At 63.7% G+C, this 57,671-nt stretch carries 51 protein-coding genes and 1 pseudogene (2 of these 52 cut by a window edge); 26 read left to right on the top strand and 26 right to left on the bottom strand.

All coding sequences use genetic code 11. The annotated features are described in order from the left end of the window. Positions 1–1,551: the 5' portion of an IlvD/Edd family dehydratase gene (locus NL532_RS00320; protein ID WP_023712598.1), read on the bottom strand. The gene continues 255 nt to the left of window position 1, outside the view; only the first 1,551 of its 1,806 coding nucleotides appear in the window; its start codon is at positions 1,549–1,551; the stop codon falls past the left edge of the window. A gap of 143 nt (positions 1,552–1,694) precedes the next feature. Here NL532_RS00320 and NL532_RS00325 point away from each other — a divergent pair, with 143 nt between their 5' ends. Beyond that, positions 1,695–2,153: an SRPBCC family protein gene (locus NL532_RS00325; protein WP_023696771.1), complete on the top strand. Its 459-nt coding sequence runs from the start codon at positions 1,695–1,697 to the stop codon at positions 2,151–2,153. A gap of 160 nt (positions 2,154–2,313) precedes the next feature. Here the strand turns inward: NL532_RS00325 and NL532_RS00330 are convergent, their stop codons facing one another. The 3 genes from NL532_RS00330 to NL532_RS00340 all read right to left on the bottom strand — a co-directional run bounded on the left by NL532_RS00330 (position 2,314) and on the right by NL532_RS00340 (position 5,231). Continuing rightward, the gene (locus NL532_RS00330) at positions 2,314–3,504 is read right to left on the bottom strand and encodes an Mrp/NBP35 family ATP-binding protein (protein WP_286487868.1); all 1,191 of its coding nucleotides are present in this window, start codon (positions 3,502–3,504) and stop codon (positions 2,314–2,316) included. A 77-nt stretch (positions 3,505–3,581) separates the two neighbouring features. Beyond that, positions 3,582–4,586: an inorganic phosphate transporter gene (locus NL532_RS00335; RefSeq protein WP_023828550.1), complete on the bottom strand. Its 1,005-nt coding sequence runs from the start codon at positions 4,584–4,586 to the stop codon at positions 3,582–3,584. Positions 4,587–4,589: 3 nt separating this feature from the next. Further along, a complete protein-coding gene (locus tag NL532_RS00340; RefSeq protein WP_023673429.1) occupies positions 4,590–5,231 on the bottom strand; it encodes a DUF47 domain-containing protein in 642 nt (213 codons plus the stop codon). Between the two features lie 158 nt (positions 5,232–5,389). Between NL532_RS00340 and NL532_RS00345 the strand changes: the two genes are divergently transcribed. The 11 genes from NL532_RS00345 (at position 5,390) to NL532_RS00395 (ending at position 15,912) form a co-directional block, all read left to right on the top strand. Then, on the top strand, positions 5,390–6,289 hold the full coding sequence (locus NL532_RS00345) for a LysR family transcriptional regulator (protein ID WP_023688790.1): 900 nt from the start codon (positions 5,390–5,392) through the stop codon (positions 6,287–6,289). A 194-nt stretch (positions 6,290–6,483) separates the two neighbouring features. Continuing rightward, positions 6,484–6,963, top strand: a complete 480-nt coding sequence (locus NL532_RS00350; protein ID WP_023738147.1) for a formate dehydrogenase subunit gamma — start codon at positions 6,484–6,486, stop codon at positions 6,961–6,963. Then, the gene (locus NL532_RS00355; RefSeq protein ID WP_023828551.1) at positions 6,960–8,516 is read left to right on the top strand and encodes a formate dehydrogenase beta subunit; all 1,557 of its coding nucleotides are present in this window, start codon (positions 6,960–6,962) and stop codon (positions 8,514–8,516) included. The genes NL532_RS00350 and NL532_RS00355 overlap by 4 nt, the downstream gene beginning before the upstream one ends. Positions 8,517–8,526: 10 nt before the next feature. Beyond that, the gene (gene fdhF, locus NL532_RS00360) at positions 8,527–11,439 is read left to right on the top strand and encodes a formate dehydrogenase subunit alpha (RefSeq protein WP_023828552.1); all 2,913 of its coding nucleotides are present in this window, start codon (positions 8,527–8,529) and stop codon (positions 11,437–11,439) included. Between the two features lie 32 nt (positions 11,440–11,471). Beyond that, positions 11,472–11,696 carry a hypothetical protein gene (locus NL532_RS00365; RefSeq protein ID WP_023828553.1) on the top strand — a complete coding sequence of 75 codons (225 nt, stop codon included), beginning with the start codon at positions 11,472–11,474 and terminating at the stop codon, positions 11,694–11,696. Beyond that, positions 11,696–12,523: a formate dehydrogenase accessory sulfurtransferase FdhD gene (fdhD, locus tag NL532_RS00370; protein ID WP_031202807.1), complete on the top strand. Its 828-nt coding sequence runs from the start codon at positions 11,696–11,698 to the stop codon at positions 12,521–12,523. The genes NL532_RS00365 and fdhD overlap by 1 nt, the downstream gene beginning before the upstream one ends. Further along, the gene (locus NL532_RS00375; RefSeq protein WP_023688796.1) at positions 12,513–12,827 is read left to right on the top strand and encodes a formate dehydrogenase subunit delta; all 315 of its coding nucleotides are present in this window, start codon (positions 12,513–12,515) and stop codon (positions 12,825–12,827) included. The genes fdhD and NL532_RS00375 overlap by 11 nt, the downstream gene beginning before the upstream one ends. A gap of 134 nt (positions 12,828–12,961) precedes the next feature. After that, complete coding sequence (locus tag NL532_RS00380; RefSeq protein WP_023828555.1) at positions 12,962–14,515, top strand: alpha/beta fold hydrolase; 1,554 nt, start codon at positions 12,962–12,964, stop codon at positions 14,513–14,515. 110 nt (positions 14,516–14,625) lie between these two features. Further along, positions 14,626–15,105 carry a carboxymuconolactone decarboxylase family protein gene (locus tag NL532_RS00385; protein ID WP_023828556.1) on the top strand — a complete coding sequence of 160 codons (480 nt, stop codon included), beginning with the start codon at positions 14,626–14,628 and terminating at the stop codon, positions 15,103–15,105. A 74-nt stretch (positions 15,106–15,179) separates the two neighbouring features. After that, entirely contained in the window at positions 15,180–15,542 is a 363-nt protein-coding gene (locus NL532_RS00390) for a nuclear transport factor 2 family protein (protein WP_023688799.1), read from the top strand. A gap of 55 nt (positions 15,543–15,597) precedes the next feature. Beyond that, positions 15,598–15,912, top strand: coding sequence for a hypothetical protein (locus NL532_RS00395; protein ID WP_023738143.1), 315 nt, complete (start codon positions 15,598–15,600; stop codon positions 15,910–15,912). 28 nt (positions 15,913–15,940) lie between these two features. Here NL532_RS00395 and NL532_RS00400 read toward each other — a convergent pair whose 3' ends face one another. From NL532_RS00400 to NL532_RS00440, 9 genes and pseudogenes are all read right to left on the bottom strand, one after another. Continuing rightward, complete coding sequence (locus NL532_RS00400) at positions 15,941–16,639, bottom strand: DUF3592 domain-containing protein (protein WP_023755750.1); 699 nt, start codon at positions 16,637–16,639, stop codon at positions 15,941–15,943. A 153-nt stretch (positions 16,640–16,792) separates the two neighbouring features. After that, complete coding sequence (locus NL532_RS00405) at positions 16,793–18,220, bottom strand: gamma-aminobutyraldehyde dehydrogenase (RefSeq protein WP_023673417.1); 1,428 nt, start codon at positions 18,218–18,220, stop codon at positions 16,793–16,795. A gap of 105 nt (positions 18,221–18,325) precedes the next feature. Next, positions 18,326–19,140 (bottom strand): annotated as a pseudogene (locus NL532_RS00410) (ABC transporter permease). Further along, positions 19,130–20,095: an ABC transporter permease gene (locus NL532_RS00415; RefSeq protein ID WP_023828558.1), complete on the bottom strand. Its 966-nt coding sequence runs from the start codon at positions 20,093–20,095 to the stop codon at positions 19,130–19,132. The pseudogene NL532_RS00410 and the gene NL532_RS00415 overlap by 11 nt, the downstream one beginning before the upstream one ends. A gap of 219 nt (positions 20,096–20,314) precedes the next feature. Beyond that, positions 20,315–21,313, bottom strand: a complete 999-nt coding sequence (locus NL532_RS00420; protein WP_023828559.1) for an ABC transporter ATP-binding protein — start codon at positions 21,311–21,313, stop codon at positions 20,315–20,317. Between the two features lie 206 nt (positions 21,314–21,519). Beyond that, a complete protein-coding gene (locus tag NL532_RS00425; RefSeq protein WP_023736171.1) occupies positions 21,520–22,674 on the bottom strand; it encodes an ABC transporter substrate-binding protein in 1,155 nt (384 codons plus the stop codon). 211 nt (positions 22,675–22,885) lie between these two features. Continuing rightward, a complete protein-coding gene (locus NL532_RS00430; RefSeq protein ID WP_023673412.1) occupies positions 22,886–23,797 on the bottom strand; it encodes a LysR family transcriptional regulator in 912 nt (303 codons plus the stop codon). 80 nt (positions 23,798–23,877) lie between these two features. After that, positions 23,878–24,489, bottom strand: a complete 612-nt coding sequence (locus NL532_RS00435; RefSeq protein WP_023712606.1) for a DedA family protein — start codon at positions 24,487–24,489, stop codon at positions 23,878–23,880. Between the two features lie 404 nt (positions 24,490–24,893). After that, positions 24,894–25,658 (bottom strand): DeoR/GlpR family DNA-binding transcription regulator, encoded by a 765-nt coding sequence (locus NL532_RS00440; protein ID WP_023685103.1) that lies wholly within the window; start codon positions 25,656–25,658, stop codon positions 24,894–24,896. Between the two features lie 420 nt (positions 25,659–26,078). Between NL532_RS00440 and NL532_RS00445 the strand changes: the two genes are divergently transcribed. After that, the gene (locus NL532_RS00445; protein WP_023703531.1) at positions 26,079–26,963 is read left to right on the top strand and encodes a phosphotransferase family protein; all 885 of its coding nucleotides are present in this window, start codon (positions 26,079–26,081) and stop codon (positions 26,961–26,963) included. After that, positions 26,960–29,413, top strand: coding sequence for a GcvT family protein (locus NL532_RS00450; RefSeq protein ID WP_023828560.1), 2,454 nt, complete (start codon positions 26,960–26,962; stop codon positions 29,411–29,413). The genes NL532_RS00445 and NL532_RS00450 overlap by 4 nt, the downstream gene beginning before the upstream one ends. Positions 29,414–29,425: 12 nt before the next feature. Here the strand turns inward: NL532_RS00450 and NL532_RS00455 are convergent, their stop codons facing one another. Continuing rightward, complete coding sequence (locus NL532_RS00455; RefSeq protein ID WP_023828561.1) at positions 29,426–30,058, bottom strand: class I SAM-dependent DNA methyltransferase; 633 nt, start codon at positions 30,056–30,058, stop codon at positions 29,426–29,428. Positions 30,059–30,164: 106 nt separating this feature from the next. Between NL532_RS00455 and NL532_RS00460 the strand changes: the two genes are divergently transcribed. Continuing rightward, entirely contained in the window at positions 30,165–31,067 is a 903-nt protein-coding gene (locus NL532_RS00460) for a phosphotransferase family protein (RefSeq protein WP_023828562.1), read from the top strand. 16 nt (positions 31,068–31,083) lie between these two features. On the opposite strand, the gene NL532_RS00465 is transcribed toward NL532_RS00460, so the two are convergent. Next, on the bottom strand, positions 31,084–32,007 hold the full coding sequence (locus NL532_RS00465; RefSeq protein WP_023732497.1) for a DMT family transporter: 924 nt from the start codon (positions 32,005–32,007) through the stop codon (positions 31,084–31,086). 72 nt (positions 32,008–32,079) lie between these two features. Beyond that, positions 32,080–33,360: an amidohydrolase family protein gene (locus NL532_RS00470; protein ID WP_023732498.1), complete on the bottom strand. Its 1,281-nt coding sequence runs from the start codon at positions 33,358–33,360 to the stop codon at positions 32,080–32,082. A 175-nt stretch (positions 33,361–33,535) separates the two neighbouring features. On the opposite strand from NL532_RS00470, the gene NL532_RS00475 reads away from it, so the two are divergent. Further along, on the top strand, positions 33,536–35,293 hold the full coding sequence (locus NL532_RS00475; protein WP_023685110.1) for an ABC transporter ATP-binding protein: 1,758 nt from the start codon (positions 33,536–33,538) through the stop codon (positions 35,291–35,293). A gap of 66 nt (positions 35,294–35,359) precedes the next feature. On the opposite strand, the gene ilvD is transcribed toward NL532_RS00475, so the two are convergent. Then, positions 35,360–37,204, bottom strand: coding sequence for a dihydroxy-acid dehydratase (gene ilvD, locus NL532_RS00480; RefSeq protein WP_023692643.1), 1,845 nt, complete (start codon positions 37,202–37,204; stop codon positions 35,360–35,362). Positions 37,205–37,464: 260 nt separating this feature from the next. On the opposite strand from ilvD, the gene NL532_RS00485 reads away from it, so the two are divergent. Next, positions 37,465–37,935: a VOC family protein gene (locus tag NL532_RS00485; RefSeq protein WP_023672886.1), complete on the top strand. Its 471-nt coding sequence runs from the start codon at positions 37,465–37,467 to the stop codon at positions 37,933–37,935. A 178-nt stretch (positions 37,936–38,113) separates the two neighbouring features. Here the strand turns inward: NL532_RS00485 and NL532_RS00490 are convergent, their stop codons facing one another. After that, a complete protein-coding gene (locus tag NL532_RS00490; protein ID WP_023828563.1) occupies positions 38,114–39,706 on the bottom strand; it encodes a peptide chain release factor 3 in 1,593 nt (530 codons plus the stop codon). Between the two features lie 140 nt (positions 39,707–39,846). Here NL532_RS00490 and NL532_RS00495 point away from each other — a divergent pair, with 140 nt between their 5' ends. Continuing rightward, on the top strand, positions 39,847–40,920 hold the full coding sequence (locus NL532_RS00495) for an NAD(P)/FAD-dependent oxidoreductase (protein WP_023732499.1): 1,074 nt from the start codon (positions 39,847–39,849) through the stop codon (positions 40,918–40,920). On the opposite strand, the gene NL532_RS00500 is transcribed toward NL532_RS00495, so the two are convergent. From NL532_RS00500 to NL532_RS00510, 3 genes are all read right to left on the bottom strand, one after another. After that, positions 40,914–42,287 carry an amidase gene (locus NL532_RS00500; RefSeq protein ID WP_023828564.1) on the bottom strand — a complete coding sequence of 458 codons (1,374 nt, stop codon included), beginning with the start codon at positions 42,285–42,287 and terminating at the stop codon, positions 40,914–40,916. The two genes, NL532_RS00495 and NL532_RS00500, sit on opposite strands and share 7 nt — an antisense overlap. A gap of 155 nt (positions 42,288–42,442) precedes the next feature. Next, positions 42,443–43,237 carry a class II glutamine amidotransferase gene (locus tag NL532_RS00505; RefSeq protein ID WP_023828565.1) on the bottom strand — a complete coding sequence of 265 codons (795 nt, stop codon included), beginning with the start codon at positions 43,235–43,237 and terminating at the stop codon, positions 42,443–42,445. Positions 43,238–43,252: 15 nt separating this feature from the next. Next, positions 43,253–43,507: a DUF6356 family protein gene (locus tag NL532_RS00510; RefSeq protein ID WP_023685117.1), complete on the bottom strand. Its 255-nt coding sequence runs from the start codon at positions 43,505–43,507 to the stop codon at positions 43,253–43,255. Positions 43,508–43,620: 113 nt separating this feature from the next. Between NL532_RS00510 and NL532_RS00515 the strand changes: the two genes are divergently transcribed. The 6 genes from NL532_RS00515 to NL532_RS00540 all read left to right on the top strand — a co-directional run bounded on the left by NL532_RS00515 (position 43,621) and on the right by NL532_RS00540 (position 48,210). Beyond that, positions 43,621–44,091, top strand: coding sequence for an Lrp/AsnC family transcriptional regulator (locus tag NL532_RS00515; RefSeq protein WP_023672880.1), 471 nt, complete (start codon positions 43,621–43,623; stop codon positions 44,089–44,091). An 85-nt stretch (positions 44,092–44,176) separates the two neighbouring features. Continuing rightward, positions 44,177–44,662, top strand: a complete 486-nt coding sequence (gene dut / locus NL532_RS00520) for a dUTP diphosphatase (RefSeq protein WP_023672879.1) — start codon at positions 44,177–44,179, stop codon at positions 44,660–44,662. A 1-nt stretch (position 44,663) separates the two neighbouring features. Continuing rightward, entirely contained in the window at positions 44,664–45,323 is a 660-nt protein-coding gene (locus tag NL532_RS00525; protein WP_023713561.1) for an HAD family hydrolase, read from the top strand. A 176-nt stretch (positions 45,324–45,499) separates the two neighbouring features. Next, on the top strand, positions 45,500–46,318 hold the full coding sequence (locus tag NL532_RS00530; RefSeq protein ID WP_245270185.1) for a hypothetical protein: 819 nt from the start codon (positions 45,500–45,502) through the stop codon (positions 46,316–46,318). Between the two features lie 77 nt (positions 46,319–46,395). Next, on the top strand, positions 46,396–47,199 hold the full coding sequence (locus NL532_RS00535; RefSeq protein WP_023828567.1) for an isocitrate lyase/PEP mutase family protein: 804 nt from the start codon (positions 46,396–46,398) through the stop codon (positions 47,197–47,199). 12 nt (positions 47,200–47,211) lie between these two features. Further along, positions 47,212–48,210 (top strand): proline racemase family protein, encoded by a 999-nt coding sequence (locus tag NL532_RS00540; protein ID WP_023828568.1) that lies wholly within the window; start codon positions 47,212–47,214, stop codon positions 48,208–48,210. A 5-nt stretch (positions 48,211–48,215) separates the two neighbouring features. Here the strand turns inward: NL532_RS00540 and NL532_RS00545 are convergent, their stop codons facing one another. Continuing rightward, entirely contained in the window at positions 48,216–48,917 is a 702-nt protein-coding gene (locus NL532_RS00545; RefSeq protein WP_023828569.1) for a sulfate transporter family protein, read from the bottom strand. 197 nt (positions 48,918–49,114) lie between these two features. Further along, entirely contained in the window at positions 49,115–50,017 is a 903-nt protein-coding gene (locus tag NL532_RS00550) for a DMT family transporter (RefSeq protein ID WP_023690035.1), read from the bottom strand. A gap of 215 nt (positions 50,018–50,232) precedes the next feature. Here NL532_RS00550 and NL532_RS00555 point away from each other — a divergent pair, with 215 nt between their 5' ends. After that, positions 50,233–51,225 (top strand): adenosine kinase, encoded by a 993-nt coding sequence (locus NL532_RS00555; RefSeq protein WP_023692653.1) that lies wholly within the window; start codon positions 50,233–50,235, stop codon positions 51,223–51,225. 71 nt (positions 51,226–51,296) lie between these two features. Here the strand turns inward: NL532_RS00555 and NL532_RS00560 are convergent, their stop codons facing one another. From NL532_RS00560 to NL532_RS00570, 3 genes are all read right to left on the bottom strand, one after another. Then, positions 51,297–52,370: a sensor domain-containing diguanylate cyclase gene (locus tag NL532_RS00560; protein WP_023732507.1), complete on the bottom strand. Its 1,074-nt coding sequence runs from the start codon at positions 52,368–52,370 to the stop codon at positions 51,297–51,299. Positions 52,371–52,494: 124 nt separating this feature from the next. After that, positions 52,495–54,774, bottom strand: a complete 2,280-nt coding sequence (locus tag NL532_RS00565) for an NADP-dependent malic enzyme (RefSeq protein WP_023828570.1) — start codon at positions 54,772–54,774, stop codon at positions 52,495–52,497. Positions 54,775–54,916: 142 nt separating this feature from the next. Beyond that, on the bottom strand, positions 54,917–56,098 hold the full coding sequence (locus NL532_RS00570; protein WP_031202812.1) for a glycosyltransferase family protein: 1,182 nt from the start codon (positions 56,096–56,098) through the stop codon (positions 54,917–54,919). A gap of 165 nt (positions 56,099–56,263) precedes the next feature. On the opposite strand from NL532_RS00570, the gene mutS reads away from it, so the two are divergent. Beyond that, positions 56,264–57,671 carry the 5' portion of a DNA mismatch repair protein MutS gene (mutS, locus tag NL532_RS00575; RefSeq protein ID WP_023752996.1) on the top strand. Its footprint extends 1,322 nt past the window's final position, so the window shows 1,408 of its 2,730 coding nt (coding positions 1–1,408); it begins with the start codon at positions 56,264–56,266; its stop codon lies off the right edge, out of view.

Consider the following 57,671-nt stretch of genomic DNA (forward strand, 5'->3'; position numbering starts at 1 on the left):
CAGCGCCAGGCCGCCGCCAATGGCGGCTTCCGGGGAAGCGTTGAGGATAGAGGGCGAGCCCGATGTGCCCGACTGGCGGCCATCGCCGATGCAGGCCAGCGCGTGAATGCCCTTCTTGATGAGATAAGCGGGCGGCTGCATGTTGACCACCTCGGCGCCACCGGGATAGCCGATCGGGCCGGCGCCGCGCATGAACAGGATGGTGTGCTCGTCGATGCCTTGCGCCGGATCGTCGATGCGGGCGTGGTAGTCCTCCGGCCCGTCAAAGACCATGGCGTTGCCTTCGAAGGCTTCCGGGTCGTTCGGGTTGGAGAGATAGCGCTCGCGGAATTCCGGCGAGATGCCGCTCATCTTCATGATTGCGGAATCGAACAGATTGCCGCTGAGATTGATGAAGCCGGCATTGGCCTTCAGCGGCTCGGCGACGGTGCGGATGACGTCGGTGTTCTCGTTGGCGACACCCTTGCAATTGTCACCGATAGTCTTGCCATTGACGGTCATCGCTTCGGGATAAGGCAGCAGCTTGGCCTTCATCAACTCGGCCACCACAGCCGGCACGCCGCCGGCATGGTGATAGTCTTCGCCGAGATATTCGCCCGATGGCTGCAGATTGACGATGAGCGGCACATGGAGGCCGACCGTCTGCCAGTCGTCATTGGTGAGCGGCACGCCGAGATGACGGGCAATCGCGTTGAGGTGGATCGGCGCATTGGTCGAGCCACCAATCGCCGAATTGACGACAATGGCGTTCTCGAAGGCCTTGCGCGTCATGATGTCGGACGGCTTCAGATCCTCATGCACCATCTCGACGATGCGCTTGCCGGTCTCATAGGAGATCTGGCCGCGCTCGCGGTAGGGTGCGGGAATGGCGGCCGAACCCGGCAATTGCATGCCGAGCGCCTCGGCCAGCGAGTTCATCGTGGTGGCGGTGCCCATGGTGTTGCAATAGCCGGTCGACGGCGCCGATGAGGCGACGATGTCCATGAACTCGTCATAGTCGATCTCGCCGGCGGAGAGCCGCTGGCGCGATTCCCAGACGATGGTGCCGGATCCCGTGCGCTTGCCTTTGTGCCAGCCATTGAGCATCGGTCCGACCGAAAGTGCTATGGCCGGAATATTGACGGTGGCCGCCGCCATCAGCAGCGCCGGCGTGGTTTTGTCGCAGCCGATGGTCAGTACGACGCCGTCGAGCGGATAGCCGTAAAGCACTTCGACCAGGCCGAGATAGGCAAGGTTGCGGTCCAGTGCCGCGGTCGGGCGCTTGCCGGTCTCCTGGATCGGATGGCACGGGAATTCGAAGGGGATGCCGCCCATCGAGACTATGCCTTCGCGCACGCGCTTGGCGAGTTCGATATGATGGCGGTTGCATGGCGACAGATCCGAGCCGGTCTGGGCGATGCCGATCAGCGGCTTGCCCGACATCAACTCGGCCCGCGTCAGGCCGTAGTTCAGGTAGCGCTCGAGGTAGAGCGCGGTCATGCCTGGATTGTCGGGATTGTCGAACCACTCCTGCGAGCGAAATTTCTTCTTTCCGGTGGGGGCGCCTGCCATCATGGTCTCCGTATTTGTAAGACAAATCGATATGGCAACGCGCGGAAGCAGGCAAGAGGGCGCACCGTCGCAACCGGACTTTGGTGCGATAGACACAGACCAGACCGTGCGTTAGGCCTTCGAAGTCTGTCCGGGAGGTGTCGATGGCTTTGGTGATCGAAGGCGAGGAACGCATTGCCGCCCCCCTGCAGAAAGTGTGGGACGCGCTGAACGATCCGAAGGTTTTGCAGGCGACCATTCCCGGCTGCCAGCACCTGGAGATGAAATCGCCGACCGAAATGGCGGCGACGGTGGTGTTGAAGATCGGACCGATCAAGGCGACATTCAACGGCGAGGTGACGTTGAAGAACCTGAAGCCGCCGCACTCCTACACCATCCAGGGCGAGGGCAAGGGCGGTATTGCCGGCTTCGCGAAGGGTGGCGCCGACGTGACGCTGACGGCGGACGGGCCGGATGCGACGGTCCTCAAATACGCGGCCAAGGCCGAAGTCGGCGGCAAGATCGCCCAACTCGGCAGCCGGCTGATCGAATCGACTTCGAAGAAGCTGGCCGGGCAGTTCTTTTCAAGCTTTGGCGAGAAGGTGGGCTCCCCTCCCCCTTGAGGGGAGGGTGCCTCGTGAAGCGAGGCGGGTGGGGTCGCCTCAACTGCCTCAACGTGAGTTGAGCTGCCTCGACTTGTAAAGAAATAGCGTCGAGCGTGTCACCGCGGACCCCACCCGGCCCTTCGGGCCACCCTCCCCTCAAGGGGAAGGGATATCCGAGCTACTCGAACACGATGTTCGGCACCGCCGCTTCGGCCGCGCCGCGTTCTTCGTTGACCCGGTCCCAGACCTTCGAAGCAATGCCGCGATAGATCTTCGCCTCGGCGCTGTCTGGCTTCGACGCCACCACCGGAGCACCTTCATCAGAACTTTCGCGAATGCCCATTTCCAGCGGCACTTCGCCGAGGAAAGTCACGCCGAGGCGCTCGGCCTCGCGCCGCGCCCCGCCATGGCCAAAGATGTCGTAGCGCTTGCCGGTATCGGGGGCTATGAAATAGCTCATGTTCTCGACGATGCCGAGCAGCGGCACGTCGACCTTCTTGAACATATTCAATCCTTTGCGGGCGTCGATCAGCGCCAGGTCCTGCGGCGTCGAGACGATGACGGCGCCGGCCAGCGGCACCTGCTGGGCCATGGTCAGCTGGGCGTCGCCGGTGCCGGGCGGCATGTCGACGACGAGCACGTCGAGGCGGCCCCATTCGACCTCGCGCAGCATCTGCGTCAGCGCCGACATCACCATCGGACCGCGCCAGATCATCGGCGTCTCCTCGTCGACGAGGAAGCCCATCGACATCACCTTAAGGCCGTAACTCTCCATCGGTTTCAGGATCTTGCCGTCGACGGTCTGCGGCCGGCCATGGATGTTGAGCAGCCTGGGCATGGACGGGCCATAAATATCGGCATCGAGCACGCCGACACGCAAACCGTTGGCGGCGAGGCCAAGCGCGATGTTGACGGCGGTGGTCGACTTGCCGACGCCGCCCTTGCCGGACGCCACCGCGATGATCGCCTCGATTCCGGGCACGCCGCGCTTGCCCGAGCTTTGCGAGGCCGGGGCGTGCGGGGCTGGAGTGTGTGGAGCTGGGCGCGGCCCGCCTGGCGCAGCCGGCGGTGCGGGCCTGGGCGCGGGACGCGACGCAACCGGAGCCTCCATGCCGCCGCCCTTCTTCTCCGCCGTCAGCGCGACGACGGCGCCGGCGACACCAGGGATCGCCTTGACGACACGCTCGGCTGCGGCGCGCAGCGGCTCCATCTCCTGTGCGCGGGCGGCGGGAACGGTGATCGAGAAAAACACTTTCGAATCGGCGATGAAAATCTCCGAAACCATGCCGAGGTCGACGATGTTGCCGGTGAAGTCCGGCCCGTTGACCGTCTTCAGACGCTCGGTGACGATTTCCTTGGTGACGGACATGCATTGTTCCCTAAGGCGTTTGGCTGCGGCTCAGATAGTGCAGATTGGCAGCGACTCCAAGCACCACGGTGTCCGCCTCACCTTGCCAGGCCAACCGCAAGGTAGGTGAGCGCCGAAATTGCAGCCGTGGCCGGCAAGGTGACGATCCAGGCGATGACGATGTTGCCGGCAACGCCCCAGCGCACGGCCGAGACGCGACGGGCGGCGCCGACACCGATGATGGCCCCGGTGATCGTATGGGTGGTCGACACGGGAACGCCAAGCCAGGTGGCGGCAAACAGGGTGATGGCGCCGCCGGTCTCGGCGCAGAAGCCCTGCATCGGATTCAGCCGGGTGATCTTCGAGCCCATCGTGTGAACGATGCGCCAGCCGCCGAACAAAGTGCCGAGCGCCAGTGCTGTCTGACAGGTGAGGACGACCCACAGCGGCACGTAGAACGTCCCGCCGAGCATACCTTGCGAATAGAGCAGCACGGCGATGATGCCCATGGTTTTCTGGGCGTCGTTGCCGCCGTGCCCTAGCGAATAAAGCGAGGCCGAAAAGAACTGCATGACGCGGAAGGTGCTGTCGACGGCGAACGGTGTCTGGCGCACGAACAGCCAGGAAACGGCCAGGATCAGGACCAGCGCCAGAACAAACCCTGTCGCCGGCGACACGACGATTGCGGCGACCGTCTTGCCAAGCCCGGTCCAGACGATGGCGCCGGGCCCAGCCTTTGCAACGCCGGCGCCGACGAGCCCGCCGATCAGGGCATGCGAACTGCTGGACGGGATGCCGGCAATCCAGGTGACGATGTTCCAGACGATGGCGCCAACGAGCGCCGAGAAGATCACCGCCGGCGTGACGATGCTGACGTCGACGATACCTTTTCCCACAGTTTCAGCCACGTGAAGGCCGAAGAACATGAAGGCGATGAAATTGAAGAAAGCCGCCCACAGGACCGCATATTGCGGTCTCAGCACGCGGGTGGAGACGATGGTGGCGATGGAGTTCGCTGCATCGTGCAGGCCGTTGAGGAAATCGAAAAACAGCGCGACGGCGACAAGGCCGATCAGCACGGGAAAGGCGATGGTGGCTTCCATTGCCTAAACGTTCTCGATGACGATGCCGCTGATCTCGTTGGCGACGTCCTCAAAGCGGTCGACCACCTTCTCCAGCTGGCCGTAGATCTCCGAGCCGATCAGGTAGGCCATCGGATCGCTGCGGCCATGCCGCTTGAACAGGTCCTTCAATCCCTGCTCATGCAGATCGTCGGCGCGGCTTTCAACGCGCATCACCTCTTCGGCGATGGCGTTGAGGCGTACCGTGTGCGTGCCGACCTTGCTGAGCAGCGGGATCGCTTCGGCAACCAGCCTGGAGGCGGCAACGATGACGCCACCCATCTCCTGCATCAGCGGGTCGAATTCCTTCTTTTCGAACAGCTTCACCGTCTTGACGGTCTTGTGCATCATGTCGATGGCGTCATCCATCGACTGGATGAGGTCCTTGATGTCGCCGCGATCGAAAGGCGTGATGAAGGAACGCCGCACCGCCAGCAGGACTTCGGCCGTGATATGATCGGCCTCGTCCTCGAGATCGATGATCTTCTGGCACCAGCGATCGATGTCCTTGCCCTGCAGAAGCTGCTCCAGCGCCTCGGCGCCGCCGACCACGGTGCGGGAATGCCGTTCAAAGAGGTCGAAGAAGCGATCTTCGCGCGGCAAAAGCTTGCGGAACCAGCCCAGCATGTCCGATCTCCTCGTATTCCATCCAACCACATAGCGCCGTGTTCGGCCGGGGGAAACAGCCAGCCGGCCCAAAGATGTGGATGCATGGCCAATTGCGGGTAGAGCTTGCGGCGAAAGGCAATTTCCCCGACCTTGCGCGCAACGAACGGACGGATGGTATGATCGACAAGCTCGAATTCTTCATCGCGCTGGCCAAGGAGGAGCATTTCGGCCGGGCGGCGGAAGCGTGCGGCGTCACGCAGCCGACCTTGTCGGCCGGGATCAAGCAGCTGGAGGGCCAGCTCGGCGTCATGCTGGTCAATCGCGGTTCGCGCTTTCAGGGGCTGACGCCGGAAGGCAAGCAGGTGCTGGTGTGGGCGCGTCGCATCGTCGGCGATTCCAGGACCATGCGCGAAGAGATGCGGGCGGCGCGACATGGCCTGTCCGGGCGTATCCGTATTGCCGCCATCCCAACCGCCCTCGCCATGGTGGCGCGGCTTACGACGCCATTTCGCGAGAAGCATCCGGGCGTCACCTTCTCTATCCTGTCGCGCACCTCGATCGAGGTGTTGTCGCTGCTCGGCAATTTCGACGTCGATGCCGGCATCACCTATCTCGACAACGAGCCTCTCGGACGGGTGACCAGCGTGCCGCTCTATGACGAGCGCTACCAGCTGATCACGGCGGTCGGAAATCCCTATTCGGATCGCGACAAAGTGACATGGGCCGAAATCAGCCAGCTGCCGCTCTGCCTGTTGACGCCGGACATGCAGAACCGCCGCATCATCGACCAGCATCTGGCCGAGGCCGGCGTGCAGGTGCGGCCGACACTGGAATCCAACTCGATGATCGTGCTGTTCTCCCACATACGGACAGGCAAATGGTCGTCGATCATGCCGCTCAACCTGGCGGAAACATTCGGTTTTTCCGAGCCGATCCGGGCCATTCCGATCGTCGAACCGGATGCCAGCCACACGGTCGGGCTGGTCGCCGCGCCGCGCGAACCGCACACGCCGCTGGTGCAGGCGCTGCTGGACGAGGCGATGGCGCTAGCAGACGATTTCCGCGCCAATCGCTGAGCTAGTCATAACTGGTCAATCGGCGCGATAGAAATTTTCTATCGTGCAACGAAACCGCTTTATTGATTTCAGAGGTTTTCTCTGATTTCTTAAGCACTTAGCGATTAAGCGGCGTAGGCATGTCGTTGTTCCAAAACCGCTTCATGCTTTTGGACGATTATATGCATCGATCGCTACGATAGGGAGGGCGCTGCGTGACGATGCAGCCTGCAAGTACCGAGATACAGTCGCGCACGGCGGCGATCATCCAGGAGTTGAAGGGCCTCGAAGGCCCCCTGCTGCCGATCCTGCACGAGATCCAGGAAGAATTTGGCCACGTGCCGCAGGACGCCGTGCCCGTCATCGCCGATGGGCTGAACCTGTCGAGGGCCGAAGTGCATGGCGTCGTGACCTTCTATCATGATTTCCGTGCCCGGCCGGCTGGCCGGCATGTGCTCAAGCTCTGCCAGGCGGAAGCCTGCCAGTCGATGGGTTCGGATGCGATCGCCGCAAAGGTCAAGCAGTTGTTGGGCATCGATTTCCATGAGACCACCCGCGACGGATCGGTTACACTTGAGCCTGTCTATTGCCTCGGGCTGTGCGCCTGTTCACCGTCGGCGATGCTGGATGGTGAGGTGATCGGGCGGCTCGATGACGAGAAGATCGAAGAGATCGTCGCGGAGGTACGCTCATGATCCCGCGCATCTACATTCCAGGTGACTCCGGCGCGCTGGCGCTCGGCGCCGAAAAGGTCGCCAAGGCTGTTCGTGCGGAACTGGCTGAACGGGGCGTCGAGGCCAAGATCGTCCGCAACGGCTCGCGCGGCGCCTATTTCCTCGAACCGATGGTCGAGGTCGCGACCGAAAAGGGGCGCGTCGCTTACGGGCCGGTCAAGCCCTCAGACGTCAAGAGCCTGTTCGACAGCGGCTTTCTCACCGGCGGGCATCACAAGCGCTGGCTGGGCGCGCCCGACAAAATCCCGTTCCTGGCCAAGCAGACGCGCCTGACCTTTGCGCGTTGCGGCATCAACGACCCGCTATCGCTCGATGCCTACAAGTCACTGGGCGGGCTCAAGGGCCTGCAGAACGGGGTGGCCATGGCGCCGCTCGACATCGTCAAACAGGTCACGGAATCGGGCTTGCGCGGCCGAGGCGGCGCCGGCTTCCCGACCGGCATCAAGTGGAAGACGGTGCTCGATACGACATCTGACCGCAAATACATCGTCTGCAATGCCGACGAGGGCGACAGCGCCACCTTTGCCGACCGCATGATTATGGAGGGCGACCCCTTCGTGCTCATCGAAGGCATGACGATTGCCGGCATCGCCACCGGCGCGACCAAGGGGTTCGTCTATATCCGCTCGGAATATCCGCATGCGGTGGCTGTCATGAACAAGGCTGTCGAGGTCGCCCGCAAGGCAGGCGTGCTCGGCGTCAGCGTGCTGGGTTCGCCCAACGCCTTCGACATGGAAATCCGCGTCGGCGCCGGCGCCTATGTCTGCGGCGAGGAAACGTCGCTGCTGAACAGCCTTGAAGGCAAGCGCGGCGTGGTGCGAGCCAAGCCACCGCTGCCGGCAATCCAGGGTCTGTTCGGCAAGCCGACGGTGATCAACAACGTCATCAGCCTAGCCTCCGTGCCCATCATCATGGACAAGGGTGCTGCCTTCTACAAGGATTTCGGCATGGGCCGCTCGCGCGGCACGATCCCGATACAGATCGCCGGCAACGTCAAGTTCGGCGGCCTGTTCGAGGCGGCGTTCGGCATGACGCTGGGCGAGATCGTCGACGATATCGGCGGCGGTACGGCCACAGGTCGCCCGGTGAAGGCGGTGCAGGTCGGCGGCCCGCTCGGCGCCTATTTCCCGCGCGGCCTGTTCGACACGCCGTTCGACTACGAAGAGTTCGCGAAGCGCGACGGGCTGATCGGCCATGCCGGCATCACCGTGTTCGACGACACGGCCGACATGCTGAAGCAGGCGCGCTTTGCCATGGAGTTCTGCGCCATCGAAAGCTGCGGCAAGTGCACGCCCTGCCGCATCGGCTCGATACGCGGGGTGGAGACCATCGACCGGCTTGCCGCCGGCATCGAGCCGGAGAAGAACCTGGCACTGGTCACCGATCTCTGCAACACGATGAAGTTCGGATCGCTCTGCGCGCTGGGCGGCTTCACGCCCTATCCGGTGATGAGCTCGATCACCCATTTCCCCGAAGATTTCAAGCCCGCGCCGGCGCGCGTGGCTGCTGAATAGGAGCTGGCAGATGAATATCAAGGCCGACTTCCCGACACTCATCGAAGAACTCGATTACGGAACCCCGGAATCGAAGGCGCAAAAGCAGGTTACGCTGATCGTCGACGGCCGCAGCATCAGCGTGCCGGAGGGTACGTCGATCATGCGCGCGGCGATGGAAGGCGGGGTCGAGATCCCAAAACTCTGCGCCACGGACATGCTGGACTCGTTCGGCTCCTGCCGCGTCTGCCTGGTCGAGATCGACGGGCGCGGTGGCACGCCGGCATCCTGCACGACCCCCGTCGGCGAAGGCATGGTGGTGCGCACGCAATCCGAGCGGCTCGACGCCATCCGCCGCGGTGTCATGGAGCTTTACGTCTCCGACCACCCGACCGGCTGGAACGAGAAGGCCGGCACCGGCGCCAGCGAGTTCGACGTTGTGGCGAAATCGGTCGGCCTGACCGAGAACCGCTTCGGCATTGAGGGCCGCAACCACGTCAAGCAGGAAAACGGCGTCGCGCCCGGCCATGGCTCGCTGGCGGTCGACTACATCGCCCGCGACGAGTCCAACCCCTATTTCACCTATGATCCGGCGCAATGTATCGTCTGCTCGCGCTGCGTGCGGGCCTGCGAGGAGGTGCAGGGCACCTTCGCGCTGACGATCGAGGGCCGCGGTTTCGAATCGCGCATGGTCGCCGGCATGCACGAGGATTTCATCGCCTCCGAATGCGTGTCCTGCGGCGCCTGCGTGCAGGCCTGTCCGACCGATGCGCTGCGTGAAAAGACCGTGCTTGAGAAAGGCATGCCCGAGCGTTCCGCTGTCACCACCTGCGCCTATTGCGGCGTCGGCTGCTCGTTCAAGGCCGAAGTGAAGGACGACGAAGTCATTCGCATGATGCCCTACAAGGACGGCAAGGCGAACCACGGCCACTCCTGCGTGAAGGGCCGTTTCGCCTATGGCTATGCCACCCACAAGGACCGCATCCTGTCGCCTATGATCCGGGAAAAGGTCAGCGATCCCTGGCGCGAGGTGAGTTGGGAAGAGGCCATCGCCCATACGGCCAAGGAATTCCGCCGTATCCAGTATCAATACGGCCGCACCTCGATCGGCGGTATCACGTCCTCGCGCTGCACGAATGAAGAGACCTATCTGGTGCAGAAGCTTGTGCGCCAAGGCTTCCGCAACAACAATGTCGACACCTGCGCCCGCGTCTGCCACTCGCCGACCGGCTACGGCCTCGGCCAGACCTATGGCACCTCGGCCGGCACGCAGGATTTCGATTCCGTCGACTTCACCGATGTCGCCGTCATCATCGGCGCCAATCCGGCTTCCGCGCACCCGGTGTTCGCCTCGCGGCTGAAAAAGCGGCTGCGCCAGGGCGCCAAGCTGATCGTGCTCGATCCGCGCCGCACCGAAATGGTCAAGTCGGCGCATATCGAGGCCGACTATCACCTGCCGCTGAAGCCCGGCACCAACGTGGCGGTGCTGACGGCGCTGGCGCATGTCATCGTTACCGAAGGGCTTTTCGACGAAGCCTTCATCCGCGATCGCTGCGACTGGGCGGAGTTCCAGGATTGGGCTTCTTTCGTCGCCTTGCCGGAAAACAGCCCCGAAATCGTGGGCAAGCTGTCCGGCGTCGATCCCGAACTGATCCGAGGTGCTGCACGGCTCTATGCCAAGGGCGGCAATGGCGCGATTTATTACGGCCTCGGCGTGACCGAACACAGCCAGGGTTCGACCACGGTTATGGCTATCGCCAACCTCGCCATGGCGACAGGCAATATCGGCCGTCCCGGCGTCGGCGTGAACCCGCTGCGCGGCCAGAACAACGTGCAGGGTTCCTGCGACATGGGCTCGTTCCCGCATGAACTGCCGGGCTACCGCCACATCTCCGGCGAGGCCGTCCGCGACATCTATGAGAGCCTGTGGGGGGTGAAGCTCGACGACGAACCCGGCCTGCGCATCCCCAACATGCTGGATGCCGCCGTCGACGGCTCGTTCAAGGGCATCTACATCCAAGGCGAGGACATTCTGCAGTCGGACCCTGACACCAAGCATGTCGCGGCCGGCCTGGCGGCGATGGAATGCGTGGTCGTGCACGACCTGTTCCTCAACGAGACCGCCAACTACGCGCATGTCTTCCTGCCGGGCTCGACCTTCCTGGAGAAGGACGGCACTTTCACCAATGCCGAGCGCCGCATCAACATGGTGCGCAAGGTGCTGGAGCCGAAGGCGCGCTACGCCGACTGGGAAGCGACACAGGAGCTTGCCCGCGCGATCGGGCTGGACTGGAACTATCAGCATCCCTCCGAGATCATGGACGAGGTCGCCAAAACGACGCCGAGCTTCGCCGGCGTTTCCTTCGATCTGCTCGACCGCGTCGGATCCGTGCAATGGCCGTGCAACGAGAAGGCGCCGCTCGGCACCCCGATCATGCATGTCGACAGCTTCGTGCGCGGCAAGGGCAAGTTCATCCGCACCGAATATGTGGCGACCGACGAGCGGACCGGGCCGCGTTTCCCGTTGCTGCTGACCACCGGCCGCATCCTCAGCCAATACAATGTCGGTGCACAGACAAGGCGCACCGAAAACGTCATGTGGCACTCGGAAGACCGGCTGGAGATCCATCCGCACGATGCCGAGAACCGCGGCCTGCGCGATGGCGACTGGGTGCGGCTGACCAGCCGTTCGGGTGAGACGACGCTGCGTGCGCTGATTACCGACCGGGTGTCGCCGGGTGTGGTCTACACCACCTTCCACCATCCGGACACGCAAGCCAACGTCATCACCACCGACTTCTCCGATTGGGCGACCAATTGTCCGGAGTACAAGGTGACGGCGGTGCAGGTCGGCGCGTCGAACGGGCCTTCAGACTGGCAGCGCGACTATAACGAGCAGGCCGAGCAGAGCCGCCGCATCGCTCCGCTACAGGCGGCGGAGTAGTCTGGGTAGACTCGCCGCCGGAGGAAACAAGAGTGACTCAAAAGGAAGCCTACGAAAAGCTTCTGCGCCTATGTGAGAAGCAAGGCGCCGACCTGAACCAGTTTTTGTTCGATATCCAGGGACATGCTTCCGAGGAGGATTTCAACAACCTTCGCCGCATTGTCGCGTACATAATGGGCTACGGGCATCATAAGGCCTATGAATCCATCGCGCGCGATGTTCCGGAACTGACACCGGATTGGATGAAGGGACCCTGATGCGCTCCCGCCAGCCAATCAGCCAGACCTCTCGCCTCGCCCACCGTGCAAGTGGCACTGCGGCGGCCAACCGTATGGTGCCGGAGGAGACGCCGGTGGCGTTCTCCTTTGCCGGCACCACCCATGCGGTGATGATGGCGAGCCCGGCCGACTTCGAGGATTTTGCCCTTGGCTTCTCGCTGACCGAAGGCATCATCGCGTTGCCTGACGAGATCGAGGCGATCGAGGTCGAGGACCATGGCGCCGGGATCGACATCCAGATCCGGCTGAAGGACCAGGCCAATACACGCTTCGAGGCGCGACGCAGGCGGCTCGCCGGCCCGGTCGGCTGCGGGCTGTGCGGCATCGAATCCATCGAGGAAGCGATGCGCTCGGTCGACAAGGTTGGTGCATCAAAACTTACGCTTGATGCCAATGACATCACCCGTTCGGTGAAGCTTCTGTCGAAGGTGCAGCCGCTGCATTCGGAAACCGGCGCGGTGCATGCCGCGGGCTTCTACATTCCCGGCAAGGGCATCGTCATGGCGCGCGAGGATGTCGGCCGTCACAATGCGCTGGACAAACTGGCCGGCGCGCTGGCCAAGGCCGGCATCGACGGTGCATCGGGCGCGGTGGTGGTGACATCACGCGTCTCGGTCGAGATGGTGCAGAAGACGGCGGCGATCGGCTCGGCCTTCATCATAGCCGTCTCGGCGCCGACCGCCCTTGCCATCCGCACCGCTGAAGAAGCCGGTATGACACTGGTGGCGCTGGTGCGCGGCGACGATTTCGATGTTTTCACCCACCCGGAACGGGTGGTCTTGGGAGTTGCCCAGCATGTCGCATGACGAAGAACACATCACGAGCACCGGGGAAAAGCTGGTGCGCATGGCCAACCAGATCGCCGCCTTCTTCCATTCAAGGCCCCGCGAGGAAGGTGTGGCGGGCGTGGCCGAGCACATCAACAAGTTCTGGGAGCCCAGGATGCGCCGGCAGTTCTTCGAGATGCTGGACAGTGGCGGCGAAGGTTTTGACGAACTCGTCGTCGTGGCCTCGGCCAGGATCAAGCGGCCGAAGACCGAGGAGCAGGCCGATGTGAGCATCGGCTACGTCCAACCCACGGGTGCAGAGAGCGCCGCTCCCCAGAAATAGCCTCCCCCAGAAATGGCGGGCGAACACGGTTCGCCGCGGGCTATATTCCTGTCTTCTAAAGTTTGGCTGCCGCATCCGCCAGGCGTCTGCTATGGTCGGCGATCAGAAATCGTCTGGCCGGGCGGGATAGCAACGTGAGGCCGATCGAGACGCGATATGCCCTCAGCGGCGACGTGCGGATCGCCTATCAGGTGGTCGGCCAGGGATCGTTCGACCTGGTTTTCGTGCCCGGCTTCATCTCCAATCTCGACCTGCATTGGGAAGACGAGGGCTACGCCAGGCTCTTGAAACGGCTCTCGGCGTTCTCGCGGCTGATCCTGTTCGACAAGCGCGGCACCGGCCTGTCCGACCGCGTCGACCCACGCCACCTGCCCAGCCTCGAAACCCGCATGGACGATGTGCGCGCGGTGATGGATGCCACCGGCAGCGGCCGCGCGGCCTTGCTCGGCGCTTCGGAAGGCGCGCCGATGGCAATGTTGTTTGCCGCCACCTATCCGGAACGGACACGAGCGCTGGCGCTCTATGGCGGTTATGCGCATTTCCACAAATGGGTGATGTCGCCGGAGCGCCTCGAGGCCTTCATCGCGACGGCCGGCACGGAATGGGGCACGGGCGCCACACTGCCCAACTTCGCTCCCGGCCGGGTAGATGATGCGCATTTCACCCAGTGGTGGGCCCGCTTCGAGCGGCTGTCGGCCAGTCCGACGGCAGCGGCAGCCCTTGCCCGGATGAATGCCGGAATCGATGTGCGCGGCGTGCTGTCGGCGATCGGCGCACCGACACTGCTCATTCATCGCCGCAACGACGCGCGGGTCGACCCGGACGCCAGCCGCTTCCTGGCGAAAGAGATCGCCAATGCGCGATTGGTCGAGGTCCCCGGGCGCGACCACCCGATCTGGACCGGCGATGTCGACCGGGTGGCCGACCTGATCGAGGAATTCCTGACCGGCGAGCGTGCCGTGGCCGAAGCGGAGCGCGTGCTTGCCGCTCTTCTGGCGACACGCATCTACGACACGGCGCGGGTTGGCGACCGCATGTGGAGCGAACGTAGCGAGCGCTTCCAGGAGAGCTGGCGGCAGCTGGTCGGCCGTCATGGCGGACGCGTCGCCGGCATCCATGGCGAATTGATGATCTCGCGCTTCGACGGGCCGGCGCGGGCCATACGCTGCGCGGCGGCACTGCGCGATGCGGCGCAACATATGGGCATTGCAAGCGCCCAGGGCGCCCATGTCGGTGAGGTCGAAATGCGCGGGCCGCCGGTGGGGCTGATGGCACGGGTGACGATGCAGATCGCCGCCCATGGCGGGCGCGGCGATATTCTGGCGTCGCGGCTGGCGGCCGATCTGGCGGCGGGGTCCGGCCTGTATTTCATCGATGCCGGGCGTGTCACGGTGGATGAGCTGGACGAGCCGCTGGCGCTGGTCCAGGCGACGTCGGAACAGCACCTGGAGCCGGCCTGCCGCCCCAAGGCGAAACCCGCCGAGCCGGCTCAACTGACGGCGCGCGAAAGCGAGGTGGTGATCCTGATCGCCGACGGCAAGAGCAATGCCGCGATCGCCGCCGAGCTGAGGCTCAGCGAGCATACGGTCAAGCGTCATGTCGCCAACATATTGCTGAAGCTCGATTTGCCGTCACGGGCGGCGGCAGCGGCATTTTCCGCCAGGCAGGCTGGCCCGGACGGGCCATAGGGACCATGGCGCTTTCGGGCGAAGCGGCCAGGTGGGGTCGAGGCGTACCAATTCTCTCCATGCAGGCCAGGCGGATGTCGCCGGGAAAGGCACTGCGAACGGAGGATGCAATGCTGAAGTCAAACAGGTCGATCAAATCGCTGGTGATAGCGGCAGGCGTTGGCGCGCTGTTCACGATCGCTCCCGCCAGGGCCGAGGATGCCTCGGCGGCCGCCGCCTACAAGGACATCGAGGCGACGCTCGGCTCGGTGCCGGACATGTTCAAGACGCTGCCCGATGTCGCCGTTGCCGGCGCCTGGGCCGAGATCAAGGGTGTGCAGCTCAACCCCAAGACCGCGCTCGACGGCAAGACCAAGGAACTGCTGGGGCTGGCCGTCGCCTCGCAGATCCCCTGCCAGTACTGCATCTATTTCCACACCGAGGCCGCCAAGCTCAATGGCGCGACCGATGAGGAGATCAAGGAGGCGATCGCGATGGCGGCCATCGTGCGTCACTGGTCGACGATGCTCAACGGCAGCCAGGTCAATTTCGCGACGTTCAAACAGCAGACCGACGGCGTGTTCGCAGCCGTCAAAGCCAAGTCGCAGTGAAATAAAATGCCGGGCGGTGCCGCCGGGCAGTGCTTGATCATCAACCGCCCGATCGACGGGCCATGGAGGAAGAAATGCTGACAAAGACGCAAAGCGTGGACGGCGCGGCGATCAAGAAAGCGATCGAAGGACGGGACGGCAGGATGCTGGCGAGCTTCTATGCCGACGACGCACTGGTGCGGGTGATCGACCGCAACAATCCGCCGAGCAAGCCGCGCGAGATCCGCGGCCGGGCGGCGATCAGCACGTTCTGGGACGACATCTGCAGCCGGGCGATGACCCACAAGGTCGACACCACCATCGCCGATGGCGACAATCTCGCCTTCACCCAGGCCTGCGCCTATCCGGACGGAACGAAAGTGTTCTGCGCGGCGATGCTGGAGCTGAAGAATGGGCGGATTGCACGACAGACCGTCGTGCAGGCCTGGGACGAGTAGTTGCACCGCGAAAAGATCAACCGCGGTTTGGGCCGCAAAACTGGAGGAGACAAAAATGTTCAGCGCCAGATGGCAGATCGACGCCAAGTTCGGGCACAAGCAGACCGTACTCGACCTGTTGAAGAAATGGGAACGCGAGATCGGCTCTCAGGTCGGCATTGCCGATCTCGAGTTCCAGATCATGACCGGTTCGGTCGGAGCTCGGGAAGCGACGGTCGAATCGCATCATCAGGTCGAAAGCCTTGCCCAGTTGGAGGGATTCTTCGCCAGGATCGGCAAGATCGACGCGCACGCCAAATGGGGCAAGGAGATGGAGCCCTACGTCGTTTCAGGCACCAGCCTTTGGAACATCTACCGCATCGTGGAGTAGCCGTGGCAGGTGCAGCAGTTTTCGGCCATCAGTTGCGGCGGCCGAAACTCGTCCGCTGCCCGGAAAACCGCCCTTCCCTGGCCAATCCGGCAGCCGCGACACGTGCCGGCTGATTGGGCAATGTGGCCTGCTTGGCCAGGGCCGCCGCTATCAAGGCGTCGGCCTGGCGCGCGCGCTGGTCCGCGCCGGCATCTCCGGCAGGGTTGCCCGCCACGGCGGAGGTCGACATCCGCCGGCGGGGTTTGAAAGCAAGATAGAGAAGCAACGCGCCGAGCAGTCCAGCCCCAATGACGATCGTCAAACGGGTGCCGGTCATGCCGGTGCGTTCGATCTGGGTGGGGTTGGCGGGGTTCTGGACGACGGTGAGCTTGTCGCCGACCTGCGGTTCGCGGGCACCGTTCTTGTTCAGCTCCATCGTGGCCTCGACGGCGTCGGCGCCGGTGCCGACGCGCAAGGTGCCGGTGAATTTCTGGGTCACCTTCCACTCTTTGTCAGCATGAACCGTCTTGAACGCATCCACCAGTTCGCACGGGATCGTGGCGGTGCTGACGGTCTTGTAGACAATCTTGTGGGTGGTCGATTCCATGTCGCATTCGACATTGACCGCGAGGATTTCAGCAGGCGCCTCGGGCCAGCCGCTCTTCTTGATCATGTCCTTGCCGCCGAACACAGCGATCAGCAGACAGAAGCCGGCAATGAGTACCAGCTTGATCTTGGTCGTGTTCATGCGCAAACCCCTCGCCGCGCGGTTTCCCGGCAAGAGGCTGCTCGTTCAGGTTGAATATTCAGTAAATCGTGAACTCCCGCCGTACCGCAAAAGTAACTCACGATTAATATACAGAAAACGCGGTGGCGAATATTTTAGAGATAGTGGCGGCCTCTACCCATGCGCCACCATCACATGACGAACGGCGGTATAATCCTCCAGCGCATAGAGAGACATGTCCTTGCCGTAGCCAGACTGCTTCAACCCGCCATGCGGCATCTCGTTGGTCAGCATGAAATGGGTGTTGATCCAGGTGCAGCCATATTGCAGACGGGCGGCCGTCGCCATGGCGCGCGAGACGTTCTTGGTCCACACCGAGGATGCCAGGCCGTAGTCGCTGTCATTGGCCCAGTTCACGGCTTCATCGACTTCGGAGAAGCGGGTGATGGAGACGACCGGACCGAACACTTCGCGGCGCACGATCTCGTCTTCCTGCAGCGCGCCGGCAACCACCGTCGGCTGGTAATAGAAGCCGGAGCCTTCGCCGGGCTTGCCGCCGGTGGTGATCTCGATGTGCTTCAGTTCCGAAGCGCGCTCGACGAAGCTCGAGACGCGATCGCGCTGGCGGCGCGAGATCAGCGGCCCGATCTCGTTTTCGGTGTCGTCGGGCTGGTTGTATTTGATGGTCGAGACGGCAGATGAGAGATCGGCGACGAGCTTGTCGTAGATCTTCTTGCCGGCATAGATGCGGCAGGCGGCTGTACAATCCTGCCCGGCATTGTAGTAGCCGAAAGCGCGCAGGCCGTTGACCACGGCGCCAAGGTCGGCGTCGTCGAAAACGATGACCGGCGCCTTGCCGCCGAGTTCCAGATGCGTGCGCTTGACCGACTTGGCGGCGGCCTGCAGCACCTTCTTGCCCGTGGCGACGTCGCCGGTGATCGAAATCATGTTGACCTTGGCGTGATTAATCAGCGTGTTGCCGACGCTGTCGCCGCGGCCGAGCACGACATTGACGACGCCCTCGGGCAGAACCTCGGCCAGGATCCTGGCCAGCTTCAGCGCCGTCAGCGGCGTCTGCTCCGACGGCTTGAAGACGACGGTGTTGCCGCCGGCAATGGCCGGCGCCAGCTTCCAGGCCATCATCATCAGTGGATAGTTCCACGGCGCGATGGAAGCGACAATGCCGATCGGATCGCGCCGCACCATCGAGGTGTGGCCGGGAATGTATTCGCCGGCGACCACGCCCGGCATCGAACGCACAGCGCCGGCAAAGAAACGATAGCAGTCGACGATCGCCGGGATCTCGTCATTGAGCACGGCGTTGATCGGCTTGCCGCAATTCAGCGCCTCGAGCGCCGCGAACTCCCGCGCGTTGGCCTCGATGCGGTCGGCGATCTTGAGGAGATAGCCGGAGCGCTGCGCCGGCGTTGTGCGTGACCACAAGACGAATGCTCGCCCGGCGGCAGTAACAGCCGCCTCGATCTGCGCCTGGCTTGCTTCAGGCAGGTTGAGAATGGTCGCCCCGGTCTTTGGATTCAGAATCGGCTCCTCGGTCTCGGTGCCGTTCTCGAACTTCGAGCCGATCAGCATCTGGGTGTCCATGCAGGTTCTCCTCGGTCAGGAGCGAGTAGCGAATAGCGAGTAGCGAATAGGGCTGGTCGTGCAATCTCCCCTATTCGCTATTCGCTACTCCCTATTCGCTGTTCTTCATTTGCCCGAACCGGCGATCTGGTCGCCGTCGCGGGTCAGGTAATAGGCGGCAAGGATGGGCAGCAGCGTCACCAGCACCACGACCATGGCGACGACATTGGTGACCGGACGCTGGCGTGGGCGGATCAGCTCTTCCAGCATCCAGATCGGCACGGTCTGCTGCTGGCCGGCGGTGAAGGTGGTGACGATGACCTCGTCGAAGGAGAGCGCGAAGGCGAGCATCCCCCGGCAAGCAGAGCGGTGGCGATGTTGGGCAGCACGACGTGCCGGAAGGTCTGGAAGCCGTCGGCGCCGAGATCCATCGAGGCCTCGATCATTGAGCCGGAAGTGCGGCGGAAACGGGCGACCGCATTGTTGTAGACGACGACAACGCAGAAGGTGGCGTGGCCGAGCACGATCGTCCAGAACGAGAACGGGATGTCGGCTAGCGAGAAGGCCGAGCGCAACGCGATGCCGGTGATGATGCCGGGCAGCGCGATCGGCAGGATGACGAGCAGCGAGATCGTCTCGCGGCCGAAGAATTTCGTCCGTGACACGGCGGCGGCGCACAGCGTGCCCAGGATCAAGGCAATCGCCGTCGAGATGGCGGCGACACGGACCGACAGCGACAGCGCCTGCCAGACATCCGGCCGGTTCCAGGTGACGGCAAACCATTGCGTGGTCAGCCCCGGCGGCGGCCAGACGAAGCTCTTCTCTTCCGTGGTGAAGGCATAGACGAAGATCAGCAGGATCGGCAGGTGCAGGAAGAGCAGGCCGCAAGCGGCTGCGATCTTGAGGCCGAGCGGGGCGGATTGCGAACCGTCAGAGCGCATCGAAGGCCCCCATGCGCTTGGCGCCCCAGAGATAGAAACCCATGATGACGATGGGCACGACGGTGAAGGCGGCGGCGAGAGGGATGTTGCCGGCTGTGCCCTGCTGCGAATAGACGGCCTGGCCGATAAACAGCCGCGACGTGCCGATGATCTGCGGGATGATGTAGTCGCCCAGCGTCAGCGAGAAGGTGAAGATCGAGCCGGCGACGATGCCGGGCAGCGCCAGCGGGAACAGCACGTTGCGGAAGGTCTGGCCCGGCGACGCCCCGAGATCGGAGGACGCCTCGACCAGATTGCCGGGCACGCGCTCCAATGCCGCCTGCACCGGCAGGATCATGAACGGCAGCCAGACATAGACGAAGGCGATGAAGGTTCCGGTGGCGGAGACCGACAGGGAATTGCCGCCGACGACCGGCAGCGACAGCCAGCCATCGAGCATCCAAAGCAGATGCAATTTGGCCAGCAGCCAGGTCAGAATGCCTTCCTTGGCGAGGATCAACTTCCAGGCGTAGATCTTGACGAGGTAGCTCGACCACAGCGGCAGCATGATTCCGAGATAAAACAGCGCCTTCCACCGGCCGCGGGCATAGCGCGCCGCATAATAGGCGATCGGGAAGGCGATGACGGCCGAGGCCAGCGTGACCAGCACCGCCATCGTCACCGTGCGCAGGATGATGTCGAGATTGGCGGGCTGGAACAGGTCGCCATAGGTCTTCAGCGTGAATTCGTGGTTGATGAGGCCGGAGAACTCGTCGATCGAGAAAAAGCTCTGCGCCAAGAGCGCGAACAGCGAACCGATATAGACGACGCCCAACCACAGCACCGGCGGCGCCAGCATGAGGAACAGCAGCAGTTGCGGCTTGCGCCAGAAAAGGTCCGACAGTGCGCCGCGCATGCCACCGCTGCCGGGCAGGATGGCGGGGGCGGAGGTTGAGTTGAGCGCGGCGATGGTCATGGGGCGACCGCGTGCTGAAGGAACCCTGAGAAGCCGCGTTCCTTCACACCCCCCTCTGTCCTGCCGGACATCTCCCCCTCAAGGGGGAGATCAGCAGTTTCGCTGTCTCGCCAAATCCCCAACGTTGAAGATTGGCGAAACCGGGAGGAACAGCCAATCTCCCCGCTTGAGGGGGAGATGTCCGGCAGGACAGAGGGGGGTGCTTGGCGCAAACCTCAATCATGCCGGCTCGTCCATCAAATGCAAATGCTCGCGGTTGAACGTCAGCACCACCGCTTCGCCTTCCGCCGGCAGCTTTGTCCCGGCCGGCACGATGGCGTGCAGCCTCAACCCGTCGGCGTCGAGCGCCAGCTTGGTCGTAGCGCCGAGATAGTTGGTTCCGACCAGGCGCGCGGCAACGCCCTCGCCTTTGGCGGCGCGGCCGATGCGGATGGATTCGGGACGCAGGCTGCCCCAGCGGTGCTGGCCGGAATAGCGCTGGACGAAGTCCGGCGGCAGTACGTTGGAGGAGCCGACGAAATCGGCGACGAAGCGGGTCTTCGGTCGCTGGTAGATGTCTTCCGGCGTGCCGATCTGCATGATCTTGCCGTCATTGAAGACGGCGACGCGGTCGGCCATCGACAGCGCTTCGCCCTGGTCGTGGGTGACGAAGACGAAGGTGATGCCGAGCGCCTTCTGCAGCGACTTCAGCTCTTCCTGCATGTTCTCGCGCAGTTTGAGATCGAGCGCGCCGAGCGGCTCGTCGAGCAGAAGCACCTTGGGCTGGTTGACCAGCGCACGGGCCAGCGCCACGCGCTGGCGCTGGCCGCCGGAGAGCTGGCCGGGACGGCGGGCGCCATAGCCGGGAAGCCGCACCAGTGACAATGCCTCTTCCGCCGCCTTCTGCCGCTGCGGCTTGGCGATGCCCTTGACCATCAGCCCGTAGGCGACATTGTCCAGCACGTTCAAATGCGGGAACAGCGCGTAGTCCTGGAACACCGTGTTGACGTTGCGGCGATAGGGCGGCACGCCCTCGGCGCGGTCGCCGAAGATCGAGATCGAGCCCGAGGTCGGCTGCTCGAAGCCGGCGATGAGGCGCAGGCAGGTCGTCTTGCCGGACCCCGACGGACCGAGCATGGCGAAGAACTCGCCCGGCACGATATCGAGATCGACCGCATCGACGGCGCGCACGCTGCCGAAATGGCGAGAGACTTTCTGGAAGGAAACGGCCGGTGTCATGGGCTGTCCGTCTGTTGCCGGTTTGTGTTCGTCGAAATAGCTCTTGCCGCCACCAATCAGGCCAGCGGGCACGGCACTTCACCTCCCCCTCGATGGGGGAGGTCGCGGCGAAGCCGCGGGTGGGGTGACTAGCACCGGACGTCAGCGTTGCCCCCACCCCGACGCTGCGCGTCGACCCTCCCCACAAGGGGGAGGGTTAAGGGAGCTCAACGCCCGCCGATGACGCCGATATAGTCGGACACCCAGCGGTAGTAAGGCACGCACTGGTCGTTCTGGGTTGCGCACTTGGAGACCGGCGTCTTCCAGAACTTGATCTTGTCGAAGTTCTCGTAGCCGTTGGTCTTGCAGCCTTCCTCGCCGAGCAGCTCGTTGCCCTTGCAAGCAGCGGGCACGACCGGGAGCGAGCCGAACCAGGCCGAGACGTCGCCCTGGACCTTGGGCGACAGCGAATGCTCGAGCCACATATAGGCGCAGTTCGGGTGCGCGGCGTCGGCCTCCATCATGGTGGTGTCGGCCCAGCCGGTGACGCCTTCTTCCGGCACGGTCGAGGCGACCGGCTTCTTGGCGGCGACCAGCGTGTTGACCTGGTAGGGCCATGAGCCGGAGGCGACGACGCCTTCGTTCTGGAAATCGTCGACCTGGATGGCGGCGTCATGCCAGTAGCGACCGACCAGCGTCCGCTGAACACGCAGCAGTTCGAGTGCGGCCTTGTACTGGTCCTCGTTCAGTTCGTAGGGATCCTTGATGCCGAGTTCCGGCTTGTGGAACATCAAATAGTTGGCGGCGTCGGCGATGTGGATCGGGCCGTCATAGGCCTGGACGCGGCCCTTGTTGGACTTGCCGTCCGGCAGGTTCATTTCCTCGAAGACGACGTTCCAGCTCTTGGGCGCTTCCTTGAAGACATCGGTGTGGTACATCAGGATGTTCGGGCCCCACTGATAGGGAACGCCGTAATGCACCTTGTCGACGGTGAACCAGGGCGCATCCTTCAGACGGTCGTCTACCGCCTTCCAGCTCGGGATGAGATCGGTGTTGATCGGCTGCACGCGCTTGCCGGCAACGAGGCGCAGCGATGCGTCACCCGAAGCGGTGACTAGATCGAACCCACCCTCATTCATCAGCGAGACCATCTCGTCGGAGGTGTTCGCGGTCTTGACGTTGACCTTGCAGCCGCTCTCCTTCTCGAAGGAGGTCACCCAGTCATAGCCCTTGTCGGTTTCGCCGCGCTCGATGTACCCCGGCCAGGCAACGATGCTGACCTCCCCTTCGCCCTTGCCAAGTTCCTTGACCTGGGCGACGGCCTGACCGGAAAAGGTCAGCGCGACCGTCAAGGCGGTGCACGTCTTCAGGAATGAATTCATCGTCAATCTCCCATTTTGGCGCCTGACTGCGAAGCGAGTCGCCGCCGCGGTCAGCCGCAGGCTGAAAAGCGTCAGTTCATCCGATGGCACGTTGCCGCTCTGATGGCGGCTTTCGTCCCTGACATGAAAAGTGCTCGGAAAATTCCGGTTTCGCAAATTCATTTATCAGAAACGCGATATCGGTTTTTCCGATAGATAACCACGCACCCTATCAACGCTGCTGGCGTACCATACGCTGCGACTGGGCAAGGCCGATGAAGTCGCGCGACGCCTGCGGCAGACCGGAGCCGCGGCGCCAGACCATGCCGACCTGGACGACCGGCAGGGAACCCGAAATGTCGCGCGATTCGATGCGGTCGCCTTCCAGCGACCACGGCCGGTAGACTAGGTCGGGCAGCAACGCCACGCCCGCACCTGTGGCGACGAGGCTGCGAACGGCTTCGACCGAGCGGGTGCGAAAGGCGACATGCGGCCTGGCGCCGATCGCCGCCAGAAGCTTGCCGGTGTTCTCCTCGATCTCGTCGACGGTCAGCATGATCAGCGGCTCGCCGGCAATGTCGCCTATGCCGATAATGTCGGCGCTGGCCAGCTTGTGGCCGAGCGGGACCCACAGCCGGTAGGCCGAGACCTCGAGGATTTCCGACTGCAGCGCGGTGCGGTCGCGCAAATTGGAGGTGACCATGACGGCAATGTCGAGCTTGCCGCCGATCAGCAGATGTTCGAGATAGTCGCCATTGTCCTCGATGGCCGAGACATCGACGCCGGGATAGGCGCGGCGGTAGCGCGCCAGCAGATCGGACAGCACATAGCCCGCGACCAGCGAGGTGACGCCGAGCTGCAGCCGCCCGCCGGCCACCACCTGGTCGTCGGAAAAAGCGCGGCGCGCGTCGGAGACGTCGGCCAGGATCTTGGTCGCATGGCGCAGGAACTGGTGGCCTTTGTGGGTAATGTTGAGGCCACGCGGATGGCGCTCGAACAATTCGACGCCGAGATCGCTCTCCAGCTCCTTGATCGCCTCGGTGACCGAGGATTGCGAGATGGAGAGGTTTTGTGCGGCGCCCGACACCGTGCCTTGCTCGGCGACGGCAATGAAGAACTGCAGCTGGCGGATGGTGAAAGCCATGGCCGGACTAAACACCGGCGCGCCGGGGAAGGAAAGCCGAAGGCGGAGCTTAAACCCATACGGCTTGAGGCGCCTCCTGGTCAGCCGAACCCGAGGCGCCGCCGGCAGGCTGAACCGTAGCGCAGCGCGAGCATGAACGCCGTCTCCAGCGCCATGACGATGACGATGATGCGAAAGCCGATGGCATAGGAATCCCGGCCGCTGCCGCGCATAAGGTAGCCGGTGACGAGGAAGCCGGTGTTCCATAGCGTGGCGCCGAGCAGCGTCGCCGCCGCGAAGGGCAAGAGTGGAAGACGGAGCGCGCCGGCCGCGATCGGCAGATAGTTGCGAACCGTCGGGATGAACTGCGCCAGCAAGGAGACCCGGACATGATGGCGGCGATAGGCCTGACCAAGCTTGCTGTAGGTCGCATAGCGCAAGCAGACATATTTGCCGAAACGCTGGACCAGCCTGTCGGCACGATCCAAGCCAATCCGACGACCCAAACTATACCAGACAAGGCAGCCTGTGATGGCGGACAGCGTCGTTACCAGAAGCAGGATCGCCAGCGCCGGGAGATCGGGGGCTGCCGTCATGCCGAGGAACAGCAGCAGCACATGCGAGGGCGGCAGCGGCAGGATCTTTTCTGTGAAGGCGAGGCAGGCGACGCCGAGCAGGCCGAAGCCCAGGATCGCCGACAGTGGATCAGTCATGCGAAGCGCCAGTCATAGGTTTTGAGGTTCTTGATCCTGGACACCTTATACACCGTCATACACCGTCGCCGGCGGAAAGTTGCGGAATGTCCGGCCAAGCCGGGTCGGCTTCCAGGTCGGAGCGCGCAAGCGTCCAGGCCATGAGGAAAGACAAGGCATCGTTTGCAGCATGGTGGCCTCATTGCTGATGCGGGCGATTCGCCCGGCCCGCATTTCGACGAGGCGCTGTTTGCGGCTGCCAAGTTGCATGGACATTGCGAAGAGCGGGATGATTGAAAAACAATTTTTCACCAGAACGAAATCTTATGCGGCCGGCGACGCGGCGCGCATGATGCACAACATGCCTTCGTGGTATCGGGTGGCGGCATGGCCGGGATCGCGGCGCGCCAGTCGCTGGTGTTTGGCTAGGCCGCAGCAATGCTAAGGCGCGCTCCAGCCTCGGCAAGTGCCGAGGCAATGTCGCGCGGCGGCGGCTGGTCGGTGGCGAGTTCGGAAAAACCGTCGAAGCCGCAGACCTGGACCAGACCCTGGCGACCGAACTTGGTGTGGTCGGTGATGACCAGCGAGCGCTGGCCGCGCGACAGCACCATGCGGGCGAACTCCGCCTCTTCCAGATCGTAGTCGGCAAGGCCTGCGGCGGCATCGACGGCGCCGATCGAAATCACCGCATGGCTGACCGAGAAGCGGCTGACGAAATCGATCGCCGAGGCGCCGAAGGCGGCTCCGGAATCGCTGCGCAATTCGCCGCCGGCCATATAGACCTTGTTGCCGTTGACGGTGGCCAGCGTGCGGGCGATGTCGGATGAATTGGTGACCACGGTCAGCCGCCGGTGGCCGAGCAGTTCGCGGGCCAGGAACGAGGTCGTGGTGCCGGTGTCCAGCATGACCGATTCACCGTCGCGAATGGTGGCAGCGACCATGCGGGCGATCAGCCGCTTGGCCTCCGCATTGTCGCGCATGCGCCGCTCGAACGGCGCTTCGCCGGCCATCGACGGCAGGCCGATGGCGCCATGCATCTTGAGCACCGAGCCATTGCCGGTCAGTGGCTTGACATCCCGGCGCACCGTTTCAAGCGAAACCCCCAGCCGGTCGGCGAGGCTGGCAATGGTGACGGTGCCCTCTTCCTTGAGGAGGCGGAGGATTTCGCCATGCCGTTTCGAATGGATCATCTGGCTTCCTCAATTTGCGGCCTGCCCGGTTTTAGGGCAATGCCGCCGTTTTTAAAGGAATTGCTCGTGGTTTCGGGCAAAACACCCAAAAAAAGTCACAACATTTCATTGACAGTTAGGTAGCACTGGCGTGACATTGACGGCGTGACAGCTTCGGAACTGCCACGGGAGGGTGATGGCAGAGCCGCATTTCACGGACCCGACCGTCTGGCCAGACCGTCTGGGATTGAACTGGCACAAAGTTTTTCAAATCCGCGGGGGCGGAGACCGGGTATCAAAACCTGGCCAGAGGGGCTCGTCGGTGCGGTGCGGGATAGGAGTTCCTGTGTCCCGCACCGACGAGATTTTTGCGCTTCCCCTAACCCTCGTTGCGCGGCGCTTGGCGCCTATCGAAGCTCCGCAAAAGTCAGGGATGGCCCCGTGACTGCTGAAGACCGCATCCGGGCCTTGCCCTGCTGGAATGGCAGCATCGACATTGCGCCGCTGCCGGGCGGCCTCAGCAACGCCAACTATCTGGTCAAGGACGCGGCCGGGCGGCATGTCGTGCGCTTCGGCCAGGACTATCCATTTCACCACGTCTTTCGCGACCGCGAGGTGATGACGGCCCGTGCGGCGCACGCCGCAGGCTTCGCGCCGGCGGTCCGCCATTCCGAACCCGGCATCATGGTCACGGAATTTCTCGGCGCGAAAACCTATGTTGCCGAGGACGTGCGCGCCAATATCGGCCGCGTCGCAGCCCTTATGCGCGGGTTCCATCGCGAGATGCCCAATCACATCTCCGGCGCCGGCTTCATGTTCTGGGTCTTCCATGTCATCCGCGACTATGCGCGAACGCTGAGCGAAGGCGGCAGCCGCAAGCGCGACGAGCTGCCCAGGCTGCTGGCTCTGGCCGACGAGTTGGAGCGGGCCCAGAAACTGCTGCCGATCGTCTTCGGCCACAATGATCTTTTGCCGGCAAATATTCTCGACGATGGCGACAGGTTGTGGCTCATCGATTTCGAATATGCCGGTTTCAACACCGCGATGTTCGATCTTGCCGGCGTTGCCTCCAACGCCGAGATGAGCGACGCGGAGTCCTTCACTTTCCTCACGGCGTATTTCATGCGCGAGCCGGATGAGGCGATCCGCCGCTCGCACGCGGCCATGCAATGCGCCTCGCTGCTGCGCGAGGCGATGTGGAGCATGGTTTCCGAACTTTACCTCGACGCGCCCGGCATCGACTACGTCGCCTACACCGCGGAGAACCTGACGCGGCTTGACGCGGCGCTGGACAATTACCGCACGAAATACGGGACACAGTCATGAGCTTGCCCACACATGCCGGCATCGTCGTCATCGGCGGCGGCATTATCGGCTGTTCGACGGCCTACCACCTGGCGCGCGACCACAAGGCCGATGTCGTGCTGCTGGAACAGGGCAAGCTGACCTCGGGTTCGACCTGGCACGCGGCCGGGCTGGTCGGCCAGCTGCGCTCGTCCGCCTCGATCACCCGCGTGCTCAAATATTCGGTCGAGCTCTACAAGGGGCTGGAAGCCGAAACCGGGCTCGCTACCGGCTGGAAGATGACCGGGTGCCTCAGGCTTGCGACCAATGCCGACCGCTGGACCGAATATAAACGGCTGGCGACGACGGCCAGGAGCTTCGGCATGGACATGCAGTTGCTGTCGCCGGGGGAGGTCAAAAAGATGTGGCCGCTGCTGGAGACCGGCGACCTCGTCGGCGCCTCCTGGCTGCCGACCGATGGGCAGGCCAGCCCCTCCGACATCACGCAGTCGCTGGCCAAGGGCGCGCGCATGCATGGCGCCAAGCTGTTCGAGGACGTCCGCGTTACCGGCTTTGACATGACGGACGGGCACATCACCGCGGTGAAGACCAACAAGGGCGACATTGCTTGCGACAAGGTGGTGAACTGCGCCGGGCAATGGTCACGCCAGGTCGGCGCGATGGCCGGCATTTGCGTGCCGCTGCAACCGGTCAAGCACCAGTACATCATCACCGAGAAGATCGACGGGCTGGCGACCGACGCGCCGACAATCCGCGATCCCGACCGCCGCACCTATTTCAAGGAAGAGGTCGGCGGGCTGGTGATGGGCGGCTATGAGCCGAACCCGCAGGCCTGGACGACCGGCCTGCCGGGCGGCGATGTCCCCGTTGACTGGGAGTTCCGGCTGTTCGACGACGACTACGATCATTTCGAGCAGCATATGAGCCAGGCGATCGCGCGCGTGCCGGCGCTGGAGACGGTCGGCGTCAAGCAGATGATCAACGGGCCGGAGAGTTTTACGCCGGACGGCAATTTCATCCTCGGTGTCGCGCCCGAATGCGCCAACATGTTCGTCGGCGCCGGCTTCAACGCCTTCGGCATCGCTTCCGGCGGCGGCGCCGGCTGGGTGCTGGCGCAATGGGTTGTCGATGGTGAAGCGCCGCTCGACCTTTGGGTGGTCGACATCAGGCGCTTTTCCGGCCTGCATCGCGATCGGCAATGGGTCAGCGATCGCACGCTGGAAGCCTATGGCAAGCATTACACGATCGGCTTTCCGCATGAGGAGTACGTCTCGGGCCGGCCGCGCATCGTCTCGCCGCTCTATGACCGGCTGAAAGAACATCGCGCCGTGTTCGGCTCCAAACTCGGCTGGGAGCGGCCGAACTGGTTCGCGCCGCAGGGCGCCAGACCCGAAGACATTTATTCCATGGGCCGGCAGAACTGGTTTGGCCCGGTGGGCGAGGAGCATCGCCATGTGCGCGAGAAAGTCGGCATCTTCGACCAGTCCTCCTTCGCCAAATACGAAATGACGGGTTCGGATGCGGCAAAGGCGCTGGACTGGATCTGCGCCAACGATGTCGCCAAGCCGGTGGGACGGCTGACCTACACGCAGCTTCTCAACACGCGCGGCGGCATCGAGGCCGATTTGACGGTGGCCAGGCTCGCCGAAGACAAATTCTACATCGTGACCGGCACCGGCTTCCGCACGCATGATCTCTCCTGGATCGGCGACCATGTCGGCAAGGGCCTCGACGTGACGTTGAAAGATGTCACCGAGGATTTCGGCACGCTGTCGCTGATGGGGCCGCGCGCCCGCGATGTGCTTTCGGCCGTCACCGACGCGGATGTCTCGAATGCCGCCTTCCCGTTCGGCCATGTCAGCGAGATCGCCATTGCCGGTCATACGGTTCGGGCGCTGCGCGTCACCTATGTCGGCGAGCTCGGCTGGGAATTGCATGTGCCAATCGCCGCCACCGGCGAAATCTTCGACGCATTGATGGCCGCCGGCAAGCCGCTCGGCATCCGGCCGATCGGCTACCGGGCGCTGGAATCACTTCGGCTGGAGAAAGGCTACCGCGCCTGGGGCTCCGACATCACCCCCAACGACACGCCTCAGGAGGCCGGCCTCGGCTGGGCGGTGAAGCTGAGGAAGAACACCGATTTCGTCGGCCGGCGGGCGCTCGAAAAGATCAGCGGCGCCGACCTGAAGAAACGCTTTGCCGGCTTCACGGTCGACGATCCCGATATCGTGCTGGTCGGGCGCGAGACGATTTTGCGCAATGGCGAACCGGTCGGCTATCTCACCAGCGGCGGTTATGGCTACACGCTGGCTAAGAACATCGGCTATGGCTATGTCCGCAACGCCGATGGCGTCGGCGACGATTTCCTCGGCTCGGGCGACTATGAGCTGGTGGTCGCCATGGAGCTGACGCCGGCGAAGATCCATCTCGAACCGATGTACGATCCTTCGATGAGCAGGATCAAGGCATAGGCTGCGCCAGACTCAGCTCACGCGCAGCACAAGGCCGCGGCTGGGCACGGTGTCAGCCTCGCCAGGCATCGAAACATAAGGCGCAGTCTCCTCGGCACGAACGACCCTGCCCTCAGCCTCGAGCGCAGCGATGCGATCGGCAAAGCCGGCGTTCCACAGCGTGTTCTTGATGGTCAGCACGATGACGCCACCGGGACGGCAGACGCGGATCAGTTCGTCCAGCCCCTCGGCGCCGACATGGCCGGAGGTGAAAACGCCGGCCGAGACGATGCCGGCATAGGCATTGTCGGCAAAGGGGAGCGGGCCGCCGAGCGCCAGGCAATGCAGCGCCGAATAGACGCCCTTTGCCGCCGCCTTGGCCAGCATGCCTTGCGAAATATCGAGCGCTTCGACCTGGGGATAGCCGGTGATGGCCAGCCACTCGCCGATCAGCCCGGTGCCGGCCCCGGCATCGAGAAGCGGGGCCGCGCCGCGCGGCAGATGCCGTGCGAGCAGGGCCAGGCAGATCGTCGGATGGCGGTAGCCGGCGGCCGACATATCGGCATCGTAGGTTTCCGACCAATTGTCATAGATCGCGGCGACGTCCTCGGGCCGTTGCGCCGCATAGGCGGCGCCAAGCCCGCCATGATCCTTGTTGCCCGCCATGGCTGTTTCTCCGCCAGCTCGCTGCTCACCCTCGATCGGATGATAGCCAAACGGCGAAAACTGTGGAACCGTTGTCGCAAGAAATACACGGCCAAGGGCAACAGGCATGGGGACGGACGAGGCACGCGCAACACTTGCGGCAATTCCGGCATTGGCGGGCTATGACGGACCGCTTGAGCGGCTGGGCGGGATGACCAATCTCGTCTTTCGGGCCGGCGATATCTGCCTGCGCATGCCCGGCAAAGGCACGGAGGAGTATATCAACCGCGCCAATGAAGCGGTGGCGGCGCGTGAGGCGGCCAAAGCGGGCGTCAGCCCCGAAGTGCTGCATGTCGACCCCGCGACAGGCGTGCTGGCGAGCCGCTTCGTTGCCGGCGCCGTGACGATGTCGCCGGAAAAGTTCAAGCTGCGCGCCGGCAGCCCGGCCCGCGCCGGCGAAGCCTTCCGCAAGCTGCACACGTCCGGTGCGGTATTTCCGTTCCGCTTCGAGCTGTTTGCGATGATCGACGACTATCTCAAGGTCTTATCGACCAAGGAAGTCGCCTTGCCGCCGGGCTACCACGACGTGGTGCGCGAATCCGACACCGTGCGTGCGTCCCTTGCCGCGCATAGACTGCCGATTGCCGCCTGCCATTGCGATCCACTGTGCGAGAATTTTCTCGATACGGGCGAGCGGATGTGGATCGTCGACTGGGAATATTCGGGGATGAATGACCCGCTCTGGGATCTCGGCGACCTCTCGGTCGAAGGCCGGTTCGACACCGCGCAGGAGGAAGAGATGATGCGCGCCTATTTCGGCGGCGAGGCAAAACCGGCCGAGCGCGGCCGCGTCGTCACCTACAAGGCGATGTGCGACCTGTTGTGGACGCTGTGGGGGCTGATCCAGCTTGCCAACAACAACCCGGTCGAGGACTTCCGCGCCTATGCCGACGGCCGCTTCGCCCGTTGCAAGGCGCTGATGGAAACGCCTGAGTTTTCACGGCATCTGGCGGCGGTGCGCATGGGCTAGGCGGCACCCGAGGCGCTCAGTTCACGCCTTTCGGCACGTTCTCCGGCGGCACGACTGTTTCCACCACCTTCTGGCGGTGGAAGATGAACAGGCCGGCGAGCACGACGATGGCCGAGCCGATCAGGATGCGCGGTCCCGGCACGTCGCCGAAGAATGCCAGGCCGAAGATCACCGCCCATAGAAGCAGGCTGTAGTGCAGCGGCGCCAGCGTCGAGGCAGGGGCCAGTTTCAGCGCCCTGGTAATCATCAGATGCGCGCTGCAGGAGACGATGCCGAGCAGGAGCATGGCGCCGAAATCGAGTGCCGAGGGCGTCTGCCAGGCGCCTATGGTCATCACGCCGCCAACCAGCAGCGTGCCGATAGTCTGCCAGGTGACCAGCGTTGTGTCGCTGGTGCCGCGCAGGCGGCGGCTGAGGATGATGGCAAAGGCGAAGGCGAGGCTGCCGACCAGCGCGAACAGCGAGGACTGCGAAAACGCCGCCGAAGAGGGTTTCAAGATGATCAGCACGCCGCAGAAGCCGACCAGGATGGCGGCCCAGCGGCGCCAGCCGACCTTTTCGCCGAGCAGGAAATGCGACAGCGCCGCCACATAGATCGGCCCGGCCATGTAGAAGCTCATCACATCGGCCAGCGGCAGATAGACGACGGCCGCGTAAAACAAGGCTGTGTCCACCGTGGTCGCCAGCACGCGCAGAATCTGGAGGACCGGCCGCTCCATCTGGAACAGTCTGCCGGCGCCCTGGTTGGCGATCATCGGGCCGAGCACGATGAAGGCCCCGATCGATCGGATCAGCACCACCTGCCCCACCGAGAAGCTGGCGACCAGCCATTTGCCCATCGCGTCGTTCAGCGCGAACATGAAGTCGCCGGCCAGCATCAAGAGGATGCCGGCCAGAAGCGCGTTCCTGATAGTGAAGGTGCGGACGAGCGACTGGGCCATGCGGCTCCCTAGCTGCAAGCGGTCGCTTTGACGAGGCAAATCGGTAAGACCAGCGGCGGAAATCGGCTGTTTCTACGCAGTTTTGTGCCGCCGGTTCACCTGTCCGGGACGGCCGGCGATCGACAGCCGTGTCTCCTGTTTCGTGCGCTCGGCCACCACCTTGCCCCTGGCGACGACGCACAGCCGTTCGGCACGCAGCCTCAAGGCCTCGATCGGGTTGCCTGCATCGAGGATGACGAAGCTGGCGCGCTTGCCCACGGCAAGGCCGAGATGATCGAGGCCCATGATGGCGGCGTTGACATTGGTGACCATGTCGAAGCAGCGTGCCATGTCGGCAGGGCTCGACATCTGAGCGACGTGAAGCCCCATGAAGGCGACGTCGAGCATGTCGGCGGTGCCCAGCGAATACCAGGGGTCGAGAACGCAATCCTGGCCCCAACCGACTCGGATGCCGAGCGCCAGCATCTCCTTCACCCGGGTCATTCCGCGGCGTTTGGGAAACGTGTCGTGGCGGCCCTGCAGCATGATGTTGATCAGCGGATTGGGGATCGCCGACACACCGGCCTCGGCAATCAGCGGCAGCAGCTTGGAGACGTAGTAATTGTCCATCGAGTGCATTGAAGTCAGATGCGAGCCGGCTACCTTGCCCTGCAGGCCAAGGCGCTGCGTCTCATAGGCAAGCTGCTCGATGTGGCGCGACAACGGATCGTCGGTCTCGTCGCAATGCAGGTCGACCATCAGCCCGCGCTTCGCCGCGATTTCGCACAATTCGGTCACCGAGCGCGTGCCGTCGGCCATGGTGCGTTCGAAATGCGGGATGCCGCCGACGATGTCGACGCCCACGTCGAGCGCGCGCAGCGTGTTCTGCCGCGCCGTCGGCGAACGGTAGAAGCCATCCTGCGGGAAAGCGACCAGTTGCAGATCGATATAGGGCGCGACAATCTTCTTGACGTCGAGCAGCGCCTCGACCGCCAGCAGCCGGTCGTCGCAGACATCGACATGGGTACGGATGGCGAGCAGGCCCATCGAGACCGCCCAGTCGCAATAGGCGAGCGCCCGCTCGCGCACCGCGTCATGGGTCAAGAGCGGCTTCAGTTCGCCCCACAGCGAAATGCCTTCCAGCAGCGTGCCCGAAGCGTTGATGCGTGGAATGCCGTAGGACAGCGTCGCGTCCATATGGAAATGCGGATCGACGAAGGGCGGCGAGATCAGATTGCCACGGGCGTCGATCGCCGTGCCGGCGCTGACATGCAGTTCGGACTCGATGGCGACGATCGTCTCGCCGATGACGCCTAGGTCGGCGACGGTGCCGTCGGGCAGCGTTCCGCCGCGCACAACAAGATCGAAATCCATCTGTCGTCATCTCCCTGCAGATCAGTCGCCGCAATCGTGGCGCAAAAGACACCGTGCCGCAGCCGATTGTCTCCGCGACAGCGAAAGGTTCCATCCGGTCACAACTCGCTCTATAAGCCGCCTTTCGCCCCGGTGGCGAATCCGAAATTCGTCAGTCAGGCATGGGATCGGCCATTTGTTTCGCTTCTTCCGTTCGACGGAAAACCAGCGCCTTATCGCAAGGCTTTTGCGGGAATCCTTTCACGCACATAGATTTGGCTACGCTGCGGCCATTCTGTCGATGCTGGTGGTGGCGGCAACGACAGCAGCCAGCGCCTATATGCTGCGCGAAATCACCAATGAATTCGTGGTTTACAAGAGGATTGGGCAGGTCAATCTGATCGCGGCGGCGACCGGAGCGATTTTCATTCTCAAGGGCTTCGCAAACTTCATCCAGGCCTACTTCATGAGCAGGGTCGGCAATGCCATCATCGCCGACCGGCAGCGCAAGATCTATGACAGCATTCTCGCGCAAGGCATCGAATTCTATCATTCGACCTCTTCGTCCGAACTGATTTCGCGCATGACGAACAATGCCCAGGCCGCGCGCAGCGTGCTCGACCAAATCGTCACGTCCTATGTTCGCGATCTGGTGACGCTGGCTGCGCTGGTGGGTGTGATGGTCTGGCAGCAGCCGGCGCTGTCCCTCATCTGTCTGGTGATCGGGCCGATCGCCATTTACGGCGTCAATCGTATCCTGAAGCGCGTCCGAAAAATTGCCTCGCAAGAATTCCGTTCGCTCGGCCAGATCGTGCAGGTGATGCAGGAAACTGCGATCGGCGTGCGCGTCGTCAAATCCTTCGGCCTCGAAGGCGCCATGCGCAAGCGCATGTACAAGGCCGTGTCGGACGTGGAGAGCCGCGCCAACAACATCGCCACGCTGGAGGCCGCCACCAGCCCGGTTATGGAAACGCTTGCGGGGCTGGCCATCGCTGGCGCCGTTTTTGTCAGCGGCTTCCTGGTTCTGGGCGGCGGCGGTCAGATGCCGGGCAACATCATGGCCTTCATCGCGGCGCTGCTGTTGGCCTATGAGCCGGCCAAGCGCCTGGCCCGCGTACGCATCTCGCTTGAAACCGGCATTGTCGGCGTGCGCATGATGTTCCAGCTCGCCGACCGGCCGCTGACGCTGGCCGAAAAGCCGGATGCAAAGCCGCTGCGGGCCGGGCCGGGCGAGATCCATTTCGACAATGTCAGCTTCGCCTACCCCGAAAGCGCGCCGGTGTTCGAGGGACTGGACCTGACGCTTGCCGCCGGCAAGATGACGGCGCTGGTCGGACCCTCGGGCAGCGGCAAGTCGACCATCCTCAACCTGATCATGCGCATGTACGACCCGCAGAGCGGCAGGGTGATGTTCGACGGGCAGGACATTTCTTGTGCCACGCTCACCTCGGTCAGGGAAAAGATCGCCTATGTCAGCCAGGACACGTTCCTGTTTGCCGGCACGATCATGCACAACATCAGGCTCGGGCGCGAGGGCGCCACGGACGAGGAAGTGATGGCCGCCGCAAGGGCCGCCAATGCACATGACTTCATCAGCGCCCAGGCGAAAGGCTACGACACGGATGTCGGCGAGAATGGCGCGCTGCTGTCAGGCGGCCAGCGCCAGCGCATCTCGATCGCACGCGCCATGCTACGCAATGCCGAAATCCTGCTTCTGGACGAGGCGACCAGCGCACTCGACGCCGAATCCGAGGCGCTGTTCCGCGACGCGCTGCAGCAGCTGACGGTCGGGCGCACCACCATCGTCATTGCCCACCGCCTGTCGACCGTGCACCAGGCCGACACGATCGTGGTGCTGGAGGCCGGCAAGGTGGTGGAAAGCGGCGCGCATCGCACGCTGCTCAACCAGGGCGGCCTGTATCAGAAGCTTTATGAATATCAGCTGATGCCGTGAGCTTTACCCTCCCCCTTGTGGGGAGGGTCGCTGCGCAGCAGCGGGGTGGGGGTCGGCGCCGCACCCTCACTCCGGCACGTGCCGCACCGCGCCCTTGTCGGCGCTGGTGGCGAAGGCGGCGTAAGCGCGCAGCGCGGTCGTCACCTTGCGCTTGCGCTTTTCCTCGGGCTTCCAGGCCATGGCGCCCTTCGCCTCCATGGCCGCGCGGCGCGCGTCGAGTTCAGCGTCGCTGACAGCAAGCCGGATCGTGCGGTTGGGGATGTCGATCTCGATCGTATCGCCTTCCTGCACCAGTCCGATCGTGCCGCCTTCCGCTGCTTCGGGCGAGGCATGGCCGATCGACAGGCCTGATGTGCCGCCGGAGAAGCGGCCGTCGGTGACCAGCGCGCAGGCCTTGCCGAGGCCTTTCGACTTTAGATAGCTCGTGGGGTAGAGCATTTCCTGCATGCCGGGACCGCCGCGCGGTCCTTCATAGCGGATGACGACGACATCGCCGGCCTTGATTTCGTTGGACAGGATCGCCTTCACGGAAGCGTCCTGGCTTTCGAACACGCGGGCCGGGCCGGTGAACTTCAGGATCGACTCGTCGACGCCGGCCGTCTTCACGATGCAGCCGTCGAGCGCCAGATTGCCTTTCAGCACGGCAAGGCCGCCGTCTTTCGAGAACGGCGTCTCGGCTGAGCGGATGACGCCCTTCTCGCGGTCGAGGTCGAGCTCGTCCCAGCGGCGGTCCTGGCTGAAGGCGACCTGTGTCGGCACGCCACCCGGAGCGGCGAGAAAGAAGTCGCGGACGCTCTGGCTCGAGGTGCGGGAGATGTCCCAATGGTCGAGCGCTTCGCCGAGGCTCGCCGTATGCACCGTGGGCAGGTTGCGGTTGAGCAGCCCGGCATTGTCGAGCTGGCCGAGGATCGCCATGATGCCGCCGGCGCGGTGGACGTCTTCCATATGCACGTCGGACTTGGCCGGTGCGACCTTGCATAGCACCGGAACCCGCCGTGACAGCCGGTCGATGTCTTCCATGGTGAAGTCGACTTCTCCCTCGTGCGCGGCGGCAAGGATGTGCAGCACGGTATTGGTCGAGCCGCCCATGGCGATGTCGAGCGTCATGGCGTTCTCGAAGGCGCCCTTCGAGGCGATGCTGCGCGGCAGCGCCGACTCATCATCCTGCTCGTAGTAGCGCTGGGCGAGATCGACGATAAGGTGACCCGCCTCGACGAACAGCCGCTTGCGGTCGGCGTGGGTTGCCAGCGTCGAGCCGTTGCCGGGTAGCGACAGGCCGAGCGCCTCGGTCAGGCAATTCATCGAATTGGCGGTGAACATGCCGGAGCACGAGCCGCAGGTCGGGCAGGCCGAGCGTTCGATGACCTTGACGTCCTCGTCGGAGATCTTGTCGTCGGCGGCGGCAACCATGGCGTCGACCAGGTCGAGCGCTTGTGTCTTGCCGGCGAGCACCACCTTGCCGGCTTCCATCGGCCCCCCGGAGACGAAGACGCTTGGGATATTGAGGCGCAAGGAGGCCATCAGCATGCCGGGCGTGATCTTGTCGCAATTGGAGATGCAGACCATGGCATCGGCGCAATGCGCGTTGACCATATATTCGACCGAGTCCGCGATCAGCTCGCGCGACGGCAGCGAATAGAGCATGCCGTCATGGCCCATGGCGATGCCGTCATCGACGGCGATGGTGTTGAATTCCTTGGCGACGCCGCCGGCCTTCTCGATCTCGCGCGCCACCAGCTGGCCAAGGTCTTTCAGATGGACATGACCCGGCACGAACTGGGTGAAGGAATTGACCACCGCGATGATCGGCTTGCCGAAATCCGAATCCTTCATGCCGGTGGCGCGCCACAGGCCGCGGGCGCCGGCCATGTTGCGGCCGTGGGTGGTGGTGCGGGAGCGATAGGCAGGCATGAATTTTCCTTGGCTGGCTGGCTGCGCCCGGTGCGGAGCGGAACTTGGATCGCAGGGTTTATAGACCGGCAAGTATGGTCTGGCCACTTTTTTGCAATGCGCCAGAGTCTCGCTGAAAATCAGGGTTTCGAAAAAGATTGCCGGCCAGTGTCGGATCGCTAGCCCGGCATCCGTCCTTGGACGACGGCAAGGGAATGGCACCATTTCTATAAGTCAGCAGCTTCACCTGTAACCGCAACCAAACACCCGAGGAGCATGACATGCAAAAGATCACCACCTGCCTGTGGTTCGATGGCCAGGCCGAAGAGGCGATGAATTTCTACGTCTCCATCTTCAAGAATTCGAAGGTGCTGAGCGTGCTGCGTTGGCCCGAAGGCCATGCCGATGCCGGCAAGGCGCTGGTGACCACGTTCGAACTCGACGGCGTGCAGTTCCAGGCACTCAACGGCGGACCGCAATTCAAGTTCAACGAGGCGATGTCACAGTCGATCGACTGCAAGACCCAGGAAGAGGTCGATTATTTCTGGGACAAGCTCATCGAAGGCGGCGGCGAACCGTCGCAATGCAGCTGGCTGAAGGACAAGTTCGGCGTCTCTTGGCAAGTCGTGCCGGAGCAACTGCCGCGCCTGCTTCTGGATCCGGACCGGGCCAAGGCCGGGCGGGTGATGTCGGCGATGATGCAGATGAGCAAGATCGATATTGCGAAGATCGAGGAAGCTGCGGAGGGGTGAGAAGGGGTCCGCGTAGCGGACGAAAAGCCAATTGCTTGGCTTTTCGGCTTCGAACGCCCTGAGCCATGCGAAGGGCCGGCGCGCGTTGGAGCCAATTGACCCTTCAACGTCGGCGCTGCCCCTCATCCGCCCTTCGGGCACCTTCTCCGCGTAAGCGGGCAGAAGGAAAAGGGGCGCCTTACGCCGCCTTGTCGCGGACCTGGTAGTCCTTGATGGTGGCGAAGCGGATCGCCCTCCAGCGTTCGGCTTCGTAGTTCAGCGAGAAGGCGTTTTGGGCCAGAAACACCGGGTCGTTGTCGAGATCACGGGCGATGTCGCCGCGATGCGCCTCAATGAAGCGAAGCGTCTCGGCCTTGTCGTCGGCAGAGATCCAGCGGCAGACCGAGAAGCGCGACATCTCGAATTCGACCGGCAGCGTGTATTCGAAATTCAACCTTTCCTTCAAGACGTCGAGCTGCAGCGCGCCGACAACGCCGACGATGGCCGGCGAGCCGTCTTCCGGCGAAAACAGCTGCACGACGCCTTCCTCGGCCATCTGGTGCAGCGCTTCCTTGAGTTTTTTCGCCTTCATCGCGTCGCCGAGGCGCACACGGCGCAGGATTTCCGGCGCGAAGTTAGGTACGCCGCGGAACAGTATCTCCTCGCCTTCGGTCAGCGTGTCGCCAATGCGCAGCGTGCCGTGGTTGGGGATGCCGACGACATCGCCGGCAAACGCTTCGTCGGCGGTGACGCGGGTGCGGGCAAAGAAGAATTGCGGCGCCGACAGGCTCATCGGCTTGCCGGTGCGCACCAATTTCGCCTTCATGCCGCGCTCGAGCTTGCCCGAACAGACGCGCACGAAGGCGATGCGGTCGCGATGGTTGGGGTCCATATTGGCCTGGATCTTGAACACGAAGGACGTCATCTTCTCCTCCGTCGCCTCGACCTTGCGGGTGTCTGCGTCCTGCGCACGCGGCGGCGGGCCGAAGGCACCGAGCGCCTCGATCAGGTCGAGCACGCCGTAATTGCGCAGCGCCGAGCCGAAATAGACCGGCGTCAGATGGCCCTCACGGAACGCGACAATATCAAGAGGTCGGCAGGCCTCGCGCGCGAGTTCCAGCTCCTCGATGAAGGCTTCGCGCTCGTTTTCCGGCAGCAGGCCGGCGACGCGGTTGGAGTCGGGGCCGTTGACCGGCGTGCGGTCTTTCTCGGCATCGCCCCTGCGCACAGCGTTGAGCGCCAGGTGGTAGGTGCCGGCAAAAGTCTTGCCGCGGCCGATCGGCCAGGTGATGGGGGCAGTGTCCAGCGCCAGCTTCTGCTCGATCTCGTCCAAAATCTCGAAGGGGTCGCGGCTTTCGCGGTCCATCTTGTTGATGAAGGTGATGATGGGGATATCGCGCAGCCGGCAGACCTCGAACAGCTTCAGCGTGCGCGGCTCGATGCCCTTGGCGGCGTCGATGACCATGACGGCCGAGTCCACCGCCGACAGCGTGCGGTAGGTGTCGTCGGCAAAATCCTCGTGGCCGGGCGTATCGAGCAGGTTGAAGACATTGTCCTCGTATTCGAAGGTCATCACCGAGGTGACGACCGAAATGCCGCGCTCGCGCTCGATCTTCATCCAGTCGGACCGCGTCTGGATGCGGTCCTTCTTGGCCTTGACCTCGCCCGCAAGCTGGATGGCGCCGCCGAACAGCAGCAGCTTTTCGGTGAGCGTCGTCTTGCCGGCGTCTGGGTGGGCGATGATCGCGAAAGTGCGGCGGCGCGATACCGCCTGTTCGATGTCTTCTGCCAATTTCTGGAATCCTGTCTGTGGCGCCGGCTTCTAGCAGCGCATTGCTGGCCTGTCGACAGTTTCGGGCCGGCAGGCCTCGACCGCCCTTGAGCTTAACCCGCTGTGGTGGCATCAGAGGAGCCCATTCTGAGAGGTCCGGTATGAGCAGCGCTAAGGAAGTCATCGTCATCGGCGCCGGCATTATCGGCGCTTCCATCGCCTGGCACCTGACCAAGGCTGGCGCGCGGGTGACGGTGGTTTCGGAGAGCGGCGCCGGTGGCGTCGCGACGCCCAATTCCTTTGCCTGGATCAACGCCAGCTGGGGTAACCCCGAAACCTATTTCCGGCTGCGCACCCGCGCCATGGCCGAGTGGAAGCGGCTGGCAGACGAGTTGCCTGGACTGCCGCTCGCCTGGTGCGGCGGCTTGTGCTGGGATTTGCCGGCCGACCGGCTCGAAGCCTACGCGGCCAAGCATTCGGCCTGGGGCTACGGCATCGAGCGCGTTGACGCCAAGCGAGCCGCGCAGATCGAGCCCAAACTGGTCGAGCCGCCTGAATTCGCGGTTTATGTCGCGGAGGAAGGCGTGGCCGAACCGGTTGCGGCGGCCAAGGCGCTGCTGGCCGATGCAGAACGGCGCGGCGCGCGCATTCTTTCCAGTTCTGTAACCGCACTTGTCCAGACCGATGGCAGGATTGCCGGTGTCGATACATCGCATGGGCTGATGGCAGCCGACGAGGTGGTGATCGCAGCCGGTGTCGGGGCGCCCGATATTGCCGCTACCGCCGGCATCAAGCTGCCGATCGAGACGCCGCCCGGTCTGATCGTCCACTCGCAGCCCTACAAGAAGCTCCTCAACGGGCTGGTGCATGCCGAAAAGCTGCATATGCGCCAGACGGCGGAGGGCCGCATCATCGCCGGCTCGGATTTCGCGGGGAGCGATCCCGGTGAGAATCCCGACGCCACGGCGCGCGAGCTGTTTGCAGCAATGAAGGCGGCTTTGCGCGGCGCCGACGAACTGGAATTTGATTTCCACACGGTTGGCTACCGGCCGACGCCGATCGACGGCTTTCCGATCATCGGCCGCGCCGAGGGCACGGAAGGTCTCTATGTCGCCGTCATGCATTCCGGCATAACGCTGGCGCCGGCGGTCGGGCTGTTCGCCACGCGCGAAATTCTCGACGGCGAGCGTGATCCGCTGCTGACGCCTTATGGGTTGGGTCGGTTTGCTCAGTAGCCCGGCGGACGCTTGAAGCCGCCGGTCAGCGCTTCGATCGCCTTGGCGATGCCGAGCAGCCGCGATTCCGACCAGCGCTTGCCGACCAGTTGCAGGCCGATAGGCAGGCCGTCGCGGTCTTGCCCGCAGGGCAGCGAGAGTGCCGGATGGCCGGAATAATTGAAGACCGCGCCATAGGCCGGTAGCATCCAATAGCTTTGCTCCTTGCCGTCGACTTCGATCGGCGTGCCGGGCTCACAATGCGCGAAGGCCGTGGTCATGGCGACCGGACACAGCAAGGCATCGCAGGTCTCGAAGAACCTGTCCCAGGCCAGGATCGAGCGGTCGCGGCGAGCGAGCGCCTCGAACCAATTGGTGATCGGCGTTGACTGCTTCGGCGGTTCGGGCTGCGCTGCCTCCAGCATCATGCCGATCAGATCGCCGCCCTGCTTCAGATCGTCATGCAGATCGAGCTTCGGCAAGTTCGCTTCTTCCACAATCACCCCTACTGATTGCAACCGCTTGGCCAGGCTTTCGACTGCGGTAGCGATTTTGCCAGCCACCGGAAAGCCGGGGAAGGACGGCGCGAAGGCGATGCGCAATGTCTTGAGGTCGAGCCTGGGCATGGCCTCTACGGGCACCGGCCCGAGGTCCGTGTCTGCTCCGTCCGGGCCGGCGATGATTTTGTAGATCAGCGCAAGATCGTCCACGCTGCGCGCCAGCGGACCGAGGCAGGACATCAAGCGGACGCTGCGCGCCGCGCCGTTCGGATCGGGGAAGGCGCCGGCCAGGGACACGCGGTGCTCGGTCGGTTTCAACCCGCAGACACCGCAAAAAGCCGACGGCAGGCGGATCGAATCCTGCATGTCGGTGCCGACATCGAACGGCGTCATGCCGGTCGCCACCGCTGCCGCTGCGCCACCGCTGGACCCGCCTGACGTGCGCGAGCGGTTCCACGGATTGCTGGTGCGACCGAACAGCGGATTGTCCGATTGCCAGTCGCCCAGCATCGTCGCGACATTGGTCTTTCCAATCAGGATGCCGCCTGCTGCTTTCAATCGGGCGACGACCGGACTGTCTGCCTTTGCCACATAGTCGGCGAATGGTGCGAAACCAACCGTGGTCTTCATATCAGCGGTTTGGTGCATGTCCTTCAACGTGAAAGGCACGCCATGCAGCGGTCCGAGCCCATCGCCGCGCGCCTGCACCGCGTCGGCCTGTTTCGCGCGCTCGCGGGCGCCTTCCCGCTCGAGATTGACGACCGCGTTGACCGCCTCGTTATGCAGGTCAATCTGCGCCAGTTGCGCGTCTAGCGCCTCAACGGCGGAGATTTTTCGCGCCGCAATCGTGGTAGCGAGGTCGACGGTCGAGGAGAAGACTAGGTCCATGGCGAATGCTCCGGCAGTCGGCGCCTTCGCCAAATGGCAGGCGCGGCTTGAAGTGAGTTCAGCATTTCTAGGACAGGGAACGCTTGATCGTAATTGCGCTGACCGGTTCGGTTGAGGGGGGCGCGAAGGAATGCGGCCTACCCTGTTTCCTTCGATCAGCCCACCAGCGCGAGCTTCGCAGTTGCCGGCACGAACGGCCGAATAACCATCCCATCGCCGCTGATCGTGACAAAACTCGCGGGCGGGATGGCCTGCCATTCCCCGCCCTCGCGATCGAAAGGCTCCGACACGATGCAACGGCCGGCATTGCGCACCGACGTGTACAGCGTCGGCGCGTGATCGTCGCTGGCATAGCGCACGGCATACAGCGCCTTTCCATCCGAAAAGGCCGCAGTCAGTTTCAAGGCTGGCTCCAGACCGGCGCGGCGCGATGCCTCGATGACGCGGGCGGTGGCGCGCGATACTGCCCCTTGCGGGTCGCCAGCAAGACCCTCGTCGATCATCAGCAGGAAAAACAATTCGGAATCGGTGGTGCCCTCGCGCTGGTCGAAGACGGCGTCAGAGAGCGAGTTCTCCAGCGCGCGGCGGATCTTTTCGAAGCCGCCGATCTGGCCGTTGTGCATGAACGACCAGTTGCCGGAGATGAAGGGATGGCAGTTCATGCGGCTGGTGGCGCCGCCGGTCGACGCCCTGACATGGGCGAGGAACAGGCCGGATTTGATCTGCCGGCATAGGCTTTTCAGATTGGGATCCGACCAGGCCGGCAGGATGTCGCGGTAGAGGCCGGGCTCGGGCCGGTCGCCATACCAGGCAAGGCCGAAACCGTCGCCATTGGTCGGCGACTTGGCTTCCTGGGCGCAATGGCTCTGGGCGATCAGCGAGTGGCAAGGTGCGGTGACGACGTCTTCGAGGAAGACCGCTTCACCCAGATAGGCCGCCCATCGGCACATGGCTTCTAACCAATCCTAGGCGCGATCCAAGAGAGCCTGGGGCTCCTTGACCGCGTGCGAGCCTCTGTTGTGCGTCCGCTCGTAGAGTTCGCGAACGATTCGGCTTGCCGTAGTTTCGAAGAGAAACGGCAAGAAAGCGTGAACGAGTGCCGCACCAGCGGCCATCAGGAGGCGCGAGCAGAACCAGGCGGCAAAGGCCATATGGCTGAAATAGGTCTCGCCCACCTTGGCCGGGTGAGAGGTGAACAGCTTCGAAAACAGCGTCGTCATGGTGATCCCTCCTGCCGGGATAAGCCCCGATGTGGGTATCCTGCCACGGGGTAAAGGTTCATCGGTCTCAATTTGTCCTTGTCTAACGCCGTGGTTCGGGACATTCATCCCACATGGCGCTTGAATTTGATGAAATCGACCGAAGATTGCTGGCCGAGCTGCAACGCGACGGCACACTATCGGTCGATCAGCTCTCCGAAAAAGTGTCGCTGTCGCGCAACGCCTGCTGGCGCCGGGTCAAGCGGCTGGAAGAGGACGGCGTCATCACCGGACGGGTGGCGCTGGTCGATGCCGACAAGCTCGGGCTCGGACTTTCGGTGTTCATCCTGATCCGCACCTCCAATCATGACCCGGACTGGCTGCAGAAGTTCCGTGCGGCGGTGACCGGTTTTCCCGAGATCACCGGGGTCTATCGCATGTCCGGCGATCTCGACTACGTGCTGCGCGCCCGCGTCGCTGACATGAAGGCCTATGACCGGCTCTATCAGCGGCTGATCGCCAAGGTGGCGCTGTCGGACGTTTCGGCCTCCTTCGTCATGGAGGAGATCAAGGAGACGACCGTCGTTCCGATGGAATTGCGCTAGGTCACACTGACGCCTGAAAGAAAGCCGTTGATAGGCCTGCGGACGAGTTGACCGAATCGCCGTTCGCGCCGATAGGATCGATTTTATGCGCGCAGCCTTCCAAAATTCCTCCGTCATTGGTCCCACTGTCGGCTTCGTCAGGTTGCCGCATGGAGATGGACTTCCCCTTCCCGCCTATGAAAGCACCGGCGCCGCCGGCATGGATCTGCGCGCCGCGGTGCCGGAAGACCGGCCGCTGCTGATCCTGCCTGGCAAGCGCGCCTTGGTGCCGACCGGTCTGATCCTGGAAATTCCCGAAGGAATGGAAGGCCAGGTGCGGCCGCGCTCCGGCCTTGCCTTCAAGCATGGGCTGACCGTCCTCAATTCACCGGGCACGGTCGACAGCGACTATCGCGGCGAGGTCAAGGTGCTGCTGATCAACCTTGGCGACGAGGATTTCGCGGTGACGCGCGGCATGCGCATTGCCCAGATCGTCTTTGCCGCGGTGACGCAGGTGACGGTTGAGGAGCGCTCGCTGGCCGGCGCCACGACGCGCGGCGCGGGCGGGTTCGGATCGACCGGCACCGCCTGAAATGAGCATACCGAAACTGGTCATCTTCGACTGCGACGGCATCCTGGTCGACACCGAGAACCTTGCCAACCGGCGGCTTGCCGAGTGGTTTGTTGCCGCCGGTTATCCCACCACATTCGAATATTGCCGCAAATATTTTTCCGGCCGCAGCATGGCTTCGGTGCAGAAGGAAATCGAAGAGACGACCACGGTGCGGCTCGGCGCCGATTTCGTCGATCGCTGGAATGCCGGCCTGCCCGATCTGTTTGCGCATGGCGTCGAGGCGATCCCCTATGTGCGCGACTTCATCGAGGCGGTTCGCGCGGCCGGCATTCCCTATTGCGTCGCCACTTCCGCGCGTATCTCGAAGATGCACATCACGCTCGGCCAGACCGGGCTGCTGCCGCTGTTCGAGCATGGCATGTTCTCTTCGACCATGGTCAGCCGCGGCAAGCCGTTCCCGGACCTGTTCCTGCATGCGGCAAAGACCATGGGCTTTGTGCCCGCCGACTGCATCGTCATCGAGGACAGCGTTGCCGGCACGCAGGCCGGCATTGCCGCCGGCATGCGTGTCTATTCCTATCATGGCGATCCCTATTCCGACCGCGATGGCCTGGCCAGCGCCGGCGGCGTCCTGTTCGACGACATGCGCGAACTTGCCGGGCTGGTGCCGATCCACTGAAGCTGTGTTAGGTTCCGCGCGGCCAGCCTGAGGCGCCCATGCCAACGAACCTGCTTCGCTCCATCCTAAAGCGTTTCACCGTTTCATGGAAACGGCGAACCGCTCTATCTTTTTGTTTTGTCGCAATTTCCGGCCGGAAAACCGCACACACTTTTCCTGAAATTGCTCTAGCGCTTGTGCTGCTGCCGTGGCTTTGGACCGCAGCCGGCGCGCAAGCCGTCAGCTTCCCGGAATTCGGCAGCGCCATCCCCGGCCACATGGATGTGACCTATCTGGACCTCGCAAGGATGGTCATTCCCGGCCTCGCAGGTAACAGCAACGGTTTCTACCGGGGTGGATTGCCGATCGAGATGCGCCACATCGAGGGACCGGATGGCGGCGGTTCGCCGCCTGAGACATCGGGCCTCTCCAACGCCGGCGTGCTCGCCATCAAGGCCGGGGGCAAGGACCGGCTGGCGATGCTCTACGACCTCGGCGACTCTCCCGACAGCGCCGAAGGCTATGCCGTGCTGGCGCTCTACGACATCACAGACAAGCCGAAGCTGCTCGACGCCGTCAATGTCGCGCTCGACCGCGGCACCTATTTCCGTGAACCGGGCAAGCTTTCCGTTGGGCCGAACGACGACATCGTGATCACCATGAGCGCGCATTTCAATTCAAGCCAAAACTACGCAATCACGCCGCTGATCATGGTGCGCGACGACAAATTCCAACTGATCGACATGATCTTCACCTTCGATGAGAACCTGTGCGCCTACAGCCGCAAGCAGGACGTTGCTTTCCAGACGATCGCTGACGGACAGCCTTATGCCGCGGTCAAAGTGACGGTGACCGACGCCACGGTGCTCAACGGCGAGAGCTGCGACGGCCAGCCGCCCAAGCCTGAAGCCCACGCAATTTCCGTTATCTATCATTGGGACAAGAAGACATTGCACTACGTCAAGGATTCCGATGCGCTGGACAAATTGGCAGGAGAGAACGCCAAACGCTTCTGAGCCAACCGCATTCGTTTGCTCGGTGCATTGCTGCACGATAGAATCTGCCGGCATTTCCGCATCTGAAGGGAGCACTCATGGACAAGGGCAAGATCTTTCGCGACCTGCACGCCTCGACCTTCGTCATGCCCAACCCCTGGGATGTCGGCACGACCAAGCTCCTGGCCTCCTTCGGCTTCAAGGCGCTGGCGACGACCAGCGCCGGTTTTGCCTTCTCGCGCGGCCTGCCCGATGGCGCAGTGACCTTCGAGGCGATGATCCACCATTGCCGCGAGCTGACGGCGGCAACCAGCCTGCCGGTGTCGGCCGATCTCGAGAAAGGCAAGGGCGACAGCGCGACGAGTGCCGCCGAGACGGTTTTTGCGGCCGAAGCGGCAGGTCTCGCCGGCTGCTCGATCGAGGACCATACCGGCGATCCCGACAAGCCCATCTATGAGTTTTCACACGCCGTCGAGCGCGTTGCAGCTGCTGCTGAGGCCGCACGGGCGCTCAAGCATGATTTCGTCTTCACCGCACGGGCCGAGAATTTCCTTTGGGGCAAACCGGATCTCGACGACACGATCAAGCGGCTGCAGGCCTTCGAAAAGGCCGGCGCCGATGTGCTCTATGCGCCCGGCCTCAAAGATGTCGAGACCATCCAGAACGTCTGCTCGGCGGTGAGCAGGCCGGTCAACGTCATGGCACTGCCGGCCTTCACCATCGCCGACCTTGCCATGGCCGGGGTCAAGCGCATCTCGCTCGGTCCGTGGCTGACCAATTTCGCCTTCGGCATGCTGGAAACCGCAGCGCGCGAGATCCAGCAGGACGGCACGTTCGGCTTCACCCGCGCCGCCATGCCGTTCGGCAAATTGCAGGCGCTGTTTTCCAAATCCTCAGGGTAGGGGTCCCGGCGCATGACGCTCACCGTCGTCGACATGCACACCGGCGGTGAGCCGCTCAGGATCGTCACGGACGGCTATCCAGACATTCCCAAAGGCACGATCCTGGAAAAGCGTGCCTATGTGCGCGACCACCTCGACCATTTGCGCAAGCTGCTGATCTTCGAGCCGCGCGGCCACTACGACATGTATGGCGCGCTGCTGGTGGAGCCCGACCTGCCCGGCGCCGAGCTGGCCGTGCTGTTCATGCACAACGAGGGCTATTCGACGATGTGCGGCCACGCCATCATTGCGCTTGGCCGCTACGCCGTCGACGAAGGCCTGGTGGCGAAACAGGAGCCAATCACCATGGTCAACATCGAGGCGCCGTGCGGCTTGGTCGTCGCTTCGGTGGAGGTCAAGGACGGCAAAGCGGGATCGGTGTCGTTCGAAAGCGTGCCGGCCTTTCTGTTTGCCCATGACCAACAAATCGAATTGGGGGGATACGGCAAGATTGCGTTCGACATCGCCTATGGCGGCGCCTTCTACGCGCTGGCCGACTGCCATCAATTCGGCCTGGAGTTCGGCCGCAGCCGGGTGCGCGATTTCGTCGACGCGGCAACCGCGCTGACCGAGCGGCTGAAGGCGGCGTTCCCTCTATCGCATCCCGACCATGCCGATCTCGCTTTCCTCTACGGCACCATCCTCACCGATGGACACGATGCGTTCTCCGGCGAGGCAACAAAAAACATCTGCGTCTTTGCCGATGCCGAGGTCGACCGCTCGCCGACCGGCTCCGGCGTCACCGCGCGGCTGGCGGCAATGCATGCCAAGGGTGAGATCAACCCTGGTCAGGAGCGGTCCTTCGAAAGCATCGCCGGCTCGCGCTTTTCCGGAGCGGTGGCGCGCACGACCATGGCCGGCCCGCATGATGCGATCATCGCCCGCGTCGGCGGCCGCGCCTACTATTCGGGCCGGGCGGAATTCACCGTCGAGCCGGATGACGAATTGGGACGCGGTTTTCTTCTGCGTTGATAGGCCTATCGCCCGGCGCTCTCCCGCGCGCCGACCGCCTTGTGCAGATGCACCATCATGGCGGCGGCAAAGAGCGGCGTCAGCAGGTTGAGCAGGGGCACGGCGAGGAAGGCAGCGATGAGCAGCCCGGCCAGAAAGACGGTGCCGGCATATTTCCGGCGCAACGCCCTCGCCTCATCTTCCGGGCGGAAGCGCATGGCGGCGAATTCGAAGAATTCACGTCCGAGCAGATAGCCGTTGACGATGAAGAAGGCGGCGATGTTGACGCCTGGAACCAACAGAAGGAGCAAGGCGTCGATGTTGCCCAGGATGACGACGCCGAAGAATTTCACCGACAACACGAGCGAGCGCAGCGCCGGCATGGCGCGTCCGACGGGATCGGCCGGATAGTCGGTGCGCTCGACCACTTCGGCGATGTCTTCGAGAAACAGGCCCGCCACGATTGCCGTCACCGGCGCGATCAGCAGCGCCATCCCGAAGGCAAGCGCGATGGCAGCGATGATGCCGCTCAGCCATCCGGCCCAGGACGGCAGGCCGGGCAGCAAGGAGTGAACCCATGGCAGGGCCAGCCAATCGACAAGCCCGGTCAAGACGAACCACAAGGCGACCAGCGCCAGGACGGTCAAGCCCAGCGTCTTCAGGAAAACCGCGCGGAATTCGGGAGAAAACAGCCGGCTGAAGGCGGCGCGGGCAGCGTTGAAGATCACGGCGTTTCACCCCCAGGAACGAACGGATATCTCCGACATAGGCTGAGACCCTGTCAGCCGCAAGCCTGCTGGAGCGGGCGCAATTCCGGACGGGAACTAGAGCATGATCCCAAAAAGTGGGTACCGGTTTTTGGAAAAGATCATGCTCCAACAAAGGGTTAGATCATGATGAGATTTCAACCAAATCTCATCACGATCTAGCGCGCCAGCGCCCGGGAGCGGGCTGGGATGGTCATTGCCGCAACGCCGGCGACGACGCAGCCCATGCCCCAGAAAGCTGTCGGCCCAAGGCTCTCGCCGAGGAACACGACGCCGATGCCGACGCCGATCGGCACGCGCAGATAGGCCTGCGACGTGGTGCCGACCGAACCAAGCGTGTGGATGAGGCGGAAAAAGATGCAGAAGGCCAGCGCCGTGGAGAACACCGACAATGCCAACAAGGCCAGTATCGACGCCATTGAAGGCGACAGGGTCCACGGGCGGTCGAAGGCCAGGCTCAAGGGGACGAGGATGACCGCGCCGCACAGCATCGAGCCGGCGGCCGGCAGCATCGGGTCGAGTCCCCTAAAGCCGCGGCCGAAAATGGCGGCGCCGGCATAGCAGACCGTGGCGGCAATGACGGCAAGCTGCGCCCACAATTGATGGCCGAGCCCGCCAAGCGCCTGGGTGCCGACGATCAGGCAAATGCCGGCAATGCCGGCACCGACACCGAACAGCTTGCGTGCGGTCACGGATTCATGGCGGGTGATAAGCGCGGTCAGCAGGAAGGTGAAGATCGGCGAGGTCGCGTTGAGAATGGTGGCCAGACCGGCGTCGATGGAGCGCTCGGCGGCGGCGATCAGCGTGAACGGCACGACGCTGTTGAGGCAGGCCTGGACCATGAACCGCCACAAGGTCGCGCTGTCCTTGGGCATGGCGAGGCCGCGCCAGCGGATCAGCGCGAGCAGGATGGCGCCGGCAATCAAGGTGCGGGCAGCGATGAAGGATATCGGCGGGATCGTCTCGACACCGATCTTGATGAAGGTATAGGACGCGCCCCACAGGGCGGCCAGCACGCCAAGCAGCGCCAGTTCGGTGGTCATGTCGGTCTTTGCTTGCATGCGGGTGCTTCCAGCGCTTGATTTGAGGCCAAGCTTGTAGGCGACCCGGCGGTCAGATGCTTCGGCCACGGTCGAACTGTGATGGAGCCTCGTCCCAGGCGCGCGCGCCGGCTTGGGCCGGCAAAGGATGGAAATCGGTTGCCATTTTTCGGGGTGATGCTGTAGACCCGCCCGGGCGCGGCAGAAAGCCGGCAGGTTCCGAGGCGGAGACATTGATGCCGGATTTTGACGTGCTTTGCATCGGCAATGCCATTGTCGACATCATCGCCCAGTGCGACGACGCTTTTCTCGAGACCAACGGCATCATCAAGGGTGCGATGAACCTCATCGACACCAAGCGCGCCGAGCTGCTCTACAGCCGCATGGGGCCGGCGATCGAGGCCTCGGGCGGCAGCGCCGGCAACACGGCGGCGGGCGTCGCCAGCTTCGGCGGCCGCGCCGCCTTCTTCGGCAAGGTGTCGAACGATCCGCTCGGCGAAATCTACGCCCATGACATCCATGCCCAGGGCGTTGCCTTCGACACCAGGCCGCTTGAGGGACAGCCGCCGACGGCGCGCTCGATGATATTCGTCACCCCCGATGGCGAGCGTTCGATGAACACCTATCTCGGCGCCTGCGTCGAACTCGGCCCGGAAGACGTCGAGGCCGACAAGGCATCCGGCGCCAAGGTTACCTATTTCGAGGGCTATCTGTGGGATCCGCCGCGCGCCAAGGAGGCGATCCGGCAGACGGCGAAGCTCGCACACGAGGCCGGGCGCGAAGTGTCGATGACGTTGTCGGATTCGTTCTGCGTCGACCGCTACCGGGACGAGTTCCTCGAGCTGATGCGCTCGGGCACTGTCGACATTGTCTTTGCCAACAGCCACGAGATCAAGTCGCTCTACCAGACAAAATCCTTCGACGAGGCGCTGGCGGCTATCCGCAAAGACTGCAAGATTGCCGCCGTCACCCGCTCCGAAAAAGGCTCAGTGATCGTGCGCGGCGACGAGACCGTCACCATTCAGGCGACGACGATCCGCGAACTGGTCGACACCACCGGCGCCGGCGACCTCTATGCCGCCGGTTTCCTCTACGGCTACACCTCGGGGCGCAGCCTGAAGGATTGCGGCGATCTCGGCTCGCTGGCCGCCGGGCTGGTGATCCAGCAGCTCGGGCCACGGCCGCGGCAAAACCTGCGCAGCGCGGCCCAATTGGCGGGGTTGCTGTAGGGCCGTCTTTCGGCGCGCAGCGCCGAGCCAGATGAGGGGTTCCCGCCGGATCAGGCTGTCCGGCGCTCCGCTCAGGCGGTGCGGCGAAGGTCGTCGGACGTAGGCCCGGGTTCCAAAGCCCCGGCGGTGACCAGCCGGTTGCGGCCGCTCTTTTTGCCGATGTACATCAGTCGGTCGGCGAGCGTTATCAGCGCCTCCGAATCGGACGCTTCCGCCGGGTAGATGGCGACGCCAACGGTGCAACCAACATGGATGGCTCCATTCGGCGTCGGCACCTTGATCCGCAGCTTTTCCAGGATACGTTCGGCGACGCCCACGGCCTTCTGTCGGGCCCGGCTAGCCTCTCCTGAAAACAGGAATGCGAACTCGTCTCCACCGAGCCGCGCCACGAAATCAGCGCTGCGCAGGATGGTGCGAAGCTGACCCGCCACCTCCTGCAGCAGCGCGTCGCCGGCCTCGTGGCCGAGCGTGTCGTTGACCTTCTTGAACCTATCGAGGTCGATGAACAGCAGGCCGGCCGCCTGGCCGGTGCTGTCGCAGCGGTCGATCACCGACCTCAGCTCGTTGTGAAAGGCGCGCCGGTTGGGCAGGCCGGTCAATGCATCGTGGTTGGCCGAATGATCGCTCTGCTGCTTGGCCAGCTCGATCTCGCGCTTTTGTACGGAGAGTTCCTCATTGGCGGCCTTGAGTTCGAGCAGCAGTTCGGCATTGAGATCCTCGACTACCTTACGGTCGCTAATGTCGACGACGAAACCTTCGAGGAATTCGAGTTCGCCGGCACCATCCCAGACCCCGCCTCCGATCTCGCGCACCCAGAGCGGCTCGCCGACCTGTGGCACGATGCGGTAGTCGACGTTCCAGTTGCAGCGCGCCTCGAGCGCGGTATCGACGGCGGCATAGACCGCAGCGAGATCATCCGGGTGGATCGCCGAGACATAGTCGCGCACGGCATTTTGAATGAAGTCGCTCGGCCGATAACCGCTGACGGTTAAAATGCCGTCGCTGATGTAGAGCATGGTGTAGGACGCATCGTTGCGGCAACGGTAGAGATAACCGTCCATGCGGCCGGTGATGCTCAGCAGCGCATCCAGGCGCTCGTCGTGATAGACCCCCTGGCCGACCACAGATGCCGTGTCATGCTTCATGGCCGCACCCCCGTTTTGGCGGTCTGAGCGCGCCGCCAATGCCATAAGGCCATAGGGGGCGAGAACGTTCCCTATAGCAGCCGAATATTATCAATCTCTTATGCGTTGGCGATTTTGCCGCCAATCAGGCTCCCGCGCTATAGGCCGCGATCGCAGCCATGTTGACGATGTCCGAATCCTTGGCGTTGAGCGAGACGATCTGGACCGGTTTGTTCAAGCCGACCAGCAGCGGGCCGATGACGGTGGAGCCGCCGAGTTCCTGCAGCATCTTGGTCGAGATCGAGGCGGAGTGGAATGCCGGCATGATCAGCACATTGGCCGGGCCGGTCAGCCTGATGAACGGATATTGCGCCATGGCCCGGGCGTTGAGCGCGACGTCGGCGGCCATTTCGCCGTCATATTCGAAATCGACCCGGCGTTTGTCGAGGATACGCACCGCCTCCTGGACGCGCTCGGAGCGTTCGCCCTGCGGGTGGCCGAAGGTGGAATAGGCAAGCATGGCGAGCCTCGGCTCGTAGCCCATGCGGCGGGCAAAGCCTGCCGCTTCCTCGGCAATGTCGGCGATCTGCTCGGCGTTCGGCATGTCGTGCACGGCGGTGTCGGCGACGAGCACGGTCTTGCCCCGCGCCAGCACGATCGACACGCCGATGACACGGTGGCCCGGCTTGGCGTCGATGATGCGGCGGATATCGTCCAGTGCCGTCGAATAGTTGCGGGTCACGCCGGTGACGATGCCGTCGGCGTCGCCCAGCGCCACCATGCAGGCGGCGAAGTGGTTGCGGTCGTTGTTGATCAGCCGCTGGCAGTCGCGGAACAGGAAGCCTTTGCGCTGCATGCGCTCGTAGAGATAATCGGTGTAGATGCCGTTGCGGCGCGACAGCCGGGCATTGATGATCTCGATGCCTTGCTTGTTCAAGTCGATGCCGGCGTGCCTGGCGTTCTCCTTGATGACGTCGTCGCGGCCGAGCAGTATGGCGGTACCGAGCTTCTGGTTCACATAGGAGACGGCGGCGCGCATCACCTGTTCTTCCTCGCCCTCGGCAAAGACGATGCGCTTGGGCTGGCGGCGGACACGGTCGTAGATGCGCTGCAGGGTCGAGGCGATCGGGTCGCGGCGGGCGGACAGCTCCTGCGCGTAACGGTCGAGGTCGAGGATCGGCTTGCGGGCGACGCCCGACTCCATCGCGGCCTTGGCCACGGCCAGCGGAATGGCCGAGATCAGGCGCGGATCGAACGGGACCGGGATGATGTAGTTGGGGCCGAATTTCGGCCGGTTGCCCTGATAGGCGGCGGCGACATCGTCGGGCACGTCCTTGCGCGCCAGTTCGGCCAGCGCTCTAGCTGCGGCGATCTTCATGTCGTCATTGATGGTGGTGGCCCTGACATCCAGCGCGCCGCGGAAGATGTAGGGGAAGCCGAGCACATTGTTGACCTGGTTGGGGTAGTCGGAGCGCCCGGTGGCCATGATGGCATCGGTGCGGATCTCGGCCACTTCCTCCGGTGTGATCTCCGGATCGGGATTGGCCATGGCGAAGATGATCGGGTTCTTGGCCATCGACTGCACCATCTTGGTGGTCAATGCGCCCTTGGCCGACAGGCCGAGGAAGACGTCGGCGCCGTCAAGCGCCTCAGCCAGGCTGCGCGAGTCGGTCTTGACCGCATGCGCCGACTTCCACTGGTTCATGCCTTCGGTGCGGCCCTGGAAGACCACGCCCTTGGTGTCGCACAGGATGATGTTATCCGGCGCAAAGCCCATCGCCTTCATCAATTCGATGCAGGCGATGCCGGCCGCACCGGCGCCGTTGCAGACCATCTTGGTGGTCTTCATGTCGCGGCCGGTGATCTCCAGCGCGTTGATCAGCCCGGCGGCCGAGATGATGGCGGTGCCGTGCTGATCGTCATGGAAGACCGGGATGTCCATCAGTTCGCGCAGGCGCTGCTCGATGATGAAGCACTCCGGCGCCTTGATGTCTTCCAGGTTGATGCCGCCGAAGGACGGACCGAGGAAGCGCACGCAGTTGATGAACTCGTCGGCATTGTCGGTGTCGACCTCGAGGTCTATGGAATCAACATCGGCAAAACGCTTGAACAGCACCGCCTTGCCTTCCATCACCGGCTTGGAGGCCAGGGCGCCGAGATTGCCGAGGCCGAGAATGGCGGTGCCGTTGGAGATGACGGCCACCATGTTGCCGCGCGTCGTGTAGTCGAAAGCGCGGCTGGGGTCTTCGGCGATGGCCAGAACGGGAACCGCGACACCAGGCGAATAGGCGAGGCTCAGATCGCGCTGCGTCGCCATCGGCTTGGTGGCGACGATCTCCAGCTTGCCGGGGCGGCCCATGGCGTGGAATTCCAGCGCCTCCTGGGCACTGACGGAAGGGCCGCTGTTTTCGGTTTTCTTGGCCATGATGCTCTTGATTTCCTCGCCGGTGCCGCACCCTTGAGACGGGTGCATGTTTTTGAACTTCCGGATTAAGGCTACACGCCGCTGGTGTAAACCGCCAAGCGATCTTCACGCGCGCAGCGAAATCTCCAGATGTAGAACGGTGTCAGATCGGCTCCGGCTCCCGGACGAAGGCCGCAATTTCGCGCACAGTTCCCCATCGCATCATGCCGTCGGTGCCGGGGAAAGGCCATGTCTCGATGGGTGGCGTACGGCTTCCCTTGCGCCGCAGCAATGCTGTCAGGAACGCCATAAGTTCGATGCGCTGGGCGTAAACCTTCTCCAGTGTGCGGCGGCGGATGTCCTCGCGCGGTATGGCGCGGTCGCGCAGCGTCTCGACGGCGCGGCGAATGGCAGCCGGTTCCGGCTCGGCGACGATGCAATAATCCGGATCGAAATAGACGTCGCGACCGCCGAGGCTCGGCGTGCTGACGATCGGCAGGCCGGCCATCAGATATTCCATCGAGGAATACATCGCGCCCTCCACGGCCGACAGGCAGAGCCCGACGGCGGCCTGGTTGTAGACCCGGTTGACCTGTTGCGCCGTCAGTTTTCCGGGCCAGCCATCGACGAGCGGATTGGCGATGTGGTGGAGCGGCGATTGCGCCTGCAGGCGCCGGACAAAGGCGCGGGCGGCAACCGGCGGCAATTCGCCGATCGAATAGGTGATGTGGGCCAGCCGCTCTATGTCGAAGGCCAGGTGATGGCGCTTGATCGGCGAAATGCGACCATTGTAGACGGCGTCGAATTCGACCGGCACATCCGGCAGCGGCCGGAAAATATCCTCCGAAATCATCAGATTGTGATTGGAGAAAATGGCATTGCCGCCCGCAGCCGCGATGAGACGGCGCTCTTCCTCGGTGTTGCACAGGAAGATGATCTCGTGCAGCGGAAACCGGCCGGCATACCAGGCGAGATCGCGGCCCATCCGGGCGATGACAGCCGGCCGCTCCATGGTCCAGGTCTGCATCGTCAGGAAGGTGACGCGGCGCGCCGCCAGGCGCCGGCCGAGCGCTGCCAGCGGATAGAGCGGCCGCGACCCGCCAATCGGGACATAGAGCACCAGCGGGTCGCGGCTGAGCACATGCAGCGACATGTCGATGCCGCCATCGACATCGGACAGCGGCCCGCGTGTCGGCAGGAGGAAGGGGACGCGCTTGCGCACTGTCCCCCTGAGCTTGCCTTTGGTGCGGTGGACGCGCCGCGCCGCCAACAGCAGCAGGCGCTCAAGCGCCGATCCAGCCGGACCGACCAGCTCTTCGAACGCCTCCTGTTTGTCCTGATCCATGCCGCTTATCCCCGCCATGGCGATCATAGGGTCTGGTTGGCGCCCGAAGCAACCAACGGCTTCACCCGGCGTAGAGGGAGCACAAGCCGCCGTCGAGGCCGGTCGTCCCCTGCTTTTCGGGCCGCCGGCATTAAACCCCGCACCCACATCTGCTAGCGTGCGGGCATGAACATGCACACTTCAGCAGAAACCGACGCCCCCGAGGTGACACCGCCTGCGCCCGTCGGCAGCGTCACGCCGATGATGGAGCAATATATCGAGATCAAGGCGGCGAACCCGGATTCTCTGCTGTTCTACCGCATGGGCGATTTTTACGAGCTGTTCTTCGACGACGCCGAAAAGGCGAGCAAGGCGCTGGGCATCGTCCTGACCAAGCGCGGCAAGCACCAAGGTAACGACATTCCGATGTGCGGCGTGCCGGTGCATGCGGCCGACGACTATCTGCAAAAGCTGATCGGCCAAGGTTTTCGCGTTGCCGTCTGCGAGCAGATCGAGGACCCGGCGGAAGCCAGGAAGCGCGGCGGCAAATCGGTCGTACGCCGTGACGTGGTGCGCCTGGTGACGCCAGGCACCATCACCGAGGATAAATTGCTGGCGCCGTCGGAATCGAGCTTCCTGATGGCGCTAGGGCGGGTGAAGGGCGGCAACAGCGGTGACGCCTTCGCCCTGGCCTGGATCGAGATCTCGACCGGCGTCTTCCGCGTCGCCGAAACCACGACCGACCGCCTGCTGGCCGATGTCTTCCGCGTCGACCCGCGCGAGCTGATCGTCGCCGAGCCGGTGTTTTACGATCCCGAGTTGAAGCCGGTGTTCGACGTCATTGGCCGCGTTGCCAGCCCGCAGCCGCCGTCGCTTTTCGATTCGGCTTCGGCAGCGGGGCGGATCGCGCGTTTCTTCGAAGTGGCGACGCCGGACAGTTTCGGCGCCTTCTCGCGCGCCGAATTGTCGGCGATCTCGGGCGCCATCGCCTATGTCGAAAAGACGCAGAAGGCCGAGCGGCCGCCTTTGTCGCGTCCCGAACGCGAGGAGCAGGGCTCGACGCTGTTCATCGATCCTGCGACACGCGGCAATCTGGAACTGTTGCGCACGCTGTCGGGCAGCCGCGACGGCTCGCTGTTCAAGGCTATAGACCGCACGGTCACCGGCGGCGGCGCCAGGCTGCTCGCCGACCGGCTGATGGCGCCGCTGACTGACCCGGCGGCGATCGGCGCCAGGCTCGATTCTGTGTCGTTCTTCCGTGCGGAGACGCAGCTTTGCCAGGCGGTGCGGTCAGGCCTGAAGAGCGTCGCCGACATGCCGCGGGCGCTGTCGCGGCTGGCGCTCAACCGCGGCGGCCCGCGCGATCTCGGCGCGCTGCGTGCCGGCTTCGAAGCGGCGGCCACCATTGCCGAACTGTTCGGAACGGCCGTCCTGCCCGCGGAGCTGACAGCGGCACTTGCCGCGATAAAGGCGCTGCCGCGCGCGCTGGCCGGGCATCTGACCCAGGCTCTTGGCGAGGAACTGCCGCTGCTGAGGCGCGACGGCGGCTTCGTGCGCGGCGGCTACCATGCCGAGCTCGACGAGATGCGGGCGC

The sequence above is a fragment of the Mesorhizobium sp. C120A genome, assembly GCF_030323105.1.
GTDB lineage: Bacteria > Pseudomonadota > Alphaproteobacteria > Rhizobiales > Rhizobiaceae > Mesorhizobium.

What these genes read in the sequence shown, in the direction of transcription:
- NL532_RS00325 (WP_023696771.1), top strand. Translation starts at nt 1,695, where the DNA reads ATGGCTTTGGTGATCGAAGGCGAGGAACGCATTGCCGCCCCCCTGCAG.
- NL532_RS00330 (WP_286487868.1), bottom strand. Translation starts at nt 3,504, where the DNA reads ATGTCCGTCACCAAGGAAATCGTCACCGAGCGTCTGAAGACGGTCAAC.
- NL532_RS00335 (WP_023828550.1), bottom strand. Translation starts at nt 4,586, where the DNA reads ATGGAAGCCACCATCGCCTTTCCCGTGCTGATCGGCCTTGTCGCCGTC.
- NL532_RS00340 (WP_023673429.1), bottom strand. Translation starts at nt 5,231, where the DNA reads ATGCTGGGCTGGTTCCGCAAGCTTTTGCCGCGCGAAGATCGCTTCTTC.
- NL532_RS00345 (WP_023688790.1), top strand. Translation starts at nt 5,390, where the DNA reads ATGATCGACAAGCTCGAATTCTTCATCGCGCTGGCCAAGGAGGAGCAT.
- NL532_RS00355 (WP_023828551.1), top strand. Translation starts at nt 6,960, where the DNA reads ATGATCCCGCGCATCTACATTCCAGGTGACTCCGGCGCGCTGGCGCTC.
- fdhF (WP_023828552.1), top strand. Translation starts at nt 8,527, where the DNA reads ATGAATATCAAGGCCGACTTCCCGACACTCATCGAAGAACTCGATTAC.
- fdhD (WP_031202807.1), top strand. Translation starts at nt 11,696, where the DNA reads ATGCGCTCCCGCCAGCCAATCAGCCAGACCTCTCGCCTCGCCCACCGT.
- NL532_RS00375 (WP_023688796.1), top strand. Translation starts at nt 12,513, where the DNA reads ATGTCGCATGACGAAGAACACATCACGAGCACCGGGGAAAAGCTGGTG.
- NL532_RS00385 (WP_023828556.1), top strand. Translation starts at nt 14,626, where the DNA reads ATGCTGAAGTCAAACAGGTCGATCAAATCGCTGGTGATAGCGGCAGGC.
- NL532_RS00390 (WP_023688799.1), top strand. Translation starts at nt 15,180, where the DNA reads ATGCTGACAAAGACGCAAAGCGTGGACGGCGCGGCGATCAAGAAAGCG.
- NL532_RS00395 (WP_023738143.1), top strand. Translation starts at nt 15,598, where the DNA reads ATGTTCAGCGCCAGATGGCAGATCGACGCCAAGTTCGGGCACAAGCAG.
- NL532_RS00400 (WP_023755750.1), bottom strand. Translation starts at nt 16,639, where the DNA reads ATGAACACGACCAAGATCAAGCTGGTACTCATTGCCGGCTTCTGTCTG.
- NL532_RS00405 (WP_023673417.1), bottom strand. Translation starts at nt 18,220, where the DNA reads ATGGACACCCAGATGCTGATCGGCTCGAAGTTCGAGAACGGCACCGAG.
- NL532_RS00415 (WP_023828558.1), bottom strand. Translation starts at nt 20,095, where the DNA reads ATGACCATCGCCGCGCTCAACTCAACCTCCGCCCCCGCCATCCTGCCC.
- NL532_RS00420 (WP_023828559.1), bottom strand. Translation starts at nt 21,313, where the DNA reads ATGACACCGGCCGTTTCCTTCCAGAAAGTCTCTCGCCATTTCGGCAGC.
- NL532_RS00425 (WP_023736171.1), bottom strand. Translation starts at nt 22,674, where the DNA reads ATGAATTCATTCCTGAAGACGTGCACCGCCTTGACGGTCGCGCTGACC.
- NL532_RS00430 (WP_023673412.1), bottom strand. Translation starts at nt 23,797, where the DNA reads ATGGCTTTCACCATCCGCCAGCTGCAGTTCTTCATTGCCGTCGCCGAG.
- NL532_RS00435 (WP_023712606.1), bottom strand. Translation starts at nt 24,489, where the DNA reads ATGACTGATCCACTGTCGGCGATCCTGGGCTTCGGCCTGCTCGGCGTC.
- NL532_RS00440 (WP_023685103.1), bottom strand. Translation starts at nt 25,658, where the DNA reads ATGATCCATTCGAAACGGCATGGCGAAATCCTCCGCCTCCTCAAGGAA.
- NL532_RS00450 (WP_023828560.1), top strand. Translation starts at nt 26,960, where the DNA reads ATGAGCTTGCCCACACATGCCGGCATCGTCGTCATCGGCGGCGGCATT.
- NL532_RS00455 (WP_023828561.1), bottom strand. Translation starts at nt 30,058, where the DNA reads ATGGCGGGCAACAAGGATCATGGCGGGCTTGGCGCCGCCTATGCGGCG.
- NL532_RS00460 (WP_023828562.1), top strand. Translation starts at nt 30,165, where the DNA reads ATGGGGACGGACGAGGCACGCGCAACACTTGCGGCAATTCCGGCATTG.
- NL532_RS00465 (WP_023732497.1), bottom strand. Translation starts at nt 32,007, where the DNA reads ATGGCCCAGTCGCTCGTCCGCACCTTCACTATCAGGAACGCGCTTCTG.
- NL532_RS00470 (WP_023732498.1), bottom strand. Translation starts at nt 33,360, where the DNA reads ATGGATTTCGATCTTGTTGTGCGCGGCGGAACGCTGCCCGACGGCACC.
- ilvD (WP_023692643.1), bottom strand. Translation starts at nt 37,204, where the DNA reads ATGCCTGCCTATCGCTCCCGCACCACCACCCACGGCCGCAACATGGCC.
- NL532_RS00485 (WP_023672886.1), top strand. Translation starts at nt 37,465, where the DNA reads ATGCAAAAGATCACCACCTGCCTGTGGTTCGATGGCCAGGCCGAAGAG.
- NL532_RS00495 (WP_023732499.1), top strand. Translation starts at nt 39,847, where the DNA reads ATGAGCAGCGCTAAGGAAGTCATCGTCATCGGCGCCGGCATTATCGGC.
- NL532_RS00500 (WP_023828564.1), bottom strand. Translation starts at nt 42,287, where the DNA reads ATGGACCTAGTCTTCTCCTCGACCGTCGACCTCGCTACCACGATTGCG.
- NL532_RS00505 (WP_023828565.1), bottom strand. Translation starts at nt 43,237, where the DNA reads ATGTGCCGATGGGCGGCCTATCTGGGTGAAGCGGTCTTCCTCGAAGAC.
- NL532_RS00510 (WP_023685117.1), bottom strand. Translation starts at nt 43,507, where the DNA reads ATGACGACGCTGTTTTCGAAGCTGTTCACCTCTCACCCGGCCAAGGTG.
- NL532_RS00515 (WP_023672880.1), top strand. Translation starts at nt 43,621, where the DNA reads ATGGCGCTTGAATTTGATGAAATCGACCGAAGATTGCTGGCCGAGCTG.
- dut (WP_023672879.1), top strand. Translation starts at nt 44,177, where the DNA reads ATGCGCGCAGCCTTCCAAAATTCCTCCGTCATTGGTCCCACTGTCGGC.
- NL532_RS00525 (WP_023713561.1), top strand. Translation starts at nt 44,664, where the DNA reads ATGAGCATACCGAAACTGGTCATCTTCGACTGCGACGGCATCCTGGTC.
- NL532_RS00535 (WP_023828567.1), top strand. Translation starts at nt 46,396, where the DNA reads ATGGACAAGGGCAAGATCTTTCGCGACCTGCACGCCTCGACCTTCGTC.
- NL532_RS00540 (WP_023828568.1), top strand. Translation starts at nt 47,212, where the DNA reads ATGACGCTCACCGTCGTCGACATGCACACCGGCGGTGAGCCGCTCAGG.
- NL532_RS00550 (WP_023690035.1), bottom strand. Translation starts at nt 50,017, where the DNA reads ATGCAAGCAAAGACCGACATGACCACCGAACTGGCGCTGCTTGGCGTG.
- NL532_RS00555 (WP_023692653.1), top strand. Translation starts at nt 50,233, where the DNA reads ATGCCGGATTTTGACGTGCTTTGCATCGGCAATGCCATTGTCGACATC.
- NL532_RS00560 (WP_023732507.1), bottom strand. Translation starts at nt 52,370, where the DNA reads ATGAAGCATGACACGGCATCTGTGGTCGGCCAGGGGGTCTATCACGAC.
- NL532_RS00565 (WP_023828570.1), bottom strand. Translation starts at nt 54,774, where the DNA reads ATGGCCAAGAAAACCGAAAACAGCGGCCCTTCCGTCAGTGCCCAGGAG.
- NL532_RS00570 (WP_031202812.1), bottom strand. Translation starts at nt 56,098, where the DNA reads ATGGATCAGGACAAACAGGAGGCGTTCGAAGAGCTGGTCGGTCCGGCT.